51 protein-coding genes, 1 tRNA gene and 1 pseudogene are annotated in these 56310 nt (G+C 71.9%); 26 read left to right on the top strand and 27 right to left on the bottom strand.

Annotated features, from left to right (window positions below; translation table 11 throughout):
- Positions 1 to 190 precede the first annotated feature (190 nt).
- Positions 191 to 1492: a class I SAM-dependent methyltransferase gene (locus ABEB00_RS18835; RefSeq protein ID WP_345620977.1), complete on the top strand. Its 1302-nt coding sequence runs from the start codon at positions 191 to 193 to the stop codon at positions 1490 to 1492.
- 94 nt (positions 1493 to 1586) lie between these two features.
- On the opposite strand, the gene ABEB00_RS18830 is transcribed toward ABEB00_RS18835, so the two are convergent.
- Entirely contained in the window at positions 1587 to 4160 is a 2574-nt protein-coding gene (locus ABEB00_RS18830; protein ID WP_345620975.1) for an ABC transporter permease, read from the bottom strand.
- A 145-nt stretch (positions 4161 to 4305) separates the two neighbouring features.
- A complete protein-coding gene (locus ABEB00_RS18825; protein WP_345620973.1) occupies positions 4306 to 5079 on the bottom strand; it encodes an ABC transporter ATP-binding protein in 774 nt (257 codons plus the stop codon).
- A gap of 456 nt (positions 5080 to 5535) precedes the next feature.
- Between ABEB00_RS18825 and ABEB00_RS18820 the strand changes: the two genes are divergently transcribed.
- A tRNA-Leu gene (locus tag ABEB00_RS18820) sits at positions 5536 to 5619 on the top strand.
- A 95-nt stretch (positions 5620 to 5714) separates the two neighbouring features.
- On the opposite strand, the pseudogene ABEB00_RS18815 reads toward ABEB00_RS18820, so the two are convergent.
- Together ABEB00_RS18815 and ABEB00_RS18810 are read right to left on the bottom strand one after the other, a co-directional pair.
- Positions 5715 to 6271, bottom strand: a pseudogene (locus ABEB00_RS18815) (GNAT family N-acetyltransferase).
- Positions 6268 to 6765, bottom strand: a complete 498-nt coding sequence (locus tag ABEB00_RS18810; protein ID WP_345620972.1) for an NsdA family TPR-like regulatory protein — start codon at positions 6763 to 6765, stop codon at positions 6268 to 6270. The pseudogene ABEB00_RS18815 and the gene ABEB00_RS18810 overlap by 4 nt, the downstream one beginning before the upstream one ends.
- 275 nt (positions 6766 to 7040) lie before the next feature.
- Here ABEB00_RS18810 and ABEB00_RS18805 point away from each other — a divergent pair, with 275 nt between their 5' ends.
- Positions 7041 to 8264 (top strand): AlbA family DNA-binding domain-containing protein, encoded by a 1224-nt coding sequence (locus ABEB00_RS18805; protein WP_345620970.1) that lies wholly within the window; start codon positions 7041 to 7043, stop codon positions 8262 to 8264.
- A gap of 112 nt (positions 8265 to 8376) precedes the next feature.
- On the opposite strand, the gene ABEB00_RS18800 is transcribed toward ABEB00_RS18805, so the two are convergent.
- Positions 8377 to 8670: a DUF6355 family natural product biosynthesis protein gene (locus tag ABEB00_RS18800; RefSeq protein WP_345620969.1), complete on the bottom strand. Its 294-nt coding sequence runs from the start codon at positions 8668 to 8670 to the stop codon at positions 8377 to 8379.
- Between the two features lie 275 nt (positions 8671 to 8945).
- Between ABEB00_RS18800 and ABEB00_RS18795 the strand changes: the two genes are divergently transcribed.
- Together ABEB00_RS18795 and ABEB00_RS18790 are read left to right on the top strand one after the other, a co-directional pair.
- Positions 8946 to 10121 carry a 4-hydroxybenzoate 3-monooxygenase gene (locus ABEB00_RS18795; protein WP_345620968.1) on the top strand — a complete coding sequence of 392 codons (1176 nt, stop codon included), beginning with the start codon at positions 8946 to 8948 and terminating at the stop codon, positions 10119 to 10121.
- Between the two features lie 164 nt (positions 10122 to 10285).
- Positions 10286 to 11194, top strand: a complete 909-nt coding sequence (locus tag ABEB00_RS18790) for a Bax inhibitor-1/YccA family protein (protein ID WP_345620967.1) — start codon at positions 10286 to 10288, stop codon at positions 11192 to 11194.
- 143 nt (positions 11195 to 11337) lie between these two features.
- Here the strand turns inward: ABEB00_RS18790 and ABEB00_RS18785 are convergent, their stop codons facing one another.
- A complete protein-coding gene (locus ABEB00_RS18785; protein ID WP_345620966.1) occupies positions 11338 to 11568 on the bottom strand; it encodes a DUF4287 domain-containing protein in 231 nt (76 codons plus the stop codon).
- Positions 11569 to 11671: 103 nt separating this feature from the next.
- On the opposite strand from ABEB00_RS18785, the gene ABEB00_RS18780 reads away from it, so the two are divergent.
- Positions 11672 to 11983 (top strand): hypothetical protein, encoded by a 312-nt coding sequence (locus ABEB00_RS18780; RefSeq protein ID WP_345620964.1) that lies wholly within the window; start codon positions 11672 to 11674, stop codon positions 11981 to 11983.
- Between the two features lie 82 nt (positions 11984 to 12065).
- Here ABEB00_RS18780 and ABEB00_RS18775 read toward each other — a convergent pair whose 3' ends face one another.
- From ABEB00_RS18775 to ABEB00_RS18765, 3 genes are all read right to left on the bottom strand, one after another.
- The gene (locus tag ABEB00_RS18775; protein ID WP_345620963.1) at positions 12066 to 12848 is read right to left on the bottom strand and encodes a hypothetical protein; all 783 of its coding nucleotides are present in this window, start codon (positions 12846 to 12848) and stop codon (positions 12066 to 12068) included.
- Positions 12849 to 13168: 320 nt separating this feature from the next.
- Positions 13169 to 14386 carry an acetyl-CoA C-acetyltransferase gene (locus ABEB00_RS18770; protein ID WP_345620962.1) on the bottom strand — a complete coding sequence of 406 codons (1218 nt, stop codon included), beginning with the start codon at positions 14384 to 14386 and terminating at the stop codon, positions 13169 to 13171.
- Positions 14387 to 14581: 195 nt separating this feature from the next.
- Positions 14582 to 15607, bottom strand: a complete 1026-nt coding sequence (locus tag ABEB00_RS18765; protein WP_345620960.1) for an SGNH/GDSL hydrolase family protein — start codon at positions 15605 to 15607, stop codon at positions 14582 to 14584.
- 171 nt (positions 15608 to 15778) lie between these two features.
- Between ABEB00_RS18765 and ABEB00_RS18760 the strand changes: the two genes are divergently transcribed.
- Complete coding sequence (locus ABEB00_RS18760; RefSeq protein ID WP_345620959.1) at positions 15779 to 17167, top strand: cystathionine beta-synthase; 1389 nt, start codon at positions 15779 to 15781, stop codon at positions 17165 to 17167.
- Positions 17168 to 17664: 497 nt separating this feature from the next.
- Here ABEB00_RS18760 and ABEB00_RS18755 read toward each other — a convergent pair whose 3' ends face one another.
- A complete protein-coding gene (locus tag ABEB00_RS18755; RefSeq protein ID WP_345621083.1) occupies positions 17665 to 18096 on the bottom strand; it encodes a hypothetical protein in 432 nt (143 codons plus the stop codon).
- A 176-nt stretch (positions 18097 to 18272) separates the two neighbouring features.
- Between ABEB00_RS18755 and ABEB00_RS18750 the strand changes: the two genes are divergently transcribed.
- A complete protein-coding gene (locus ABEB00_RS18750) occupies positions 18273 to 19118 on the top strand; it encodes a MurR/RpiR family transcriptional regulator (RefSeq protein ID WP_345620958.1) in 846 nt (281 codons plus the stop codon).
- Positions 19119 to 19266: 148 nt separating this feature from the next.
- Positions 19267 to 19851 (top strand): hypothetical protein, encoded by a 585-nt coding sequence (locus ABEB00_RS18745; protein ID WP_345620957.1) that lies wholly within the window; start codon positions 19267 to 19269, stop codon positions 19849 to 19851.
- Between the two features lie 4 nt (positions 19852 to 19855).
- Here ABEB00_RS18745 and ABEB00_RS18740 read toward each other — a convergent pair whose 3' ends face one another.
- The gene (locus ABEB00_RS18740) at positions 19856 to 21229 is read right to left on the bottom strand and encodes a type III PLP-dependent enzyme domain-containing protein (RefSeq protein ID WP_345621082.1); all 1374 of its coding nucleotides are present in this window, start codon (positions 21227 to 21229) and stop codon (positions 19856 to 19858) included.
- A 196-nt stretch (positions 21230 to 21425) separates the two neighbouring features.
- Here ABEB00_RS18740 and hutU point away from each other — a divergent pair, with 196 nt between their 5' ends.
- Genes hutU through hutI form a run of 4 tightly spaced genes read left to right on the top strand, consistent with a single transcriptional unit; the run spans position 21426 to position 26984 of the window.
- The gene (gene hutU / locus ABEB00_RS18735; RefSeq protein ID WP_345621081.1) at positions 21426 to 23099 is read left to right on the top strand and encodes a urocanate hydratase; all 1674 of its coding nucleotides are present in this window, start codon (positions 21426 to 21428) and stop codon (positions 23097 to 23099) included.
- Positions 23096 to 24433, top strand: coding sequence for an allantoate amidohydrolase (locus ABEB00_RS18730; RefSeq protein WP_345620955.1), 1338 nt, complete (start codon positions 23096 to 23098; stop codon positions 24431 to 24433). Before hutU ends, ABEB00_RS18730 begins: the two co-directional genes overlap by 4 nt.
- Positions 24424 to 25773, top strand: coding sequence for a formimidoylglutamate deiminase (locus tag ABEB00_RS18725; RefSeq protein WP_425586525.1), 1350 nt, complete (start codon positions 24424 to 24426; stop codon positions 25771 to 25773). Before ABEB00_RS18730 ends, ABEB00_RS18725 begins: the two co-directional genes overlap by 10 nt.
- Before the next feature lie 35 nt (positions 25774 to 25808).
- Positions 25809 to 26984 carry an imidazolonepropionase gene (gene hutI, locus ABEB00_RS18720; protein WP_345620951.1) on the top strand — a complete coding sequence of 392 codons (1176 nt, stop codon included), beginning with the start codon at positions 25809 to 25811 and terminating at the stop codon, positions 26982 to 26984.
- A gap of 39 nt (positions 26985 to 27023) precedes the next feature.
- Here hutI and ABEB00_RS18715 read toward each other — a convergent pair whose 3' ends face one another.
- A complete protein-coding gene (locus ABEB00_RS18715; protein WP_345621080.1) occupies positions 27024 to 27938 on the bottom strand; it encodes an RNA polymerase sigma factor SigF in 915 nt (304 codons plus the stop codon).
- Between the two features lie 252 nt (positions 27939 to 28190).
- Between ABEB00_RS18715 and ABEB00_RS18710 the strand changes: the two genes are divergently transcribed.
- The gene (locus ABEB00_RS18710) at positions 28191 to 28568 is read left to right on the top strand and encodes an STAS domain-containing protein (protein WP_345620950.1); all 378 of its coding nucleotides are present in this window, start codon (positions 28191 to 28193) and stop codon (positions 28566 to 28568) included.
- Positions 28569 to 28838: 270 nt separating this feature from the next.
- Positions 28839 to 29411, top strand: a complete 573-nt coding sequence (locus ABEB00_RS18705; RefSeq protein WP_345620949.1) for an ATP-binding protein — start codon at positions 28839 to 28841, stop codon at positions 29409 to 29411.
- Positions 29412 to 29701: 290 nt separating this feature from the next.
- Here the strand turns inward: ABEB00_RS18705 and ABEB00_RS18700 are convergent, their stop codons facing one another.
- On the bottom strand, positions 29702 to 31198 hold the full coding sequence (locus ABEB00_RS18700; RefSeq protein ID WP_345620948.1) for an MFS transporter: 1497 nt from the start codon (positions 31196 to 31198) through the stop codon (positions 29702 to 29704).
- A 522-nt stretch (positions 31199 to 31720) separates the two neighbouring features.
- On the opposite strand from ABEB00_RS18700, the gene ABEB00_RS18695 reads away from it, so the two are divergent.
- Both ABEB00_RS18695 and ABEB00_RS18690 read left to right on the top strand, forming a co-directional pair.
- Positions 31721 to 32398 carry a response regulator transcription factor gene (locus ABEB00_RS18695; RefSeq protein WP_345620947.1) on the top strand — a complete coding sequence of 226 codons (678 nt, stop codon included), beginning with the start codon at positions 31721 to 31723 and terminating at the stop codon, positions 32396 to 32398.
- Positions 32399 to 32410: 12 nt separating this feature from the next.
- Positions 32411 to 33685, top strand: coding sequence for an ATP-binding protein (locus ABEB00_RS18690; protein WP_345620946.1), 1275 nt, complete (start codon positions 32411 to 32413; stop codon positions 33683 to 33685).
- A gap of 36 nt (positions 33686 to 33721) precedes the next feature.
- On the opposite strand, the gene ABEB00_RS18685 is transcribed toward ABEB00_RS18690, so the two are convergent.
- Positions 33722 to 34363, bottom strand: coding sequence for a GtrA family protein (locus ABEB00_RS18685; protein WP_345621079.1), 642 nt, complete (start codon positions 34361 to 34363; stop codon positions 33722 to 33724).
- Between the two features lie 161 nt (positions 34364 to 34524).
- Here ABEB00_RS18685 and ABEB00_RS18680 point away from each other — a divergent pair, with 161 nt between their 5' ends.
- From ABEB00_RS18680 to ABEB00_RS18670, 3 genes are read left to right on the top strand one after another with little or no spacing between them, the layout of a single operon-like run.
- Entirely contained in the window at positions 34525 to 35664 is a 1140-nt protein-coding gene (locus tag ABEB00_RS18680) for a 5-(carboxyamino)imidazole ribonucleotide synthase (protein ID WP_345620944.1), read from the top strand.
- Positions 35661 to 36191 (top strand): 5-(carboxyamino)imidazole ribonucleotide mutase, encoded by a 531-nt coding sequence (purE, locus tag ABEB00_RS18675; protein WP_345620943.1) that lies wholly within the window; start codon positions 35661 to 35663, stop codon positions 36189 to 36191. Before ABEB00_RS18680 ends, purE begins: the two co-directional genes overlap by 4 nt.
- A 6-nt stretch (positions 36192 to 36197) precedes the next feature.
- A complete protein-coding gene (locus ABEB00_RS18670; RefSeq protein WP_345620942.1) occupies positions 36198 to 37484 on the top strand; it encodes a dipeptidase in 1287 nt (428 codons plus the stop codon).
- Here ABEB00_RS18670 and ABEB00_RS18665 read toward each other — a convergent pair.
- Complete coding sequence (locus ABEB00_RS18665; RefSeq protein ID WP_345620941.1) at positions 37433 to 38584, bottom strand: alkene reductase; 1152 nt, start codon at positions 38582 to 38584, stop codon at positions 37433 to 37435. The two genes, ABEB00_RS18670 and ABEB00_RS18665, sit on opposite strands and share 52 nt — an antisense overlap.
- A 73-nt stretch (positions 38585 to 38657) precedes the next feature.
- On the opposite strand from ABEB00_RS18665, the gene ABEB00_RS18660 reads away from it, so the two are divergent.
- Together ABEB00_RS18660 and ABEB00_RS18655 are read left to right on the top strand one after the other, a co-directional pair.
- Positions 38658 to 39017 carry a MerR family transcriptional regulator gene (locus ABEB00_RS18660; protein WP_345621078.1) on the top strand — a complete coding sequence of 120 codons (360 nt, stop codon included), beginning with the start codon at positions 38658 to 38660 and terminating at the stop codon, positions 39015 to 39017.
- Between the two features lie 225 nt (positions 39018 to 39242).
- Positions 39243 to 40373, top strand: coding sequence for a dipeptidase (locus ABEB00_RS18655; protein WP_345620940.1), 1131 nt, complete (start codon positions 39243 to 39245; stop codon positions 40371 to 40373).
- Between the two features lie 21 nt (positions 40374 to 40394).
- On the opposite strand, the gene ABEB00_RS18650 is transcribed toward ABEB00_RS18655, so the two are convergent.
- Both ABEB00_RS18650 and ABEB00_RS18645 read right to left on the bottom strand, forming a co-directional pair.
- Positions 40395 to 40781 (bottom strand): VOC family protein, encoded by a 387-nt coding sequence (locus ABEB00_RS18650; protein WP_345620939.1) that lies wholly within the window; start codon positions 40779 to 40781, stop codon positions 40395 to 40397.
- Between the two features lie 57 nt (positions 40782 to 40838).
- Positions 40839 to 41198: a VOC family protein gene (locus ABEB00_RS18645; protein ID WP_345620937.1), complete on the bottom strand. Its 360-nt coding sequence runs from the start codon at positions 41196 to 41198 to the stop codon at positions 40839 to 40841.
- A 93-nt stretch (positions 41199 to 41291) separates the two neighbouring features.
- Here ABEB00_RS18645 and ABEB00_RS18640 point away from each other — a divergent pair, with 93 nt between their 5' ends.
- The gene (locus ABEB00_RS18640) at positions 41292 to 41798 is read left to right on the top strand and encodes a CGNR zinc finger domain-containing protein (protein WP_345620936.1); all 507 of its coding nucleotides are present in this window, start codon (positions 41292 to 41294) and stop codon (positions 41796 to 41798) included.
- Positions 41799 to 41930: 132 nt separating this feature from the next.
- On the opposite strand, the gene ABEB00_RS18635 is transcribed toward ABEB00_RS18640, so the two are convergent.
- On the bottom strand, positions 41931 to 43274 hold the full coding sequence (locus ABEB00_RS18635) for a UDP-glucose dehydrogenase family protein (protein WP_345620935.1): 1344 nt from the start codon (positions 43272 to 43274) through the stop codon (positions 41931 to 41933).
- Between the two features lie 190 nt (positions 43275 to 43464).
- Here ABEB00_RS18635 and ABEB00_RS18630 point away from each other — a divergent pair, with 190 nt between their 5' ends.
- Positions 43465 to 44622, top strand: coding sequence for an acyl-CoA dehydrogenase family protein (locus ABEB00_RS18630; protein WP_345620934.1), 1158 nt, complete (start codon positions 43465 to 43467; stop codon positions 44620 to 44622).
- A 491-nt stretch (positions 44623 to 45113) separates the two neighbouring features.
- Here ABEB00_RS18630 and ABEB00_RS18625 read toward each other — a convergent pair whose 3' ends face one another.
- The 6 genes from ABEB00_RS18625 to ABEB00_RS18600 all read right to left on the bottom strand — a co-directional run bounded on the left by ABEB00_RS18625 (position 45114) and on the right by ABEB00_RS18600 (position 48717).
- Positions 45114 to 45581, bottom strand: coding sequence for a hypothetical protein (locus ABEB00_RS18625; protein ID WP_345620933.1), 468 nt, complete (start codon positions 45579 to 45581; stop codon positions 45114 to 45116).
- A gap of 93 nt (positions 45582 to 45674) precedes the next feature.
- Positions 45675 to 45908 carry a DUF397 domain-containing protein gene (locus ABEB00_RS18620; protein ID WP_345620932.1) on the bottom strand — a complete coding sequence of 78 codons (234 nt, stop codon included), beginning with the start codon at positions 45906 to 45908 and terminating at the stop codon, positions 45675 to 45677.
- 123 nt (positions 45909 to 46031) lie between these two features.
- Positions 46032 to 46889: a helix-turn-helix domain-containing protein gene (locus ABEB00_RS18615; RefSeq protein WP_345620931.1), complete on the bottom strand. Its 858-nt coding sequence runs from the start codon at positions 46887 to 46889 to the stop codon at positions 46032 to 46034.
- Positions 46873 to 47409, bottom strand: coding sequence for a DUF6879 family protein (locus ABEB00_RS18610; protein WP_345620930.1), 537 nt, complete (start codon positions 47407 to 47409; stop codon positions 46873 to 46875). Before ABEB00_RS18610 ends, ABEB00_RS18615 begins: the two co-directional genes overlap by 17 nt.
- 306 nt (positions 47410 to 47715) lie before the next feature.
- Positions 47716 to 48126 (bottom strand): hypothetical protein, encoded by a 411-nt coding sequence (locus ABEB00_RS18605; RefSeq protein ID WP_345620929.1) that lies wholly within the window; start codon positions 48124 to 48126, stop codon positions 47716 to 47718.
- 24 nt (positions 48127 to 48150) lie between these two features.
- The gene (locus ABEB00_RS18600) at positions 48151 to 48717 is read right to left on the bottom strand and encodes an acyl-CoA thioesterase (RefSeq protein WP_345620927.1); all 567 of its coding nucleotides are present in this window, start codon (positions 48715 to 48717) and stop codon (positions 48151 to 48153) included.
- A 119-nt stretch (positions 48718 to 48836) separates the two neighbouring features.
- Between ABEB00_RS18600 and ABEB00_RS18595 the strand changes: the two genes are divergently transcribed.
- Positions 48837 to 50102, top strand: a complete 1266-nt coding sequence (locus tag ABEB00_RS18595) for an LCP family protein (RefSeq protein WP_345620926.1) — start codon at positions 48837 to 48839, stop codon at positions 50100 to 50102.
- A 99-nt stretch (positions 50103 to 50201) separates the two neighbouring features.
- Here the strand turns inward: ABEB00_RS18595 and ABEB00_RS18590 are convergent, their stop codons facing one another.
- Complete coding sequence (locus tag ABEB00_RS18590; protein ID WP_345620925.1) at positions 50202 to 51689, bottom strand: LCP family protein; 1488 nt, start codon at positions 51687 to 51689, stop codon at positions 50202 to 50204.
- Positions 51690 to 51928: 239 nt separating this feature from the next.
- Here ABEB00_RS18590 and ABEB00_RS18585 point away from each other — a divergent pair, with 239 nt between their 5' ends.
- Complete coding sequence (locus ABEB00_RS18585; RefSeq protein WP_345620924.1) at positions 51929 to 52981, top strand: glycosyltransferase family 2 protein; 1053 nt, start codon at positions 51929 to 51931, stop codon at positions 52979 to 52981.
- A 6-nt stretch (positions 52982 to 52987) separates the two neighbouring features.
- On the opposite strand, the gene ABEB00_RS18580 is transcribed toward ABEB00_RS18585, so the two are convergent.
- Both ABEB00_RS18580 and ABEB00_RS18575 read right to left on the bottom strand, forming a co-directional pair.
- Positions 52988 to 54691: an LCP family protein gene (locus ABEB00_RS18580; RefSeq protein ID WP_425586522.1), complete on the bottom strand. Its 1704-nt coding sequence runs from the start codon at positions 54689 to 54691 to the stop codon at positions 52988 to 52990.
- Between the two features lie 55 nt (positions 54692 to 54746).
- Positions 54747 to 56310: LCP family protein (locus tag ABEB00_RS18575; protein WP_345620923.1), on the bottom strand; the 1564-nt coding region annotated here is incomplete at its 5' end.

Here is a 56310-nt window from a genome sequence, read left to right as displayed (position 1 = left end):
CAGCAGCCCTCGAAGGGGCCGCCCGCCATCCGTGGTGCGGGCGGCCCCTTCGCCGTGCGCGGACGGTGGCGATCAACTGCGTGCCGTGTACAACTATTTTGCCCAGTCGTAACCCCAATGCGGGACTGCGCGATGTGCCTCCTGGTGTTTACGTGTTCAGGGAACATCCGGTCTTACGGAGGTGTGCGCCATGGCAGACGCCGCACTGCGGCTGAAGAGCCTCGTCGAACAGGTGCTGGGGGTTCCGCTCCCGGTCCGCATCCGCGCTTGGGACGGCTCCGAGGCCGGCCCGCCGGGGGCGCCCACGCTCGTCGTACGCGACCGCCGCGCTCTGCGCCGCTTGCTCTTCAAACCGGGCGAGCTCGGCCTGGCCCGCGCCTGGGTGGCCGGTGAACTGGACATCGAGGGCGACCTCTACGCCGCCCTGGACCAGATCTCCGGGCTGGTCTGGGAACGCGGCGAGGACGCCCGTAGCCTCGCCCAGGCGCTGCGCGATCCCGAGGTGCGCGCCGCCGTCCGCGGCCTGGTCAAGCTGGCCGGACCGCCGCTGCCGCCCGCCCGGCCGGCCGAGGAGATCCGCCGCAGCCGCGGCCACCTGCACACCCGCCGCACCGACAAGCGCGCCATCAGCCACCACTACGACGTCGGCAACGACTTCTACGAGCTGGTCCTCGGCCCCTCCATGGTCTACTCCTGCGCCTACTGGCCGGCCCCCGAGGCCGAGGGCGCCACCCTGGAGACCGCCCAGCACGACAAGCTGGAGCTGGTCAGCCGCAAGCTCGCCCTGCGACCGGGCCAGCGCCTGCTCGACGTCGGCTGCGGCTGGGGTTCCATGGCCGTCCACGCCGCCCGCGACCACGGTGTCAGCGTCGTCGGCATCACCCTCTCCCAGGAGCAGGCCGCCTACGCCCGTAAGCGCGTCGCCGACGAGGGGCTCACCGACCGGGTCGAGATCCGCGTCCAGGACTACCGCGACGTCACCGACGGGCCCTTCGACGCGATCTCCTCCATCGGCATGGCCGAGCACGTCGGCGCCGAGAAGTACCTGGAGTACGCCGGCGACCTGTACGCCCTGCTCAAGCCCGGCGGACGGCTGCTCAACCACCAGATCGCCCGCCGCCCGCATCGCGACGAGTCGGCGTACCACGTGGACGCGTTCATCGACGCCTACGTCTTCCCCGACGGCGAACTGGCCCCCGTCGGCACCACCGTCGCCCAGTTGGAGCGCGCCGGGTTCGAGGTGCGCGACGTCGAGGCGATCCGCGAGCACTACGCGCACACCCTGCGCCGCTGGGTCGTCAACCTGGAGGCCGGCTGGGACCGGGCGACGCGGCTCGTCAGCCCCGGGCGCGCCCGCGTCTGGCGGCTGTACATGGCCGCCTCCGCGCTCGCGTTCGAACACAACCGCATCGGCGTCAACCAGGTCCTCGCCGTGAAGACCCCCGAGTCCGGCGGTTCGGGCCTGCCGCTGCGCACCCGCACCTGGAACTGACCCCGCTGCACCGCACGCCTCGGGGCCCCGCCCCCCTCGCAGGGAGCGGGGCCCCGAGTGCCTCGCGCGGCCGCCCGCCGCCCGCCGCCCGCCGCTACTCCGTCTTGATCGCCTGGAGCATGTTGAGGCTCGCCGCGCGGCGGGCCGGCCACAGTGCGGCGAGTACCCCGACCGCCGCGGCCAGCAGCAGGAAGACCGCCATCCGGCCCCACGGCAGGACCAGCTCGTACGTCGGCATCGCCGTCCCGATCAGCTCACCGGCCGCCCAGCCGAAGAACACGCCCAGACCGATGCCGAGCACGCCGCCGAACAGCGCGATCACCAGCGACTCCAGACGAACCATCCGCTTGACGCCCCGGCGTTCCAGGCCGATCGCCCGCAGCATGCCGATCTCCTGGGAGCGCTCGAAGACCGACATGGCCAGCGTGTTGACGACACCGAGCACCGCCACGATCACCGCCATCGCCAGCAGGCCGTAGAGCATGTTCAGCATCAGCGTGAACATCTGGGCGATCTGATGGGAGAGGTCCTGCTTGTCCTGGACCGCGATCGCCGGGTTGCTGCCGAGGGCCTTCTCCAGCTTGTCCTGGACCGTGTCGGAGGCGCCGCCGGACGTCTTGACCAGCACCCGCGTGTCGGCCGGGTCGCTCTGGTGCGGGGCGAGGGCCGCGGTGTCGAGCATGATCCCGCTCAGCAGGTCGTTGCCCTCGTAGACCCCGGCGACCGTCAGCCGCTGCTTCTTCCCGTCCTCGTAGGCGACGGTGAAGGACGTACCCGGCCGCCAGCCGTGCGCGTCGGCGGTGGCGTCGTCCACGACGACGTCCGTGCCGCCCACCCGGAACGAGCCGGAGTCGAGCTTCAGGTCGGTCAGCCCCCCGATGGTGGCGCCGTTCACCCCGGACAGGTACTCGGTCTCGCCCTCGATCCGGGAGAGGGCGTCGCGCAGCGGGCTGAGGGCGGTGACGCCGTCGACCCGTTCCAGTTTCCGGGCGACGTCCGGGGAGAGCGAGTTGCCGTTGGCCATGGAGACCACGTAGTCGGCCTTGATCGAGGCCGAGGCCATCTTGTCGATGGACCGCTGCGCGCTGCCCGCCAGCACCGTCAGGCCGGTGATCAGCGTCAGGCCGATCATCAGCGCCGAGGCGGTGGCGGCGGTGCGGCGCGGGTTGCGCACCGAGTTCTGCCGGGCGAGCCGGCCGGCGACCCCGAAGAGGCGCAGGACCGGGGCCGCGGCGGCGATCAGCGGGCGGGAGAGCAGCGGGGTCAGGACGAACACGCCGACGATCAGCAGCACCGCGCCCAGGACCATCGGGGCCTGCCCGTCGGAGCGGTTCATCGTCGTCGCCACGACGACCACCGCGGCACCGGCCGCCGACAGGAGCGCGCCGAGGGTGTTGCGCAGTACCAGCGACCTGGTCGTCGCCTTGGCGTGCAGGCTGCTCATGGCCGCCACCGGCGGGATCTTCGCCGCCCGGCGGGCCGGCAGCCAGGCCGCCAGCATGGTGATCAGGACACCGACCGCGAGGGCCGCGGCCACCGTGCCCGGTGTGACGACCAGTGGCCCGTCCGGCACCGGCGCGTCCAGGGCGCCCATCAGGACGCGCAGCCCGGCGCCGATGCCGATGCCCGCGAGGAGGCCGGTGACGGCGGCGACCAGGCCGACCGTGAACGCCTCGATCAGCATCGACCGGGTGACCTGCCGGCGGGAGGCGCCGACCGCACGCAGCAGCGCCAGTTCCTTGGTGCGCTGGGCGACCAGCATGGTGAAGGTGTTGGCGATGATGAACGTGCCGACGAAGAGCGCGATGCCGGCGAAGACCAGCAGCCCCTGCCGCATGCCGCTCATCTGGGCGGAGATCAGCTCCGCCTGGTCGTCGGCCAGCTCCTGCCCGGTGGTGGTCTCGACCAGGTTCTTCGGAAGGGCCTCGACCAGTTCGGCCCGCAGGGCGGCCTGGGTGACACCGTCCTTCGCCCGCACGTCGATCTCGTCGTACGTACCGGTGTCGCCGCGCTTACCGCTCCTGCCGGTCTCACCGCTCTTGCCGCCCGCGCCGAACAGCTTCCGCGCGGTCGCGGTGTCGAACAGGGCGAGGCTGCCGCCGGCCGCGACGCTGCCGTCGTCGGTGCGGAACACGCCGCTGATCCGGGGGGTGAGGACCGGCCCGTCGACCGACAGCCGTACGGTGTCGCCGACGCCGTAGCCGGTGCGCTCGGCGGTCCGGGAGTCGATGAGTATCTCGCCCTCGCCCTTCGGGGCGCGGCCGTCGGTCAGCGGGTAGCGGGGGTCGGCGGTGCCCCAGTAATTGCCGCCCTGCGAGCCGAAGCCCTCGCCGACGAGCTTGCCGTCCTTGCCGGCCAGCGCGGTGAAGCCCCGCACGACGCCGATCGCGGAGGCGGCGCCGGGCACCTGCGCGCTCTTCTCCAGCAGGGCGTCGGTCAGCTCGGCCTCCTCGCCGACCTTGTCGCCCCGCGCCTCCCGGTACTTCGGCTGCACGGCGACGTCGACCTGGTCGAAGCCCTTGGCGGAACTGCGCTGGTAGGCACCGGAGATGGTGTTGGTGAAGACCAGGGTGCCGGAGACGAACGCCACGCCGAGCAGCACGGCGAGCACGGTCATCAACAGCCTGGCCTTGTGCGCGAAGACGTTGCGCAAGGCGGTACGGAACATGGGGGTTCTCAGTCCAGACGTACGGCGGAGGGGGAGCGGGGGCGGGGGCGGGGAAGAGGCCCGGCGGGGTGACGCCGGCCAAGGGGGCCAGATCCGGGGTCGGGTCCGGGTCCGGGGCTGGGTCCGGAGCCCGGGGACCAGTGCGTCAGCTCGTACGGACCTTGGTGTCGAACCGCTTCATGCGGTCCAGGACGCTGTCCGCCGTCGGCCCGTACAGCTCGTCGACGATCCGCCCGTCGGCGAGGAAGACCACCCGGTCCGCGTAGGCCGCCGCCACCGGGTCGTGGGTCACCATCACCACCGTCTGCCCCAGCTCCCGCACGGAGTTGCGCAGGAAGCCCAGTACCTCGGCGCCCGAGCGCGAGTCGAGGTTGCCGGTCGGCTCGTCGCCGAAGACGATGTCCGGCCGGGAGGCCAACGCGCGGGCGACCGCGACGCGTTGCTGCTGGCCGCCGGAGAGCTGCGAGGGCCGGTGGCCGAGCCGGTCGGACAGCCCCACCATCCCGATCACGGTCTGGAGCCACTCCTTGTCCGGCTTGCGGCCCGCGATGTCCATCGGCAGCGTGATGTTCTCCAGGGCCGTCAGGGTCGGCAGCAGGTTGAACGCCTGGAAGATGAAGCCGATCTTGTCCCGGCGCAACCGGGTGAGCTGCTTGTCCTTGAGGGAGCCCAGCTCGGTGTCACCGATGCGGACGGACCCGGAGGAGAAGGTGTCCAGCCCGGCCACACAGTGCATCAGCGTGGACTTGCCGGAGCCGGAGGGGCCCATGATCGCGGTGAACTGGGCGCGCGGGAAGTCGACGGAGACCCGGTCCAGGGCGACCACCTGTGTCTCGCCCTGACCGTAGATCTTCGACAGCTCCGTGGCCCGCGCGGCCACGGTGGCGGTGGACCGGTCGGCGAGGGGTGCGGTGGTCATGGGAGAGGCGCTCCTGTCGGACGAGGGGGGTGCTACGAGAGGGGTCTACGAGGGGGGCTACGAGGGGGGTGCTGTCTTGCCCGGTCCATCGTTCCGGCCGCGGGGCGCGGTGTAGTCAGCCGTTGCTCCGGTTGTGAGGGGCGACTCGGGTCGGACGGGGCGGTCCCGTGTCATACCTGGGGATGAGGGCGGACCCTGCCTCCGACGCGGTGGTCCGGGGGCGGGGCCGGGGTGCGTAGAGAACCGGTGGAGCGACCTCGTTCGTACGGTGAAATTCCGTCATTCCGTATACGCGGTGGACACTCGCCCGCAAGGCTGTTGGCAGGTGCGGACCACGACCGCAGGTTGCTGATGCTCACTCAGACATCAATAAAATAAGACAACATCGCACCGCCCGCCGCTGTTCGGGGGACGCCTCCCGATAGGGTCGGGGCCTGGACGCGGCGCCCTTGGCCTGCCCGGATGGTGGAATGCAGACACGGCGAGCTTAAACCTCGCTGCCCCTTCGCGGGCGTGCCGGTTCGAGTCCGGCTCCGGGCACCTTCTCGTTCACCGACGCCGACCCGCGGAAGCGGTTGGGCGGCGTCGTACCCGCAGTACCGGGGACGGTCTCTGACAGTGAGGTCGGGCAGGGTCTAGGCCAGCGGCGGGCGGACCATACAGTCGTACAGGGGAGCTTCCTCCCCGGGCCGCGACGTCCCGACCCGGCCGTACCCCCAAGCCAGGTACGCGGCGGTGCGGGCTCGGCCTCGGGCTCGGGCCGGACGGTCAGGGTGACCCGCTCGGTGCGGACGCCGTCGAGAAGGAGGTCGTGGAGCGCACAGGCGATGCCACGTCGGCGCCACGGCTCGCGGACAGCCAACTCGATGATCACGAAGGTGCGTCGGCCGTCCTCGCGGGCGACGTCTTCGGGGATCTTCATGTCCTGGAGGTTGTCCCACCATCGGGTGTCGGCCGCGAGGAGGTAGCCGTAGGTGAAGCCGACCACTTCGTGCCCGCTGCGTGCCAGGACCAGGCGCATCCCGGGGCGCCGGGCCTGTACGGCGTAGTGCTCGACGAAGTCGGCGACCTCGCGTGGACCCTCGCGGTACGGCGGCTCGACGTAGACCTCCTCGTAGGCCGAGACGAACGAGGCGAGTTCGGTTGCGGCCTCCGGGCCCTCGTAGCGGGGGTAGGTCACCGCGGACGTCATGCGATTCCCCTCTCCTGGACGTACTCGGTCAGCTCGGCGGCGGCGTCCCGAGCGCTGATGGCGTCGGCTCCGCCGAGGAGGTCGACCACCTCGGTCAGCCGACGCAGTACCCGGCCCGACTCGACCTCGTCCAGGTGCTTGAGACTGGCGACGGCCTGTGCGCCGCCCTCGTCGACTTCCCCCGCGTTGACGAGGCTGCGCGCGAGAGTCAGCCGGTACAGGGCCCGGTTGCGGCCGTAGGTCCGATCTAAGTGGTCGAGAGCGGCCCGGAGGAAGACGACCGCCCGCCCGTGATGGCCCGACTCGGTGTGGAGGAGACCCTGCGCGTAGTCGAGTTCCGGGTGACCGTGGAAGGCTGCCCAGTCCGGGGAGGGGCGTCCGCGGCCGTCGCGCTCGACCAGGCGCATCGACTCGGAGAGGCGGCGCGCGCCGGCGTCGTCTCGCATGAGGGACAGCGCGCGCGCCTCGCGGGAGGCGATGAGCGACTGGAGCACCGGCGATCCCGTCGGTGCACGGAGGTGCCTTCCTGTGCGAGGAGTGCTGTGCTCCTCACGGTGGCACCGGGCGGAGGGCTGAGGAACCCGAGCTCGACGGGGTCGATTCCGAACCTCGCGTGAAGGACGCGCCATGTCCGGGCGCGCGGGGTGGGAGGCGGACTTTCCCGCATCCATCGGCGGACGTGGCGGGTGGTCACGGTGATCGGCTCGTCGAGGAGTTGACCTCGTCGACACCGCGGCTCTCGTCGTCACGGAACTGGTCGCCAACACTGTTGGAGCTGGAGGAGAGCTTCACCGTCGACTACAAGCGCACCATCGACGCCACGGTGGACACCGTCGCGGCGATGGCCAATACCTGCGGTGGCCTCGTCCTGATCGGAGTGGACGCCCGGGCGCAGGACAAGAACCTGCCCGGCGTTCTGGTGGGCGTCCGGCCGATGGACAAGGACCGTCTCGTCACCAAGATGGCCACCACGCTCGACCCGCCATGGTGGACACCCGAGGTCATTCCGGTCACGGTCGACGAGTACCTGCTGCTCATAGTGCGAGTCGACCCCGACACCGCACCCCGGCCGCTGCTCCACCAGGGCGCGGTCCGCGTGCGGCTCGACGGACGCAACGCGATCGCCGACCGCCGGCTGGTGCAACTGCTGTTCCAGCAGGCCGCCGCCGGCGCGCCGGTGCACGACTACTCCAGCCAACCGCGGTTCGCGCCGGACAAGGGGGGAATCGAGGGCCGTCAGGCCTTCAGTGACCATCTTCCGGATGTGGTGATCCGTGCCGCCACCGCACTGCCCCTGCGTCCGGGTGCCACTCGGCCCAGACTGCACGGGCCGGCGGTCGACACACTGATCCAGGCTCTCCGCACGTCGGACGGTGAAGGAAGGCGTGGACTCAGCCGAAGGATGGAGTTCCTGGCGGAGCAGGTGACTTCGGACGCCCTGCCCAGCGCCTGGGACATCGACCCCGAGCACGGGCACGCGGGGTTCGTCCGGCTCAGCGCGGGGCACGGGCTCCGTCTGGTCCTGCGGACTCCGTACCCAGCCCTGCGCATGGAGTGCACGGCTTCCGTGGCCGGCGGGGGCACGAGCCTCGAAGTCTTCGTCGATCTGTTCTTCTGGCCCAAGGGGGGACCGATCCCAGGTGGTCTATGGGTCCAGGCGTGCTACGAAGCGGTTCGCGCCCTGGTGCACGATGCCCTGCCCGCCCTCACCGAGGCCCTGTTGGGGACAACGGCCCTGCCCACGCCGCCCATCGAACTGCACGTGTCCCCCTGCCCGGCACACAGGCCCTTGGAAGCGCTCGACCTCGGTCTCCTGGGCCGCAGGACCGGAGACGGCGCGCTTCGCCATGGGTCCGACTTCCTCCGCCAGGATCTTGTGGCGGTCGGTGATCTGCCCGCGGCTGTCACGGAGGCACTGCGCAACATCGCGCTGGACTGGCGCTACTTGCACCCGGTGTTCCCGGCCCTGACCGTGACCTACCTCTTCGGCTAGCGCAGAGCGCAGAGCGTGGAACGGGGGCACAGGCGAAGTCGTACGCCTGTGCCCCGAGGTCCGAGGTCCGGAGTCCGGGGGCCGAGGGCCGGGGTCCGGGGAGGGGCGTCCGTCAGCAGGTGCGGCCCGCGTAGTGGGCGCCCTGGATCTTGCCCGCCGCGCCGAGCCAGGTGGTGCCCGGGGCGACGCAGCGCTCGTAGTCGGACGCCTTGGCGACGCGGACCTTGATGACGACGCGGGAACCGTCCGAGGTGCAGTGACGGTAGTAGGCGTCGGAGCCGGTCTTGTAGAAACCGCACGGGGCGGCGGCGCCCGCGGGGGTGGCGGTGACGGCCACCGTGCCCAGGGAGGTGAACACGAGGGCGGTGGCGGCGAGGGTGCTGGTCACCAGACGTCGGATACGCACAAAGGCTCCTTGATCGGGTCAGGGACGGGGTGACGCCGCGGGCACCGGTGCGCGGACCGGGCCTTCGCTGACGACGTCCCGAGGCTCCCACCACCGCACCGGCCCACCGGCGCGAACGGTGTGCGTTCACCCGGAAGAGACGCACAACCGTTGACAGCGGGCGTACGCCGCCGGAAACTCACGTCAGCGAATCAATCAGTGAAAGAAATTTCACCAGGCGAACGCAGTGACTCAGTCACCCCACCGGCAATGACGCCAATCGAAGGGAACGACCGATGCGCACCACCGTCGGCATCATCGGAGCCGGCCCCGCCGGACTCCTGCTCGCCCGGCTGCTCCATCACGCCGGGATCGACTCGGTCGTCCTGGAGAGCCGCGACCGGGAGTACGTCGAGCACCGGCAGCGCGCCGGAATCCTCGAACAGGGGACGGTGGACGTGCTGCGCGCGGCCGGGGCCGCCGACCGTATGGACCGCGAGGGGCTGCCCCACGACGGCATCGAGCTGCGCTTCGGCCGGCGCCGGCACCGCGTGGACTTCCCGGCCCGCACCGGCGGCCGGTCCGTGATGGTCTACGCCCAGACCGAGGTCTGCAAGGACCTCATAGCCCTCCAGCTCAAGGACGGCGGCCCGCTGCTCTTCGAGGCGGAGGCGCTCGCCGTCGAGGGCGCCGAGACCGACCACCCCCGCGTGCGCTTCCGGCACCAGGGCGCCGAGGACGTCCTGGAGTGCGATTACGTCGTCGGCTGCGACGGTTTCTGGGGTGTGGCCCGGGGTGCCGTCCCGGCCGGCCTGAGCCGCACCTTCGAGCGCGGCTACCCCTTCGGCTGGCTCGGCATCCTCGCCGACGTCGCCCCCTCCCACGACGAGCTGGTCTACGCCCGCCACGAGCGCGGCTTCGCCCTGCTCTCCATGCGCTCCCCGTCCGTCTCCCGCCTCTACCTCCAGGTGCCCGAGGGCACGGACGCCCAGGCGTGGAGCGACGAGGAGATCTGGGATGAACTGGAACGCCGCTTCGAGACCGACGACGACTGGACGCTGGCCCGCGGCCCGATCACCCAGAAGTCCGTCACCCCGATGCGCTCCTACGTCCATGAGCCCATGCGGCACGGCCGGCTCTTCCTCGCCGGTGACGCCGCCCACATCGTGCCGCCCACCGGCGCCAAGGGCCTCAACCTCGCCGTCGGCGACGTCGTCACCTTCGCCCGCGCCCTCACCCACCGGCGGGAGACCGGCTCCGAGGAACTGCTCGACGCCTACTCCGCCACCTGCCTGCGCCGGGTCTGGCAGGCCGAGCGGTTCTCCTACGACATGACGACCCTGCTCCACCGCGCCCCCGACGACACCGCCTTCGACGGCCGCCTCCAGCTCGCCCGCCTGGAGCGGATCGCCGCCTCCCGCGCCGCCGAGACCGACCTCGCCGAGGCGTACACCGGCTTCCCCCTGGAATGACGCGGGGGCCTTTCGGCGGCCTCCGCCGTGAGGGGAATCACTGAGGGGCGTAGCGTGTTGCGCATCACGGGTAGGGAAAGATCCTCCCCAGGCACTAGGGTCAATCTTTTGCCGTTCCATTACTCTTGAGCCAAGGCCACTCAGGGTGGCCATGGAGGAGTGAAATGAGGAGCAGAAACCCGGTCTTCTCGCGACGGGGGTTCAGCCGCGACAACGGCTACGCGGGCTTCAACACCGCGCCGCAGGCCGGGGGACCCGCCGTAGCCACGCAGGGCGGACCGCACGCCCAGCAGACCGGCAACCCGTACGCGCAGAATCCCTACGCGCAGAACCCGTACGCACAGGGCGACCTGCAGCACGGCGCGCCGCCGCAGGCCCCGGCCACCACCGGCCGGATGACGATCGACGACGTGGTCCTGCGGACGGGAAGCACGCTCGGCGTGCTCATCGTCACCGCCGCGCTCTCCTGGGCGCTGCTGCCGGTCGACGACGCCAACATCTCGCGGTCGTACGGCATCGCCATCGGCGCCGCCCTGATCGGCATGGTGCTGGCGCTGGTCCAGTCGTTCAAGCGGACGCCCAAGCCGGCGCTGATCCTGACCTACGCGGCGTTCGAGGGTGTCTTCCTCGGCGTCGTCTCCAGCGTCGTGGACAACCGCATCGCCGACGGCGCGGCCATGCAGGCGGTGATCGGCACGATGGCGACCTTCGCCGCCGTGCTGGTGGCCTACAAGGCCGGCTGGATCCGCGTCAACCGCCGCTTCGTCGGCTTCGTGATGGCGGCCTCGCTCGGCTTCGTGCTGCTGATGATGGTGAACCTGCTGTTCGCGGTCTTCGGCGGCGGTGACGGCCTCGGCCTGCGCAGCGGCGGCCTCGGCATCGTCTTCGGTGTCATCGGCGTCATTCTCGGCGCCTGCTTCCTCGCCCTGGACTTCAAGCAGGTCGAGGACGGTGTCGCCTACGGCGCCCCGCGCGAGGAGGCGTGGTTCGCGGCCTTCGGCCTCACGCTGACGCTGGTCTGGCTGTACCTGGAGTTCCTGCGGCTGATCGCGATCCTCAACAGCAGCGACTAGCGGTGCGGTACTGACACCAGCGGTACTGACACCAGCGGTACTGATACGCGGCGGCTCTGTGCCGAGGCGTAGGAGAAGGGCCCCGGGCGTACGTCGCCCGGGGCCCTTCGCGTTCCCGTGCGGTCGGGCCCTGCGGGGCGCGCTCAGCGCAGTTTGCGCGCGGCCCTGCGCAGGTCGTACTCGTGCACGATCGCCTTGGCGTGGCCGTAGTCGAGGTGGTGTTCGTGCCTCAGCCAGCTCACCTTCTCCTCGAAGCGGAAGAGAGCGGGGCCGTCCTCGACGGTGCGCAGCCAGTCGGAGATCTCACGACCGGTGCAGTGGGGGATGCGGGCGAGCAGATTGCGGTGGGTCTCCTCGGAGAGGACATGGGACATCGGCGCCTCCGGACGCAGGGGATGTAAGCCGGTCCTTCAGGTCACCGTGCCTGAGCGTTCGCCTGTTGGCAATGGTCCCGGAAGGCCGCGTACGCTCACGCCCGTGGTTGATACGACGCCTCTGAACCGTGCCGTGGAGCACTTCGCCGACCGGCTGCGGGCCGCCCCGCAGAGCCGGCTGCAGCGGGGGGCCGCCGCCGAGGCACTGGAACTGGCCAGGGAACTCTCCCGGCGCGCTCAGCTCGCCGAGGCCCCCGGGGCCGAGCCCCGGCTGATGCCCGACGCGGGGATGTTCGCCGCCGCCGACCAGATCACCGTCGCCGGGCACGACCTCGGGCTCGTCCTACGGGACGAGAACGAGGTGGCCGAGGCGGCGCGGCTCGTCCAGGAGGCACAGAAACGCGCCGGGGTGTGAGCCACAGCCACAGTCACGGGTGCAGTCACAGTCACGGGTGCGGTCACGGCTCACGGCTGCGGCTCACGGCTCCGGCTTACGGCTACAGCGACGCGATGACCCGGTCCGCCAGGACGTACACGCTCTCCGCGCCGCAGGCGAAGGTCAGGGCGTAGGCGCCGGAGACACCGGAGCCGCCCAGCAGTACCGGGGTGTCGCCCGCGTGCAGCGCGGCGGCCAGGCGCTCCGCGGTCTCGCGGTGGCCCGGCGTCATGCAGAGCGTGGTCCCGTCGGCGAAGACGTAGACGTCGAGCGTGCCCAGCGGGCCCGGGCGGACGTCCGCCAGTTCGATCCGGCCGTCGGCCAGCTCCTCCAGGGCCGCGACCGTGCGCTCGTGGTCACCCACCACCGGAGAGGGGTGCGGCACGAAGTCCGGGTGCGAGGGGTGGCGGCGGCGGGCCGCGGCCAGCTCCGCGGAGTCCGCGGCCGGCTCGTCGGCCTCCACGTCCGGCTCGGTCACCGGCTCCAGACCCATCAGGTCGGCGGCGCGGGGCAGGAACGGCTCGCTGTCCGACAGCCCGAGCAGCAGCGGGGCGTCGGAGACGTCCCGGGTCTCCTGGGCGGCCCAGAACGCCCGCGCCTCGGCCAGCTCGCGCTCTCTCTCCTCCGCCAGCGCCTCGGCGACCGCGGCCCGTATCTCATCGGTGTCGGCCGCGACCCGGGCGGCGGGCACCCGCCCGCGCGGGCCGGCGGCGCGGCTCTCGGCCAGCTCCGTGTGGAGTGCCGCGACCTGGCGGCGCAGCACCAGCACGCTGCGCAGGACCGCGACGCCCACGGCGCCGGTGGCTGCCGTGGTGAGCAGCAGGGCGATCGATGTGGCGCTCACTGACGTACTCCCGGTTCAAAGTCGACCCCCGACTTCCTACATCAGCTTGAAGGGCGGACTATCCCGCTGTCAGTGCGTAACGTCACGAAACGGACAGGATTTTCGGCTTGCGTGGAGTGGGTGCGGCCGCATTGACCTGCGTAAATCGCCCTGGCGGGGGAGATAGGTCACATCCTGGGCGAGATTGGGTCACAAAACGGCCCAGAACCCCGAGCGTCCGGGGTCCTGGGCTATGGGTCACGCTCGGTCCCGGAGGCGCTACCCAACGTCCCCCGGGCCCGGGTCCGGGTCCGGGTGCCGGGTCCGGGCCGTCGCCGTCGTCAGCTCAGGCGCTCGATGACCATGGCCATGCCCTGGCCGCCGCCGACGCACATCGTCTCCAGGCCGAACTGCTTGTCGTGCCACTGGAGGGAGTTGATGAGCGTGGCGGTGATGCGGGCGCCGGTCATGCCGAAGGGGTGGCCGACCGCGATGGCGCCGCCGTTGACGTTCAGCTTCTCCAGCGGGATGCCCAGCTCGCGGTAGGAGGGGATCACCTGCGCGGCGAACGCCTCGTTGATCTCGGCCAGGTCGATGTCGCCGATGGACAGCCCGGCGCGGGCCAGCGCCTGCTTGCTCGCCTCGACCGGGCCGAGGCCCATGATCTCGGGGGAGAGGCCGGAGACGCCGGTGGAGACGATCCGGGCCAGCGGCGTCAGGCCCAGCTCGCGGGCCTTGGTGTCGCTCATGATCACGAGGGCGGCGGCGCCGTCGTTGAGCGGGCAGCAGTTGGCGGCGGTGACCATGCCGTCGGGGCGGAAGACCGGCTTCAGGCCCGCCACGCCGTCCAGGGTGACGCCGGCCCGGGGGCCGTCGTCCTTGCTCACCACGGTGCCGTCGGGCAGCGTGACCGGCGTGATCTCCCGCTCCCAGAAGCCGTTCTTGATGGCTTCCTCGGCGAGGTTCTGCGAGCGGACGCCGAACTCGTCCATGTCCTGGCGGGTGATGCCCTTGGCGCGCGCGAGGTTCTCGGCGGTCTGGCCCATCGCGATGTACGGGTCGGGCAGCACGCCGTCCTCGCGGGGGTCGTGCCAGGTGGAGCCCTCGGACGCGGCGACGGCGGCGGTGCGCGCCTCGGCCTCGGCGAAGAGCGGGTTGCGGGCGCCCGGCATGTCGGAGGAGCCGTTGGCGAAGCGGGAGACCGTCTCGACACCGGCCGAGATGAAGACGTCGCCCTCGCCGGCCTTGATGGCGTGCAGCGCCATCCGGCTGGTCTGGAGGGAGGAGGAGCAGTACCGGGTGACGGTGCAGCCCGGCAGGTGGTCCATCCCCATCTGTACGGCGACGATCCGCCCGAGGTTGTGGCCCTGCTCGCCGCCGGGCAGGCCGCAGCCGAGCATCAGGTCGTCGATGTCCCTCGGGTCCAGCTCCGGGACCTTGGCGAGGGCGGCCTGGACGATGGTCGCGGCCAGGTCGTCCGGGCGCAGCTCCTTGAGGGAGCCCTTGCCCGCGCGGCCGATGGGGGAGCGGGCGGCTGAGACGATCACGGCTTCGGGCATCACGGCTCCATTGACGTCGACGTACGTACGGATCGGCTGGACTCCCTGGGGAAGTTACCCGCACGTAGGAGAGAGGTCACGGGTGCGGCGGTGTGACCCTGGACGCAATTTACTAAGCGCTTGCTTTCTGCGGTAGGGGGCGGCATCCGCCGGGTCCCCCCGGCCCCCGTCCCCCCGCCCCCCGTCCGCCGGCCCCTACGTCGGCTGCGCCGAGTGCTCCGGCTCCGCCTCCGCCACCCGCCGCCGCCGGCGCCGCTTGAGCAGGGCCCACGGACCCCGGGGAGCCGTCGGCGCCGCCGCCGCGACCTCCGTCCCCGCCTCGGCGACGGCCTCGGCCGCCGCCCGTGCCACCGGCAGGAAACCCTCGCGGCGGGCGGCGTCGGGACGCTCCTCGGCCGCGGGCCACAGGCCCAGCGCCGCGCACACCGTCGGCAGCACCGCCATCGCCGCGGTGGCGTAGCCGTCCGCCGAGGGGTGGTAGTTGTCGGGGCCGAACATCGCCCGCGGGTTCTGCGCGAACTCCGGTCCCAGCAGATCGCCCAGCGACACCGTGCGCCCGCCCTGCTCCACCGCGCCGATCGTCTGCGCCGCCGCCAGTTGCCGCGAGGTGCGCCGGGCCAGCCAGCGCAGCGGCTGCCGTACCGGCTCGATCGAACCCAGGTCCGGGCAGGTGCCCACGACCACCTCCGCACCGGCCGTGCGCAGCCGCCGTACCGCCGCCGCCAGGTGGCGCACCGAGCGGGTGGCCGGCATCCGGTGGGTCACGTCGTTCGCACCGATCATGATCACGCAGACGTCCGGCACCCGCGCCGGGTCCGCCAGGGTCACCGTCACCTGCCGGTCCAGGTCGTCCGACCGGGCCCCCGGCAGCGCGACCGAACGCAGCTCCACCGGACGCTCGGCGACCGCCGCCAGCCCACTGGCCAGCAGCGCCCCCGGCGTCTGCCCGGCCCGCTGCACCCCCTGCCCCGCCGCCGTGGAATCGCCCAGCATCACCAGCCGCAGGGGCGGCTCACCCGCCGTGTGCGGTGTGGAGCCGTACACCCCCGCCGCGTTCGGCACCCGGTGGGGCGTGCCGATGCCCAGCCGGCGTCTGGCGAGCTGCACCTCCGCCATCAGCAGCCCCACCGTCGCCGCACCGGCCAGTCCGATGCCGCCGCCGCCGTATGCCGCGCCGGCCGCGATCCGCCTGGCCACCCTCGCCCTCGACATGCTCGTCATGTGTCGCCGCCACCTCCTTGCGAGCCGTACACCCAGTGCTTGCCCCGTACGGACCGTCGTCCAATCTCAACGGTGCGTGAACGGCCGTCGGAGGCGGCCGGTGAACGGCAGGCCATAGGCTGGCCGGCGGAACCATCCCGACCACCCCTTTTGCAGCATCCGGAGACAACGGTGCAATTTCACGACTCGATGATCAGCCTCGTCGGCAACACCCCGCTGGTGCGGCTCAACAGCGTGACCAAGGGCATCAGGGCCACCGTCCTGGCCAAGGTGGAGTACTTCAACCCGGGCGGTTCGGTGAAGGACCGCATCGCCCTGCGCATGATCGAGGCCGCGGAGCGGAGCGGCGAGCTGCGGCCGGGCGGCACGATCGTGGAGCCGACCAGCGGCAACACGGGCGTGGGGCTCGCGATCGTGGCCCAGCAGAAGGGCTACAAGTGCGTTTTCGTCTGCCCGGACAAGGTCTCCACCGACAAGATCAACGTACTGCGCGCGTACGGCGCCGAGGTGGTCGTGTGCCCGACCGCGGTGGACCCCGAGCACCCGGACTCCTACTACAACGTCTCCGACCGGCTGGTCCGTGAGACGCCCGGCGCCTGGAAGCCCGACCAGTACTCCAACCCGCACAACCCGCTCTCCCACTACCACTCGACCGGCCCCGAGCTGTGGGAGCAGACGGAGGGGCGGATCACCCACTTCGTGACCGGCGTCGGCACCGGCGGCACCATCTCCGGCACCGGCCGCTATCTGAAGGACGCCAGCGACGGCCGGGTCAAGGTGATCGGCGCCGACCCCGAGGGATCGGTCTACTCCGGCGGCTCCGGACGTCCGTACCTCGTCGAGGGCGTCGGTGAGGACTTCTGGCCCTCCGCCTACGACCGTGAGGTCGCCGACGAGATCGTCGCCGTCTCCGACAAGGACTCCTTCCAGATGACCCGCCGCCTCGCCAAGGAGGAGGGCCTGCTGGTGGGCGGCTCCTGCGGGATGGCGGTCGTCGCGGCACTCCGGGTCGCCGAGCGGCTCGGCGAGGACGACGTGGTCGTCGTCCTGCTGCCGGACAGCGGCCGCGGCTACCTCAGCAAGATCTTCAACGACGAGTGGATGGCCGACTACGGCTTCCTGGAGGACGCCGGCCCCAGCGCCCGGGTCAGCGACGTCCTGGACCACAAGGAGGGCGGCCACATCCCCTCCCTCGTCCACATGCACCCGGACGAGACGGTGGGCCAGGCCATCGAGGTGCTGCGCGAGTACGGCGTCTCGCAGATGCCGATCGTCAAGCCCGGCGCCGGACACCCCGACGTGATGGCCGCCGAGGTCGTCGGCTCGGTGGTGGAACGGGAGCTGCTGGCCGCCCTGTTCACCAAGCGGGCCGCGCTGGAGGACCCGCTGGAGAAGCACCTGTCGGCGCCGCTGCCGCAGGTCGGCTCCGGTGAGCCGGTCGAGGACCTGATGGCCGTGCTCGGCTCGGCGGACGCGGCGATCGTGCTGGTCGAGGGCAAGCCCACCGGTGTGGTGAGCCGGCAGGACCTGCTCTCCTTCCTCGCCCGCGCCGGGAAGTGAAGCCCCGCGCCGGGAAGTGAAGTCCCGCGCGGGGAGGTGAAGCCCCGCGCGGGGAGGTGAAGCACTGAAGCCGGGCCGCACGCGCGGCTTCTCCGCCCGCGCGGGGAAGCAGCGGCGAACGCCCGGTGAACGGCGTCCGACCGGGGCGAACTCGCGGTGGACCACGGGTTCCCGCGGCAGTGCGAACTGGTACGAGCGCGTCACGTCGACGCAGCACACGCTTAACACGGGTCCGGCACAGTAGTGGGTGTCGGCGGGGGTGGGAGCGGCTCTCCAGCCCCGGTCGACACCGTACGGCGCCAAGGACTTTCCGGAGCGGCTCCCGGACCTCCATGGACGCCACGGACGCGGGACCGGGCCTGACCCGGCCGCCGCGTCCCTCGCGGGGACCGTCGTCGTCCCGCCCCCCGGCAACGGGGGTGCGACGGTCCCCGCGCACGACTTTCTTCGCCCTGCCGGCCGCCCCGGTCGGCCCCTGCCGACCGCCCCGCCGGCCCCTACCAGTCGCCGTCGCGCTCCGCCCCGCGGCGTTCGCGCCCGCGACCGCGGAAGAGGCCGGGGTGGGTGCGGGCGGCCTGGGCCACGTTGACGCCCACGATCCCGGCCCACGCGGTGAGCAGCCCCGGCAGCTCGGCGACACCGCCGCCGATCGCGGACAGCGGCACCGCGAGCACCAGCGAGACGATGCCGAAGCCGAACCGCTCGCCCCAGGAGTCGGTGGCCCTCGGCGACCGGGAGTCCCGGGCCGCCGTCATCTGATGCTCCGCCATCTGCCGCCGCACCCGGCGCTCCACCGAGCCGTCGATGCGCTGCTCGACCTTCTCCAGGAACGACTCGACCAGCGCGGAGTCGTACTCCTCCCCCAGTTCCCTGCGGGCGTGCAGCGTGGCGTCGAGTTCCTTCTTCAGTTCGGCGTCCCGTGCGTCCATTGCCGTCATGGGGTTCAGGGTAGGGAGCCGGGCCCTCGCGGGCACTGGGGTCAGCCCCCGTTTCCGGACGGGGGCGGGCCCGGCGCTGTATAACGGTATGCAGAATCCGGGGAACATGAATGGGCCGGTGCCGGTGGCGGCCTGTCGAGGGCCGAGAGGTCGAGGGGGAGTACCTCATGAGCGGGACCGACAGCCCTGCCGCGCGTCTGCAGGCGCTCTTCGAGGGGCACCGGCTCACCCCGACCCAGCGGCGCATCGCCCACAGCATGGTGCGGCGCGCCGCCGAGGTGCCGTTCCTCTCCAGCGTGGAACTGGCCGAGCTGGCCGGGGTCAGCCAGCCCTCCGTGACCCGGTTCGCCGTCGCCCTCGGCTTCGACGGCTATCCGGCGCTCCGCCGCCACCTGCGCGAGGTGGCACCCGCCGGGCCGGTCGTCGACACCGGCCGCGCGCCCAACGAGTACCAGCAGGCGGTGCAGGCCGAGATCGAGAACCTGCGCCACCTCGCCCAGGTGCTGGCCGACCCGGAACCGGTGCGGGAGGCGGGGCGCGTGCTCGCCGCGAGCCGGCCCCTGCCGGTCCTCGGGCTGCGGGCGGCGGCGGCCCAGGCCCACGGCTTCGCCTACTTCGCCGCCAAGGTCCACCCGGACGTACGGCTGCTCAACGAGGGCGGCTCGGTGCTGCTCGACCGCGTCGACGCCGCCGTGCGGGCCGGGGCGAGCGCCCTGCTCTGCTTCGCGCTGCCCCGGCACCCCCGCGAGGTGGTCGACGCCCTCGTCCACGCCCGGCGCACCGGACTCACCGTGGTCACGGTCGCCGACTCCGCCTTCGCGCCGGTCGCCAAGGCGTCCGACCTGCTGCTGCCGGCCGCCGTCGGCACCGGCCTGGCCTTCGACACCGCCTGCGCGCCGATGCTGCTGGGCCGGATGCTGCTGGAGTCGATGTGCGACGACCTGCCGGACGCCCAGGCGCGCCTGGAGGAGTTCGACACGAGGGCGGCGGCGCGCGGCCTGTTCGTGGAGTAGGGCCTGCCGGTGCCCGCGTCGATACCCGCGCCGATGCCCGCGCCGGTGCCGATGCGGATGCCGCTTCTCATTCTCGTCTCACGTTGCCGCGCTAGCGTGCCCGCCTGACACACCCTCGGACGCTGCACCAAGGACAACGGAGGCGAGCGTGGCGCGCGGAGGACAGGGACTGGCCCGGGTGGCCGTGGTCGTACGGGCGGGAGCCGCGCCGCTGTGGTGGCTGGGCGTGGCCGCGGCGGGCATCGGCGTACTGGTACCGGGAGTGACCGGGCGCCGTATCGGTGTCCTCGCCGGAGCCGCGCTGCTCATCGTCGCGGCCGGCGTCGTCGGCTGCACCCGCCGGGGGCGGTACACCGCCCTCGCGCGGTCGGCGGCCCGCGCGGGCAAGCACGACGTGCTCCAGGACCGCGCGGTGACCACCCGCAACTGGCGTCGCGGGCACCGCTGGTGGCTGCTGCTCGCCTTCCTCGCCGCCCTCGGCAGCGCCTTCGCCGCGCCGGCCGCCGGCGGCCTGCTCCTGGCCGGCTGCGGGCTCGGGCTGTGGCTGAAGGCCGCCTGGATCGGCCGCCGCGAACGCGCCGGGGGCGGCCTGCTGTGGGTACGCGTCGACTGGCTCACCCCCACCGCCGGTCGCCCCACCGGCAGGACGGTCAAGACCTACCGCACCACCGGCCTGGCCGCCGGCGACGCGGCCCCTGGCGGCACGAGACGAAAGACACCGGCCCTGGTCTGACCCACTACCCGCCCCCGAACGCCGCCGACGTCAGCGCGTCCGCGTGCGCCCCTCCCGACTCCGCGACGATCTCCTCCGGCGACTGCGCCCGCCGCACCACCGCGAAGGAGACGCCCCCCGCCCGGTCCGGGGCGAACCCGTACACCCCCGGCCGCGCCAGCGAGTTGTACGTGTAGTGGTGGGCGAAGTAGTACGCCCCCGTGTCCAGCGCGGCCACGAAGTCCCCCTGCTCCAGCAGCGGCAACGCCCGCCCCGTCGCCAGCAGGTCCCCCGCGAAACAGGCGGGCCCGGCCACGTCCTGCACGACCACCGGCCCCCGCTTCGGACGCCCCGTCGCGTCGTACGCCGCGATCCGCAGCGGCCACGCCCCCGGCACGTACACCGTCCGCGTCGCCACCTGCACGCCCGCGTGCGTCACCGCGACCGCCCGGCCGCCCGCGCTCTTGGCGTACTCCACCCGGGCCACCACCGTCCCGTGCTTGGCCAGCAGCGACCGCCCGAACTCGGTGACCAGCCCGTAGCGCCCGTCGAACAGCCCCGGCACGGTCTCCCGCAACAGCCGCGCGTACGCCCCGTACGAGGGCCGCGTCGCCTCCGACGCGAAGTTCACCGGCAGCCCGCCGCCGATGTCGAGGGTGTCGACCTGCCGGCGCCCGGCCCGCGCGTTGATCTCCTCGGCGAGGGCGTACGTCTCCGCCACGCCCTGGGCCATCAGCGGCAACGGGATGCCCTGCGACCCGGTGTGGGCGTGCAGCCGGGTCAGCCAGGGCCGTTCCAGATACGCCCGCACCACCCACTCCCGGGCCCCCTCGTCACGCAGCGCCACCCCGAACTTCGAGGTCGCCGTCGCCGTCGACAGCGCCTCGATGGAACCGCCGCCGACCTGCGGGTTCACCCGGACGCCCAGGGGTGAGGCGGAGGGTGCCCGCCGGATCAGCGCGTCGACGCGCGCCAGTTCCTGCGGGTTGTCCGCGTTGACGGCGATGCCCAGCGCCAGCGCCTCGCGCAGTTCGGCCGGGGTCTTGGCGGGGGAGTCCAGGACGGTCCGGTCCACCGGCACGCCCGCCGCCCGGGCCAGCGCCAGCTCACCCGGGCTCGCCACCTCCGCGCCGAGGCCCTCCTCGCACAGCAGCCGCACCACCGCCACCAGCGGCGTCGCCTTCACCGCGAACGCGTGCAGCACGGGCGTGCCCGGCGCCACCACCGCCTCGAACGCGGCCCGCAGCGCCGCCGCCGACTCCCGGACACCGGCGACGTCCAGCAGCCCGACCACGGGCTCACCGGGACCGATCAGTCCCTGCTCCACCGCGGCCCGCACCGCCCGGTCGCGCCGCGCGAGCCGCTCCCCGTCGCCCTCGTCCGCCCGTTCGCCGTCCATCGCTTCCCCCGCACCGTCGGTGTCCACGCCCATGCCCTCAGCAAACACCCGCGCGGCGCCCGTGTCGGCATAGCGCCGTATTGACTAGCTCTATTCACGAGGTGAGGATGTGAATATCCGCTGCAAGTCCACTCGACCACAAGCTCACACGTCCACCGGAGCAAGTAACCGTCAACCGCCAGGAGGCCCCATGTCCGTGTCCGGACCCCGCACCGTCCGAGCGCCCCGCGGTACCACCCCGAGCGCCCTGGGCTGGCAGCAGGAGGCGGCCCTGCGGATGCTCCAGAACAACCTCGACCCGGAGGTCGCCGAGCACCCCGAGAAGCTTGTCGTCTACGGCGGCACCGGCAAGGCGGCCCGCGACTGGCGCTCCTTCGACGCGATGGTGCGCACGCTCCGGGGGCTGAAGCAGGACGAGACGATGCTCGTCCAGTCCGGCCGCCCGGTCGGCGTCATGCGGACCCACGAGTGGGCGCCGCGCGTCCTGATCGCCAACTCGAACCTGGTGGGCGACTGGGCCACCTGGGAGGAGTTCCGCCGCCTGGAGGCGCTCGGCCTGACCATGTACGGGCAGATGACCGCGGGTTCCTGGATCTACATCGGCACCCAGGGCATCCTCCAGGGCACCTACGAGACCTTCGCCGCCGTCGCCGCGAAGAAGTTCGGCGGCACCCTCGCCGGGACCCTCACCCTCACCGCCGGCCTCGGCGGCATGGGCGGCGCCCAGCCGCTCGCCGTCACCATGAACGACGGCGTCGTGATCTGCGTCGACTGCGACCCCCGCGCCCTCGACCGCCGCATCGAGCACCGCTACCTCGACGTGCGGGCCGACTCCCTCGACCACGCCCTCCACCTGGCCGTCGAGGCCCGCGACGCCCGCCGCCCGCTCTCCGTCGGCGTCCTCGGCAACGCCGCCGACGTGGTGCCGCGACTGCTCGCCATGGGCGCCCCCGTCGACATCGTCACCGACCAGACCTCCGCCCACGACCCCCTGGCCTACCTGCCCACCGGCGTCGCCTTCGAGGACATGGCCGACGCCGCCGCCGAGGACCCGGCCGGCTTCACCACCCGCGCCCGCGAGTCCATGGCCCGGCACGTCGAGGCCATGGTCGGCTTCCAGGACGCCGGCGCCGAGGTCTTCGACTACGGCAACTCGATCCGCGGCGAGGCCAGACTCGCCGGCTACGACCGTGCCTTCGACTTCCCCGGCTTCGTCCCCGCCTACATCCGCCCCCTCTTCTGCGAGGGCAAGGGCCCCTTCCGCTGGGCCGCCCTCTCCGGCGACCCCGCCGACATCGCCAAGACCGACAAGGCGGTCCTCGACCTCTTCCCCGAGAACGAGTCCCTCGCCCGCTGGATCAGGCTGGCCGGCGAACGCGTCCGCTTCCAGGGCCTGCCCGCCCGTATCTGCTGGCTCGGCTACGGCGAGCGCGACAAGGCCGGTGAGCGGTTCAACGACATGGTCGCGAGCGGCGAGCTGGCCGCACCGGTCGTCATCGGCCGCGACCACCTCGACTGCGGTTCCGTCGCCTCCCCGTACCGCGAGACCGAGGCGATGCTCGACGGCTCCGACGCCATCGCCGACTGGCCGCTGCTCAACGCCATGGTCAACGTGGCCTCCGGCGCCTCCTGGGTCTCCCTGCACCACGGCGGCGGCGTCGGCATGGGCCGCTCGATCCACGCCGGGCAGGTCACCGTCGCCGACGGCACCGCGCTGGCCGGCGAGAAGATCCGCCGGGTGCTCACCAACGACCCCGGCATGGGCGTCATCCGGCACGTGGACGCCGGATACGACCTCGCCGAGTCGGTGGCGGCCGACAAGGACGTCCGGGTGCCGATGCGCGAGGGTGACGAGGGTGACGACGCGTGACCTTCCACCGCATGTGGGCGGAGCTGCTGCCGGTCGGCCGCAACCCCGCCTCCGGCGGCTACCGCCGCTACGCCTGGACCGGCGCCGACACCGACTGCCGCGCCTGGTTCCGGGACCAGGCCGAGGCGCGGGGGCTGGCCTACGAGGAGGACCGCAACGCCAACCAGTGGGCCTGGCTGGGCGACCCGGCCGCCGGGAACGCCGTCGTCACCGGCTCCCATCTGGACTCGGTGCCCGACGGCGGCGCCTTCGACGGCCCCCTCGGCGTGGTCTCCGCCTTCGCCGCGCTGGACGAACTGCGCGCCAGGGGAGCCCGCTTCACCAGGCCGCTCGCCGTGGTCAACTTCGGCGACGAGGAGGGCGCCCGCTTCGGCCTCGCCTGCGTCGGCTCCCGGCTCACCGCCGGACACCTCACCCGGGAGCAGGCCCACCGGCTGACCGACGGCGACGGCATCACCCTCCCGCGGGCCATGGCGGCCGCCGGACACGACCCCGACACCCTCGGCCCCGACCCCGAACGGCTCGACCGCATCGGCGCCTACGTCGAACTCCATGTGGAGCAGGGCCGCGCCCTGGACCTGTCCGGCGACCCGGTCGGCATCGCCTCCGCCATCTGGCCGCACGGCCGCTGGCGGTACGACTTCCGGGGCGAGGCCAACCACGCCGGCACCACCCGCCTCGCCGACCGCCGCGATCCGATGCTGCCCTACGCCGAGACCGTGCTCGCCGCCCGCCGGGAGGCCGGGCTCGCCCGAGCCGTCGCCACCTTCGGCAAGGTCGCCGTGGAACCGAACGGCGTCAACGCCGTCCCCTCCCTGGTGCGCGGCTGGCTCGACTCCCGAGCCGCCGACCAGGAGAGCCTGGACGCCGTGGTCACCGGCATCGAGAAGGCCGCCCGCGAGTACGCCGAAGCCCACGGCGTCGACCTCACCGTCGCCCGCGAGTCCTTCACCCCCGTCGTCGAGTTCGACCACGCCCTGCGCGACGAACTCACCCGCATCCTGGGCGACCGCACCGCGACGAGCAGCACCGCGACGAGCAGCACCGCGACGAGCGGCACCGAAACGAGCCGCACCGCAGCGAGCAGCACCGCAGCGCGCCGCCCCGCGAGCAGCCGCACCGCCGTGAACCCCGCCGGGCTGAAGGTCCCCGTCCTCGGTACCGGAGCCGGACACGACGCCGGAATCCTCGCCGCGCGGATCCCGACCGCCATGCTGTTCGTGCGCAACCCCACCGGCGTCTCGCACTCCCCGGCCGAGTCCGCGACCGAGGACGACTGCGTGGCCGGGGTGCGGGCGCTCGCCGACGTACTGGAAGGACTGGCCTGCCCGTGACTCCCACCCGGCACACCTACTGGCTGGAACACGCCTGGCTCGGCACCTACGTCGAACCCGGCGTCGCCCTGGACGTCGCGGACGGCCGTGTCACCGCCGTCCGCACCGGTGTCCCCGCCCCGCCGCCCGGCGCCGAGCCGCTGCGCGGCCTCACCCTGCCCGGTCTGGCCAACACCCACAGCCACGCCTTCCACCGCGCCCTGCGCGGCCTCGTCCAGGTCGGCTCCGGCACCTTCTGGACCTGGCGCGAGATGATGTACTCCGTCGCCGACCGGCTGACCCCGGACACCTACCACGCCCTCGCCCGCGCGGTGTACGCCGAGATGGCCCTGGCCGGCGTCACGGCGGTCGGCGAGTTCCACTACGTGCACCACGCCCCCGGCGGCACCCCCTACGCCGACCCCAACATCATGGGCGAGGCCCTGATCGAGGCGGCCGCCGAGGCCGGCCTGCGCATCACCCTCCTCGACACCTGCTACCTCTCCGCCGGCTCCGGCCGGCCCCCCACCGCCCGCCAGCTCCGCTTCTCCGACCGCACGGCCGAGGACTGGGCCCACCGCTGTTCAGTTCTCAAGGAACGGGATCACGCGCGGATCGGGGCGGCGGTCCACTCCGTGCGGGCCGTGCCCGCCCACCAGTTGGCGACCGTCGCCCGCTGGGCCGAGGAGCGGCGGGCCCCGCTCCACGTCCACCTGTCCGAGCAGCGGGCCGAGAACGACGACTGCCTCCGGGAGCACGGCCGCACCCCGGCCCGGCTGCTGGCCGACCACGGCGTGCTCGGCCCCCGCACCACCGCGGTCCACGCCACGCACCTCACCGACGAGGACATCGCGCTGATCGGCGCCACCGGCACCGGCACCTGTATGTGCCCCACCACCGAACGGGACCTCGCGGACGGCATCGGACCGGCCGTCGCCCTCCAGCGGGCGGGCTCACCCCTCTCCCTCGGCTCCGACAGCCACGCCGTCATCGACCTGCTGGAGGAGGCGCGCGCGATGGAGCTGAACGAGCGGCTGCGCACCCGCACCCGCGGTCACTGGACGGCCGCCGCCCTGCTGCGCGCCGCTTCCGCCGACGGCCACGCCGCCCTCGGCTGGGACGACGCCGGCGTCCTGGAGGCCGGCGCCCGCGCCGACCTGACGACCCTCGCCCTGGACTCGGTCAGGACAGCGGGGCCGGTGCCCAGGCTGGGCGCCGAGACGGCCGTATTCGCGGCGACGGCAGCGGACGTACGGCACACCGTGGTGGGCGGACGGCACGTCGTGCGGGACGGGGCGCACACCCTCGTGCCGGACGTGCCGGGAGAACTCGCGCGGGCCGTCGAAGCCCTGCGCGCCTGACGCCACCGCCCCCGACCGAGCCCCACGAGGACGCCATGAGCAGCAGCACCCTCATCACCAACATCGCCACGCTGGTCACCAACGACCCCTCCCTCGGCAACGGAACCCCCCTGGGCCTGGTCCGGGACGCGGCCGTCGTCATCGACGGCGACCGCATCGGGTGGACCGGTGGAACAAGCAAAGCACCCGCCACTGACAACCGGGTCGACGCCGGCGGCCGCACCGTCCTCCCCGGCTTCGTGGACTCCCACTCCCACCTGCTCTTCGCGGGCGACCGCACCGAGGAGTTCGCCGCCCGCATGTCCGGCCGCCCCTACACCGCGGGCGGCATCCGCACCACCGTCGCCGCCACCCGCGCCGCGACCGACGCGGAACTGGAGGCGCACCTCACCCGCTACCTCAGCGAGGCCCTCCGCCAGGGCACCACGACCATGGAGACCAAGTCCGGCTACGGCCTGACGGTCGCCGACGAGTCCCGCGCCCTCGCCCTCGCCGCCCGCCACACCGACGAGGTCACCTACCTCGGCGCCCACGTCGTCGCCCCCGAGTACGCCGACGACCCGGCCGCCTACGTGGACCTCGTCACCGGCGAGATGCTCGACGCCTGCGCCCCGCACGCCCGCTGGATCGACGTCTTCTGCGAGCGGGGCGCCTTCGACGGCGACCAGGCCCGCGCGATCCTCACGGCGGGCCGCGCCAGGGGCCTCCACCCCCGCGTCCACGCCAACCAGCTCTCCTACGGCCCCGGTGTCCAGCTCGCCGTGGAACTCGACGCGGCCGCCGCCGACCACTGCACCCACCTCACCGACGCCGACGTGGACGCGCTGGCGCACAGCCGTACGGTCGCCACGCTGCTGCCCGGCGCCGAGTTCTCCACCCGGGCCGCCTGGCCGGACGCCCGCCGGCTGCTCGACGCCGGTGCCACCGTCGCGCTGTCCACGGACTGCAACCCCGGCTCGTCGTTCACCTCGTCCGTCCCCTTCTGCGTCGCGCTCGCCGTGCGGGACATGGGGATGACCCCCGACGAGGCGGTGTGGGCGGCCACGGCGGGCGGCGCGGCGGCCCTGCGCCGCACCGACGTCGGCCGCCTCACCCCGGGCGCCCGCGCCGACCTGACCCTGCTCGACGCCCCCAGCCACGTCCACCTCGCCTACCGGCCGGGGGTGCCGCTGGTCGCGGGCGTGTGGCGGCGGGGCGTCCGCGTGGTCTGACCGCGACGAGCGACGCGTGACGCGCCGCAGGGGGCGAGGTCACTCCTCGACGGTCAGGCCCTTGCGCAGCTTCACCAGGGTCCGCGACAGGAGCCGCGAGACGTGCATCTGGGAGATGCCCAGTTCCTCGCCGATCTCCGACTGGGTCAGGCCCGCGACGAAGCGCAGGGAGAGGATCTCGCGGTCGCGCGGCGGCAGCTCGGCGATCAGCGGCTTCAGCGACTCGACGTACTCGATGCCCTCCAGGCCGTGGTCCTCGTAGCCGATGCGGTCCGCGAGCGTGCCCTCGGCGTCGTCCTCCTCGGGCTGGGCGTCCAGCGAGGCGGCGGTGTAGGCGTTGGAGGCGGCCATGCCCTCGACGACCTCTTCGTCGGAGAGGCCGAGCCGCCCGGCCAGTTCGGCCACCGTCGGCGCGCGGTCGAGCTGCTGGGCCAGTTCGTCACCGGCCTTGGCCAGGTCGAGGCGGAGTTCCTGGAGGCGGCGCGGTACCCGCACGGACCACGAGGTGTCCCGGAAGAAGCGCTTGATCTCGCCGATGATGGTCGGCATCGCGAACGTGGGGAACTCCACACCGCGCGACAGCTCGAACCGGTCGATCGCCTTGATCAGGCCGATCGTGCCGACCTGGATGATGTCCTCCATCGGCTCGCTGCGCGAACGGAAACGGGAGGCGGCGAACTTGACGAGGGCGAGATTCAGCTCGACCAGCGTGTTGCGGACGTAGGCGAACTCGTAGGTGCCTTCCTCCAGCGACTCCAGACGCAGGAAAAGCGTCTTGGACAGGGCCCGGGCGTCCGCCGGAGCGACCTCGGCGAAGGCGGGGATGTCCGGAAGCCCGGCGAGCGCGTCGCCGGGTCCGGCGACCGCCTCGGGGTGCTCGATGGGATCCAGTGGTTCCGGGAGGGGTGTCGACGTCGCTTCGTGGGTAGGCGATCCGTCGAGCCGGGGTGACATGGTGTCCTCCATCGTTCTCGGCATGCGGCTGCCGATGCCGAATTCGTGCGTGCGGTGTGCGGCGCCTCCGAAGCCGGCCGTGGTGGATTTCGTGCTCTTCTCTAGCCCTACCGGCTTCACCGAGCCCACCGCAAGTGCGTTATGTGGTATAATGTCCGTTTCTGTGCGATGTTCGGGTGTCGGAGTGCGCCAGGAAGGCGTAATGTTCGAGGGCGTCAGGGAGCAGTCACGACGTCGGGAGAGAGAGACGGCATGGACCGCGGGACGGTCGGCAGCGCACAGTCGGGCCGGCTTCTGGTGGAGGTGCGGCAGGAAGGCCTCAGTGCCGTCGTGACCCCGGCCGGTGAGTTGGATCATCACACCGCCGAGCTGTTGCGCGAGCCATTGGACGACTGCCTCGACAAGGGGTTCAACAGACTTGTCGTCGACTGCTCGCGCCTGGAGTTCTGCGACTCCACGGGACTCAACGTCCTGCTCGGCGCGCGGTTGAAGGCGGAGGCCGCGGGGGGTGGCGTACATCTGGTGGCAATGCAGCCCGTCGTGGCGCGCGTATTCGAGATCACAGGTGCGGACGCCGTCTTCACCATCCATGAATCTCTCGATACGGCCCTCGCGGACGAGTCGGATTGAGCGGCCCGCGGGAACCGGCCGCGACGCGTCGCGCGCGGCCCCTGTGACCGGTGGTTTCGCCCGTTCTGGGTTTCCTGCCGAATACAGGGGTGTTCTGTCGGTCCGGTCGGGCAGGAGTCATTCTGAACGAGTCGGCCGCCGGGGCGGGGAACCCCGGGACGGGATACGGCTGTACCGCGCGACTGGCAGTGTGCGATCTGTGACTGTGTACGACCTGTGACTGTGTACGACGAGAATCATGAAATGGTGAATCGGTGAGGTGAAGCGCTGATGAGCACCACCCGGCCCTACTCGCCGGGCGACCGCGGCCCGGAGCCCGGCGGCGCTTCCGCTCCGTCCGAAGGGGGCGTGCCCGTGACCGGGGAGCCTGCCGTGGAACGTGCGTCCGTGACCGGGGCAGCCGACGGGGGCGTGGCGGCGCCGTCCGCTCCTGGTCGCCAAACGCGCAGACTGACCTTCGAGGACGAGAGCGGGGTCGTGCCGCTCGCCCGCGACTTCACCCGCCAGGCGCTGTACGCGTGGGGCTGGCTGCCCGCCGACTCGGCAGACCAGCGGGCCGCCGCCGAGGACGTCCTGCTGGTCGTCTCCGAACTGGTCACCAACGCCTGCCTGCACGCCGAGGGGCCCGACGAACTGTCGATCAGTCGCGACCGCAAGGTGATCCGGCTGGAGGTCTCCGACCGGGGCACGGGTGAGCCGGCGCCGCGCACTCCGCACCAGGCCGGGCGGCCCGGCGGACACGGCATGTTCATCGTGCAGCGGCTCTGCTTGGACTGGGGCGTCGTACGGTCCCCCGGCGTCCCCGGCAAGACCGTCTGGGCGGAACTGGGCGCCCACGCGTAGCCCTGGGACCGTAGCCCCTGGGGCCTTGTCTTGGCTCCAACACCCACCGATGACGCCTCGCCGCGAGCGAGGCGTCATTCCGGTGTCTCCGAAACCGACCCCGACCCCGGCCCCGGCCCCGCCCCTGATCCGGACCCGCGGCCACCGACGACGAGAACCGATCGGCGACGACGAGAACCGATCGGGCGACGACGAGAACCGGTCCGGCAACGGTGAGAACCGGCCCGGCAACGGCGAAGGGCCACCCCGCCCTCAGGACGCGATGACCCTCCGTACCAGCGGCGCAGCCCTCAACGGACGTCGCCCATCAGCCCCTTGACCCGCTTGCGGTACATCCACACCGCGACACCGGCGACCACGGCGAGCGTCGCCTCCGCGGCGACGATGCCCGTCTTGTTCAGGTCGACACCGGCGAGCGAGAGCAGGCCCGTCGTCGCGTCACCGGCGGTGACCGCCAGGAACCAGACGCCCATCATCTGCGAGGCGTACTTCACCGGCGCCATCTTCGTCGTCACCGACAGGCCGACCGGGGAGAGCAGCAGCTCACCGCAGGTCTGGACGAAGTAGATCGCGACCAGCCAGAGCGCCGCGGCCTTGTGGCCGCCGTCCGCGATGCCCAGCGGGGCGAGGAAGAGGAAGAAGGACGCGCCGACCAGGACCAGGCCGAACGCGAACTTCACGATCGTGCTCGGCTCCTTGCCGCGCCGGGCGAGCGCCAGCCACAGGGTGGCGAAGACCGGGGCCAGCGCCATGATGATGACCGGGTTGACCGACTGGTACCAGGAGACCGGGAACGACCAGCCGGCGACGCTGTTCTCGGCCGAGGACTCGGCGAAGATCGACAGGGTCGAACCGCCCTGGTCGTAGATCATCCAGAAGACGGCCGCGGCGACGAAGAACCAGATGTACGCGGACATCTTCGACTGCTCGGCGCGGTCCAGCGCCTTGTCGCGCTTGATGCGGGTCAGCACCAGGATCGGGATGATCAGACCCAGCAGGGTGAGCGGGACCAGTATCCAGTTCAGCGTGTAGGCGCCGGAGAAGCCGACGATCGCGTAGAAGACGACCGCGAGGGCGGCCCAGAACGCGGCCTTGCGCAGGGTGGTGGTCTTCTCCTGGGCCGACAGCGGCTTCGGTACGACGCTGGAGTGCGGGTCGAGGTGGCGGCTGCCGAGCAGGAACTGGATCACGCCGAGGCCCATGCCGACGGCGGCCAGCGCGAAGCCCAGGTGCCAGTTGACGTTCTCCCCGATGGTGCCGATGACCAGCGGCGCGATGAAGGCGCCGAGGTTGATGCCCATGTAGAAGACGGTGAAGCCGCCGTCCCGGCGCGGGTCGTCCGGGCCCTTGTAGAGCTGGCCGACCATCGTGGAGATGTTGGCCTTCAGCAGACCCGAGCCGATCGCGACCAGGCCGAGGCCGGCGAAGAACGTGCCGGAGAAGGGCAGCGCCAGTGTCAGGTGGCCGAGCATGATGACGCCGCCGGCGACGGCGACGGTCTTGCGCGGGCCCCAGACACGGTCACCGAACCAGCCGCCCGGCATCGTGAGCAGGTACACCAGCGACAGGTACACCGAGTAGATCGCGGTCGCGGTGCCGGCGTTCATGCCGAGGCCGCCGGGGGCGACCAGGTACAGCGGAAGCAGGGCCCGCATGCCGTAGTAGGAGAAGCGCTCCCACATCTCGGTCATGAAGAGGGTGGCCAGACCCCTCGGGTGGCCGAAGAAGGTCTTCTCGGATCCGGGGGTGCCCGGGGAGACCGAGTCCTTCGTCAGGCTGGACGCCATGGTCGATCCTTGCTGGTCGGGACGCGCTCACAAGGCGATGCGCGCCCGGTGGGGGGCAGGCCGGCACCGGCGGCTGGGTCCGTCCACCCCGCGCCACGGGGAGTCCGCCCCGGGTCACGGGACGGCGGACGGCGACCACCGGGATCCACGCCTCTCCGCGCGCGGCTCTGCGCTGTGAGGCCCGGCCACAGGTCATTCCTTCGGTCGGCGCACGGCCGACCGGCACACAAAAGAGACCCTCAGCGTCATATACCGCCAAAGGTCCCCGATGGTGCTACAGGCGTTGATTCACCATACGGCAGGACACCTCCCGTTATGGGGGACTTGAGATGCGTCTCACAGAGAGTGAGGGAAACGGAATCGTACATTCCGCCGTCCGTCATCTGCCCCGTCGGTCGTCGGTCGTCGGTCGTCCGTCGTCGGTCGGCCGGTCGAGGGCCGCGTGTCCGGCATGTCCGGAGGTAAGAGGGCCCGGTACCGATCTCACCTCGGGTGTTGCTCCGGGCGGACTACCATCGGGTCATGACCCGTGTACTGCTCGCCGAGGACGACGCGTCCATTTCGGAGCCGCTGGCCCGCGCACTGCGCCGCGAAGGGTACGAGGTCGAGGTGCGTGAGGACGGACCCACCGCGCTCGACGCCGGCACGCAGGGCAGTATCGACCTCGTCGTACTGGACCTGGGCCTGCCCGGTATGGACGGCCTGGAGGTCGCCCGCCGGCTGCGCGCCGAGGGCCTCTCCGTGCCGATCCTCATCCTGACCGCGCGCGCCGACGAGGTGGACACCGTCGTCGGTCTCGACGCGGGCGCCGACGACTACGTCACCAAGCCCTTCCGGCTCGCCGAGCTGCTCGCCCGGGTCCGGGCGCTGCTGCGGCGCGGCGCCACCGAGCCCCAGCAGCCGCCCGCCACGCACGGGGTGCGCATCGACGTCGAGTCGCACCGCGCCTGGATGGGCGACGAGGAGCTCCAGCTCACCGCGAAGGAGTTCGACCTGCTGCGGGTCCTGGTGCGAGACGCCGGCCGGGTCGTCACCCGCGACCAGCTCATGCGCGAGGTCTGGGACACCACCTGGTGGTCGTCGACCAAGACCCTCGACATGCACATCTCCTGGCTGCGCAAGAAGCTGGGCGACGACGCGGCCAACCCCCGCTACATCGCCACCGTGCGCGGCGTCGGCTTCCGCTTCGAGAAGAACTGAGCCTCGGGGAACATGCGTCGTCGGCTCATCCAGTCCACGCTCGCCGTGGTGCTCGTCGTGATCGCCGTCTTCGGCGTCTCCCTGGTGATCGTGGAGGCCCGCACGATCAGCAGCACCGCCCAGGAACGGGTGGACCTGGAGGCCGCCCGGCTGGCCAGCATCGTGGACAGCCGGCTGCTGGGCACCGGCACCGTCGACGCGGAGATACTGCGCCGGCAGGTCGAGGGCGACCGCTACGCCGTGATCCGCGTGAAGGGCGAGCCCGCCCTCGAAGTCGGCGCCGAACCCTCCGGTGACGTCATCCGGGGCGAGGCCACCGGCGAGGAGGGCGAGACGGTCGTCGTCGAGGAGCCGCGCTCCTCGGTGACCCGGGAGGTCGGCCGCACCCTGCTGATCATCGGCCTGGTGGCGCTGCTCGCGGTGATCGCCGCCGTACTCCTCGCCGTCCGCCAGGCCAACCGCCTGGCCTCTCCGCTCACCGACCTCGCCGAGACCGCCGAACGCCTCGGCTCCGGCGACCCGCGCCCGCGCCACAAGCGGTACGGCGTCCCCGAGCTGGACCGGGTCGCGGACGTGCTGGACTCCTCCGCCGAGCGCATCGCCCGGATGCTCACCGCCGAGCGGCGCCTGGCCGCCGACGCCTCCCACCAGCTCCGTACGCCGCTCACCGCGCTGTCGATGCGCCTGGAGGAGATCACCGTCACCGACGAGCCGGAGACGGTGAAGGAGGAGGCGACGATCGCGCTGGCCCAGGTGGAGCGGCTCACGGACGTCGTCGAGCGGCTGCTGACCAACTCCCGCGACCCGCGCAGCGGCTCCGCCGTCACCTTCGAGCTGGACGACGTCATCGATCAGCAGATCGCCGAGTGGCGGCCCGCCTACCGCGGTGAGGGCCGGGCGATCGTCAGCTCGGGCAAGCGCCGTCTGACCGCCGTGGGCACCCCGGGGGCGGTGGCCCAGGTGCTGGCCGCGCTGATCGAGAACTCGCTCATGCACGGGGGCGGCACGGTGGCGCTGCGCACCCGGGTCACCGGCAACCAGGCCGTGGTGGAGGTCACCGACGAGGGCCAGGGCGTCCCGGCCGACCTGGGGGCGAGGATCTTCGAACGTGCCATCAGCGGCCGGAACTCGACGGGCATCGGACTGGCCGTCGCCCGTGACCTGGCGGAGGCGGACGGCGGCCGGCTGGAACTGCTCCAGTCCAACCCGCCGGTCTTCGGTCTCTTCCTGTCGCGCACCCACCCGCCGAAGAAGACGGACGCGGAGACCGACCGTACGGTCAGATGACCGCCCGCCGCCCGCGCCCGTACGATCCCCCGCGGCTCACGGCCTGCGGCCCGCGCCGATCCGGGTCGCGCCGCCCGGACGGCCGTCCGGGCCCATGGCCCGCCCCACGGTCGGGCGCTCGTGGCCGTGCTCGTGCTCGTGCTCGTGCTCCAGGAACGATGCCGCGCGGGCCGCCGGGTCCCCGGCGACCGCGTCCCGTGCGGGCGGTGACCGGAAGACCCAGCTCCGGTAGGACCAGAAGCGGAACAGCGTCGCCACACCGATGCCGACGAACTTGAAGACGTTGCTCTGCAGCGGGGTGTCCCAGCCGAAGCCGTACGTCGCGGTGTAGAGCACGCCGTTCTCGATGACCAGGCCGATCGCGCTGAACAGCAGGAACAGCGACATCTCCTTGGTCCGGCCGCTCTTGTCGCGGTCCCGGTAGGTGAAGTAGCGGAACCCCACGTAGTTGAAGACGATCGAGACGACCGTCGCGACGATGCTGGCCCGTACCACCTGGAGGTCGGTGGTGTGCCGTACGAGGTTGAAGACGAGGAGGTTGACCAGGACACCGGCCCCGCCCACCGCCCCGAACCGCACGGCCTCGCGGGCGAGCCCCCGGAGCCGCTGCCGCAGCGCGCCCTGGGGCACGCGGGGAGCGGGAGGCGCCGTTCGAGGCGCCGAGGAACCATGTCCCATGGTCGTGCAGGCCCCCGTCCGTCGGTTGGGCGTCAACCCAGCCATGCTAACCACCCGGACGCGCGATCTTCCTGTGGACGGTACCAAAGGCACGATCAAGGCCCGGCGGGCGGAACAGGCCGGGAATCGGCCTGCCCGGCGGCTGCCGATACGCTAGGGGGGTGACGTTCCCGGTAGTCGGCATGGTCGGCGGTGGCCAGCTCGCTCGTATGACACACGAGGCGGGCATCCCGCTCGGCATCAGGTTCAAGCTTCTCAGTGACTCGCCCCAGGACTCGGCGGCCCAGGTCGTGAGCGAGGTCGTCGTCGGCGACCATCGCGATCTGGACACCCTGCGCGAGTTCGCGCGCGGCTGTGACGTGATCACTTTCGATCACGAACACGTGCCCACCGAGCACCTCAGGGCCCTGGAGGCGGACGGCATCCCCGTGCGCCCCGGCCCCGACGCGCTGGTGCACGCCCAGGACAAGGGGGTGATGCGCGCGAAGCTCATGGCGATCGGTGTGCCGTGCCCGCGGCACCGGATCGTGAGCGACGCGCGGGACGTGGCCGCCTTCGCGGCCGAGGGCGACGGTTTCCCCGTGGTCCTCAAGACCGTCCGCGGCGGCTACGACGGCAAGGGCGTGTGGGTGGTGGACTCCGTCGAGGAGGCCGCCGAGCCCTTCCGCGCCGGGGTGCCCGTGCTCGCCGAGGAGAAGGTCGACTTCGTGCGCGAGCTGGCGGCCAACGTCGTCCGCTCCCCGCACGGCCAGGCCGTCGCCTACCCGGTCGTGGAGTCCCAGCAGGTCGACGGCGTCTGCGACACCGTGATCGCCCCCGCCCCCGGTCTCGACGAGGAGCTGGCGCTGAAGGCCGAGGAGATGGCCCTCGGCATCGCCAAGGAACTCGGTGTCGTCGGCCACCTCGCCGTCGAGCTGTTCCAGACCCGGGACGGCCGTGTCCTCGTCAACGAGCTGGCGATGCGCCCGCACAACTCCGGACACTGGTCGATGGACGGCGCGATCACCTCGCAGTTCGCCAACCACGTCCGCGCGGTCCTCGACCTCCCCCTCGGCGACCCGCGCCCGCGCGCGCGGTGGACGGTCATGGTCAACGTCCTCGGCGGCGACTACCCGGACATGTACTCCGCGTACCTGCACTGCATGGCCCGCGACCCACAGCTCAAGATCCACATGTACGGCAAGGACGTGAAGCCCGGCCGCAAGGTGGGCCATGTCAACACCTATGGCGACGACCTGGACGACGTGCTGGAGCGCGCCCGGCACGCCGCCGGTTACCTGAGAGGGACGATCACCGAATGAGCCCGGCACGCCCGGTCGTGGGCATCGTCATGGGGTCGGACTCCGACTGGCCCGTCATGGAGGCCGCCGCCAAGGCCCTCGACGAGTTCGAGATCCCCTACGAGGTCGACGTCGTCTCCGCGCACCGCATGCCCCGCGAGATGATCGCCTACGGCGAGGAGGCGGCCGGCCGCGGCCTGAAGGCGATCGTCGCCGGCGCCGGGGGCGCCGCCCACCTGCCCGGCATGCTCGCCTCCGTCACCCCGCTGCCGGTCATCGGCGTGCCCGTCCCGCTGAAGTACCTCGACGGCATGGACTCGCTGCTGTCGATCGTGCAGATGCCGGCCGGTGTGCCCGTCGCCACCGTCTCGGTCGGCGGCGCCCGCAACGCCGGACTGCTCGCCGCCCGCATCCTGGCCGCGCACGACGAGGAACTGCTCGGCCGGATGCGCGACTTCCAGCAGGAGCTGAACGAGCAGGCCACCGAGAAGGGCCGGCGGCTGCGCACCAAGGTCGAAGGCTCGGCCTCCTTCGGTTTCGGGAAGTAGACGTCCATGACCACCTCATCCTCATCCTCATCCGCATCCGCATCCTCATCCGCATCCGCATCCGCATCCGCCTCCTCGTCGGAGCGACCGGCCGCGCCGGCCGCGCCGGCCGCCCGGGACTCGCTGGACCGGGCCCGGGAGCTGCTGCGCGAGTTCCCCGTCGTCGACGGCCACAACGACCTGCCGTGGGCGCTGCGCGAGCAGGTCCGCTACGACCTCGACGCCCGGGACATCGCCGCCGACCAGGCCGCCCACCTGCACACCGACCTCCCCCGGCTGCGGGCCGGCGGCGTCGGCGCGCAGTACTGGTCGGTGTACGTCCGCTCCGACCTGCCGGACGCGGTGACCGCGACGCTGGAGCAGATCGACTGCGTACGGCAGCTTCTGGAGCGGCACCCGCGGGACCTGCGGGCCGCGCTGACGGCCGCCGACATGGAGGCGGCGCGCGCGGAGGGCCGGATCGCCTCCCTGATGGGCGCCGAGGGCGGCCACTCCATCGACAACTCCCTCGGCACGCTCCGCGCGCTGTACGCGCTCGGTGTGCGGTACCTGACGCTCACCCACAACGACAACGTGGCCTGGGCGGACTCCGCGACCGACGCGCCCGGCGTCGGCGGTCTGTCGGCGTTCGGCCGCGAAGTGGTGCGGGAGATGAACCGCGAGGGCATGCTGGTCGACCTCTCGCACGTCGCCGCGACGACGATGCGGGACGCGCTGGACACCTCCACCGCACCGGTGATCTTCTCCCACTCCTCCGCCCGGGCCGTCTGCGACCACCCCCGCAACATCCCCGACGACGTCCTGGAGCGGCTCCCCGCCAACGGCGGCGTGGCGATGGTGACGTTCGTACCGAAGTTCGTGCTCCAGGCGGCCGTGGACTGGACGGCCGCCGCCGACGAGAACATGCGGGCGCACGGCTTCCACCCGCCGGACTCCGGCGGGGACGCGATGAAGGTGCACCGCGCCTTCGAGGAGAGCACCCCCCGCCCGGTCGCCACCGTCGCCACGGTCGCCGACCACCTCGACCACATGCGCGAGGTCGCGGGCGTCGACCACCTCGGCATCGGCGGCGACTACGACGGCACGCCCTTCACCCCCGACGGGCTCGGCGACGTCTCCGGCTACCCGAACCTGATCGCGGAACTGCTCGACCGGGGCTGGTCCAGGACCGACCTGTCCAAGCTGACCTGGCAGAACGCGGTCCGGGTACTGGGCGCGGCCGAGGACGTGGCCCGTGACCTTCAGACCACCCGCGGCCCGTCCCACGCGACCCTGGCGTCGCTGGACGGCTGAGCAGCGCACTTGTCGAGGGCGGGGTAGTCGGTGTAGCCGGCCGCCCCGCCCACGTACATCAGGTACCGGTCCCGCACCTGGTTCAGCGGCGCGCCGCGCCGGATGCGCTCCACCAGGTCCGGGTTGGCGAGGAAGGGCCGGCCGAGGGCGATCAGGTCGGCGTCGGCCGCCAGCAGCCGCGCCGAGGCCCGTCCGATCTCCGCGACCGACATCTCCTCCAGTACGGGGTTGGCGACCAGCGTCCCCGGCCAGCCGGCCCGGATGTCCGCGAAGACCGGCGCGTCCGGATCGGCGTACACCAGGTGCAGGTAGGCGAGGCCGAGGCCGCCGAGCCGGGCGGCGAGCGCCGGGTAGATCTCCTCCGTCTCGCCCTCCGCGACGCCGTTGACGGTGTTGCCGGGGGAGACCCGCAGGCCCACCCGCTCGGGGCCGATCTCGGCGGCCACCGCCTCGGTCACCTCGACGGTGAACCGCAGCCGCCGCTCCACCGTGCCGCCGTAGCCGTCCGTGCGCCGGTTGGTGTTGCGGGCCAGGAACTGGTGGAGCAGATGGCCGTTGGCCGAGTGGACCTCCACGCCCTCGAAGCCCGCGTCCAGCGCGTTGCGGGCGGCCCGCGCGAAGTCGGCGACGGTCGTGCGGATGTCCGCCTCCGTCATCTCCCTGGGCACCACGGACGGCCGGTGCCCGTCCGGCGTGAAGATCGTCTCCGGGAGCGGCACGGGCGAGGGCGCCACCGGGGTGAGCCCGCTCGTCGCCGGGTGCCCGACCCGGCCGCCGTGCTGGAGCTGGAGGAACATCCGGCCCCCGGCCGTCCGCACCGCGTCGGTGACCCGCCGCCAGCCCGCGACCTGACGCGCGCTGTGGACGGCCGTGATGTTCGGGTACGTCTGCCCGACCGGGTTCGGCGTGGCGGCCTCGGCGATGATCAGGCCGGCCGAGGCGCGCTGGGCGTAGTAGGTCGCCATGAGGGGGGTCGGAGTGCCGTCGGGCTCGGCCCGGTTGCGCGTCAGGGGCGCCATCAGGAGGCGGTTGGGCAGGGCCAGCGGGCCGAGGGAGGCGGGGGCGAGGAGTGCGCTGAGGTGTTCCGTCGGGTGCGTCATGTCCGTACGCTAGAACCTGACACTGATGTCAGAATCAAGTGCGGAGCGACAGTGCTCGGGCGGGGAGAAGACGATGCGGATCGGTGAACTGGCCCGGCGGACCGGCGTGAGCGAACGCTCGCTGCGCTACTACGAGAAGCAGGGGCTGCTCGCCGCCGAGCGCACGCCCGGCGGGCACCGGGAGTACCCGGAGCCGGCCGTCGACCGGGTCGTGCGCATCCAGGAGCTGTACGCGGCCGGACTGTGCAGCAGCAAGATCGTGGAGCTGCTGCCCTGCATGCGGGACGCGGACGGCGGCCCGTCGGCCGTCGCCACGCCGAAGCTGGTCGACGAGCTGACCGGGGAGCGCGCCCGCATCGACCGGATGATCGCGGACCTGGTCCGCTCCCGGGAGACGCTGGACGAGGTGATCGACGCGGCGCGCAGCCGCTGATCCGGCTGATCCGTCGGAGGCGCGGAGCGGGCGGCCGGGTGGGTGCGGCCGGGTGGGTGCGGCCGGGGCGGAGCGGGGCGGCGGATGGGGCGTGGCGGGGGCGGCGGAGTGGGCGCGGACCGGGCGTGGCGGGTGGGATACCCCGAACGCCCCGTCCACCAGGAAGCCCGTTCGGCTCCGTGCGACGGTGACGCTACTGCGCACGACGACCGTACGGAGCCCGCCATGGCAGACCTCCAGGACGACCTGCACACCAGCACCGAGGCCGGCGAACTGGACGACCTGCCGGTGCCCCTCGACGCCGAGGCCTTCCCGCCGGAGCCGTACACCCCGGTCTCCGACCCGGACGCCGCACCGCTGGAGCGGGCGCACGCCGTGCTCGCCGCCCACCCCGTCGCGGACGGGTACAGCGGTCTGCCCTGGGCGCTCAAGCACCTGCCCTGGTACGACCTGGAACTCGGTGAGAGCGGCGTCGACACCGACATCCCGCGGCTGCGCGAGGGGCACGTCGGCGCGCTGTTTGCCTCCCTGCACCTGCCCGAGGGGATCGACGGCGACCGGGCCGTCGGCGCCACCATGGACCAGCTCGACCTGCTGAAGACGATCGTCCGGGGCTGCCCCGAGGGTCTGCGTCTGGTCCTCGACGCCGGGGAGGCCACCGACGCCCGCAACTGCGGCCGGGTCGCCGTGCTGCCCGGTCCCGCCGGCGCCGCCGCCCTCGGCGACTCGCTCGGCATCCTGCGTTCGCTGTACGCGCTCGGCGTGCGCGTCCTCTCCCTGACGGGCGCGGCCTGGGCGAGCGGGGCGGGGCTGACCAGGTTCGGCGAGGAGGTGGTCCGCGAGATGAACCGGCTCGGCATGATCGCCGACCTCTCCGGCGCCTCCGCCGAGACCTTCCGCCGCACCTTCGCCGTCTCCAAGGCGCCCGTGCTGTGCACCCGCTCCGCCGCCCGCTCGCTGCGGCCGCACCCGGCCAACCTCCCCGACGACCTGCTGGTGGAGCTGGGCGAGGCCGGCGGCCTGTGCATGGTGCCGCTGACCGCCGAGCAGACCGGCCCCACCGTCCGCGACGTCGCCGACCACCTCGACCACGTCCGCGACCTGGCCGGCCCGCAGAGCGTCGGCCTGGCCGGCACCTACGACGCCGGCACCGCCCACCCGCTGGAACTGAGCGACGCCTCCTGCTACCCGAGGCTGATCGCCGAACTGCTGCGGCGCCACTGGCACGAAGCCGACGTGGCGCTTCTGACCTGGGGAAACGTTCAGCGGGTGCTGCGCGAGTCGGCCTTCACCGCGCGCGCCGCCCGGGTACGCCGACAGCCGTCGACGGCGAACATCGCCGACCTCGACGGCTGACGGCCCGGCCCGGGGCCCCCGTCACTCGATCCGGCAGAGGCAGAACGGGTGCCCCGCCGGATCGGCGTAGACCACGAAGTCCTTCTTCTCCCGGTCCTCCGCGTCCAGCACCCGCGCGCCCAGCGCCAGCACCTGCTCGTGCGCGGCGTCCATCTCCGCCCAGGTGGCCCCGCCGTCGAAGTCGAGGTGGAACTGCTGGGCGTTGCGGTCGGCGCGCGGCCACTCCGGCGGGGTGAGGTCCGCGGCCCGCTGGAACGACAGCCGGGGTCCGCCGGGCACCTGGAGCACCACCCAGTCGGGGTCCTCCTCGACCGGGGTGCCGCCCCCGACCTGCGCGTAGAACCGGGCCAGTGCGAGCGGCTCGGGGCAGTCGACGACGACGGAACGCAGACGGGCCACGGACGGCATGGGAGTACCTCCAGGTGATCGGTCGGGTCGGGTGGTCGGTTCGGGCGTGATGGCCGGTCAGCCGGCGCAGAGGCAGAACGGGTGCCCGGCCGGATCCGCGTAAACCCGGAAGGTCCGCGTGCGGTCCTCCGTCTCCAGCGGCGTGGCGCCCAGCGCCAGTACGGCCTGCTCCGCCGCGTCGAGGTCGGGCACGTCCAGGTCGAGGTGGATCTGCTGGGAGTGCTCGGGGTCGGGCCACTTCGGCGGTACGAAGCCGGGGGCGGCCTGGAAGGAGAGCGTCCGCCCGCCGGGGAGCGACAGGTCGACCCAGTCGCCCTGGTCCTCCACGGAACCGCCGAGCACCTCGGCGTAGAAACCGGCCAGGGCGCGGGGGTCGGGACAGTCCAGGACGACGGCGCCCAGTTCGGCGACAGCCATGACTTTCTCCTCGCGGTCTCACGGTTACCGGCAAGTGCCGGGTAACCGGTAACGGTTACTGCATGCTGCCGTATGGGGGGTAACGTCGCAAGCATGAGTGAGCGATCGCCCGCGCCCGGGTCACTGGCGCTGGTGGAGTCCCTGGTGAACACGTTGAACGTGGGGACGGGCGCCGACTCGCTGGACACCCCGCAGGGGCGGGAGCGGTTCGGAGTGGCGGAGGGCGACCTGCTCGCAGTACGCGAGCTGCGTGAATCCCTGCGTGCCGTCCTGCTCGCCCACGCGGGCCACCCGCCGCACCGCGCGGTGACGCCGCTCGGCGAGCTGCTGGCCGCGGCGCCCCTGGTGGTGACGGTCGACGCCGCCGACGGCGCCGCGGGCCTCGCCCCCGCCGACGCCCGCCGCCCGGCCGGCCGGATCGCCGCCGCCGTGGCCGAGGCGCTGGTCGCGGGCACCTGGACCCGCCTGAAGGCGTGCGAGGCGGCGGACTGCCTCGGGGCGTACTACGACCGCAGCCCCGGCGGGCGCGGGCGCTGGTGCTCGATGCGGGTGTGCGGGGCCCGCGCCAAGATGCGCCGCTACCGCGCGGGCCGGACCTGACCCCGGCCGGGCAACGCCCCCGCACCCACCGCGGGTGGGCGCGCGCGGCGCGGTGGGGCAGAATGCGGGCGCGGGGCGCCGGTTCGGCCGACTGAGCCTCGGCCGAACCGGCGTCCCGCGCCGCGTCGCCGTTCAGGCGGTCGGCCGGCCCATCGCCCGGTACGTCCAGCCGGCCTTCCGCCAGATCTCCGGGTCCAGCGCGTTGCGCCCGTCGAGGATCACCCGGACCCCCGCCTCGCGGCCCAGTTCCTCCGGGTCCAGCTCGCGGAACTCCCGCCACTCCGTCAGGTGCAGCACCACGTCCGCGCCCCGCACCGCCTCGGCCGCCGAGTCGGCGTAACCGAGGGTCGGGAAGAGACGGCGGGCGTTCGCCATGCCCTTGGGGTCGTACACCGTCACCTGGGCGCCCTGGAGGTGGATCTGCCCGGCCACGTTCAGGGCGGGGGAGTCGCGCACGTCGTCGGAGTCGGGCTTGAAGGTGGCGCCGAGCACCGCGACCCGCTTGCCGAGGAAGGGCCCGCCGCCCAGCGCCTGCCGGGCCAGCTCCACCATCTGGCCGCGCTGGCGCATGTTGATCGAGTCGATCTCGCGCAGGAAGGTCAGCGCCTGGTCGGCGCCCAGCTCACCGGCGCGCGCCATGAAAGCCCGGATGTCCTTGGGCAGGCAGCCGCCGCCGAAGCCGATGCCGGCCCGCAGGAACTTCCTCCCGATCCGGTCGTCGTACCCGATCGCCTCGGCCAGCCTGGCGACGTCGCCGCCGGCCGCCTCGCAGACCTCGGCCATCGCGTTGATGAACGAGATCTTGGTGGCGAGGAAGGAGTTGGCCGCGGTCTTCACCAGCTCGGCGGTGGGGAAGTCGGTGACGACGAACGGCGTCCCCGCGGCCACCGGCGTCGCGTACACCTCGCGCAGCAGCTTCTCCGCCCGCTCGCCGCGCACGCCGACCACGATCCGGTCCGGGCGCAGCGTGTCCTGGACGGCGAAGCCCTCGCGCAGGAACTCCGGGTTCCAGGCCAGCTCGGCGTCGGCCCCGGCCGGCGCGTGCGCGGCGAGGTAGCCGGCCAGCCGGTCGGCCGAACCGACCGGCACGGTCGACTTGCCGACGACCAGGGCGGGCCCGTGCAGGTGCGGGGCGAGGGAGGCGATCGCCGAGTCGACGTAACTCATGTCGCAGGCGTACTCGCCGTGCTTCTGCGGCGTGTTCACGCAGAGGAAGTGCACGTCGCCGAAGGCCGCCACCTCCGCGAAGTCGGTGGTGAAGCGGAGCCGCCCGCTGGAGCCCTCGATCCCGGCGACGTGCTTGCGCAACAACTCCTCAAGGCCAGGTTCGTACATCGGGACCTGGCCCCGCTGGAGCAGCTCGATCTTCTCGGGCACCACGTCCAGGCCCAGTACCTCGAAGCCGAGTTCGGCCATGGCCGCCGCGTGGGTCGCGCCGAGGTAGCCGGTGCCGATCACGGTGATCTTGAGGGCCATGAGGTGCTCCAGGGGTGTACGGCGAACGTGCGCGCCCGAGCATATCCGGGCGCCTGGTCAGGGCCCGCGACGGGCGGCCCCGCCCTGTCGCCAAGCTCACCTACCCAGGAACGGCGGCGCGGGCCTAAAATTCAGGAGTTACTTAACAGTAGTTAGCACCTCATCACTGCGTCTTGGAGCGTGAGAGACCTTGGCCGGATCGGCTGACTTCGACCTGTACCGCCCGTCCGAGGAGCACGACATGCTCCGCGACGCCGTCCGCGCGCTGGCGGAGGCGAAGATCGCGCCGTACGCCGCCGCGGTGGACGAGGAGGCCCGCTTCCCGCAGGAGGCGCGGGACGCGCTGACCGCGAACGACCTGCACGCGGTGCACGTCCCCGAGGAGTACGGCGGCGGGGGCGCCGACGCCCTCGCCACCGTCATCGTCATCGAGGAGGTGGCCCGCGTCTGCGCGTCCTCCTCCCTGATCCCGGCCGTGAACAAGCTGGGCTCGCTCCCGGTGATCCTGTCCGGCTCGGAGGAGCTGAAGAAGAGGTACCTGACCCCGCTGGCCAAGGGGGACGGCATGTTCTCGTACTGCCTCTCCGAGCCGGACGCGGGTTCGGACGCGGCGGGCATGAAGACGAAGGCGGTCCGCGACGGCGACTTCTGGGTGCTCGACGGCGTCAAGCGCTGGATCACCAACGCGGGTGTCTCGGAGTACTACACGGTGATGGCGGTCACCGACCCCGCCAAGCGCTCGAAGGGCATCTCGGCCTTCGTCGTGGAGAAGTCCGACGCGGGCGTCTCCTTCGGCGCCCCGGAGCGCAAGCTCGGCATCAAGGGCTCCCCGACCCGCGAGGTGTATCTCGACAACGTCCGCATCCCCGCCGACCGCATGATCGGCGCGGAGGGCACGGGCTTCGCCACCGCGATGAAGACCCTGGACCACACCCGCATCACCATCGCCGCCCAGGCCCTCGGCATCGCCCAGGGCGCCCTGGACTACGCCAAGGGCTACGTCAAGGAGCGCAAGCAGTTCGGCAAGCCGATCGCCGACTTCCAGGGCATCCAGTTCATGCTCGCCGACATGGCCATGAAGATCGAGGCCGCCCGCCAGCTCACGTACGCGGCCGCCGCCAAGTCCGAGCGCGGCGACCGTGACCTCACCTTCCAGGGCGCGGCGGCCAAGTGCTTCGCCTCGGACGTGGCGATGGAGGTCACCACGGACGCGGTCCAGCTCCTCGGCGGCTACGGCTACACGCGGGACTACCCGGTGGAGCGCATGATGCGCGACGCCAAGATCACCCAGATTTATGAAGGCACGAACCAGGTCCAGCGGATCGTGATGGCGAGGAACCTGCCGTAGCAGGGTTTTCGCAGGTCATCCGCTTCCAGGGGCACGGTCCTCGCAACACCCGCGATCTGTGGGAGTGGTGAGGACCGTGGGCGTTGGTGTCGGCGTACTGGGTCCAGTTGAACCAGGTGGCCTCACCCTTGGCGTTGGTCTGCCTTCGCTGGGGCTTGCTCTGCGAATAGGTTACTTGCTGACGGGGCTGTCGGTGCACCCGGCGTAGGACTGGGTGCAGTCGGCCGCGCCGTCGAGGGGCCAGAACTCGGGGTCGGTTTGGTACCCGGCCTCACGGATCAGGCCGGCCGTCCGGCACATCGCGGCTCGGCCCTCTTCGGGGCTGTGGCCGCTGTCGCGGTCCGGGACGTGGGCTGGGTGATCGTCAGTGTTGTGCCTTCCTGGTCTTCGCGGTCAGGTCCAGCGGATCGTGAGGGCGAGGAACCTGCCGTAGGGCTCGCCCTTCCATATGGCCGGCCGGGGCTGTCGGCGTTCGGGGCGCCCGCCCGCGGCTACCCGGCAGAGCAGACGAGGCGGGGCATCGAGTGGTTCGGGGAGCAGGTCACCAGGGCCAGGTGCAGGTATGAGGGACGCTCCAGGTAGAAGCCGTACGACACATCGGCACCCGAGCGCAGCCGTTCGGCGGCAGCGTTCTCCAGCCGAGCCAGTCGTGTGTTCTCTCGTTCCCTCCTTGACGCGAACCGGGGCGCGTACTCGGCCAGCCGCTCGCCGAGCCATGACGCGGCTTCCTTCGCCTCCTCCCAGGTGCCACGGACGAGGGAACGGGGCTTGATGAGCCAGTACGCCGTTTCCAGAGGTGGCAGGTCGGCGGTCGGGAACTCGGCCGCCACCTCGCGGTACCGCTGAATCAGTTCCGGCCTGCTTCCGGCAGGGGGCGGCTCGGGAGGTGGGGGCCGGCGTAGCGCGTCCTGGTCGAAACGCTCTTTCGGGCCGGTCCACAGATAGCCGTGATGGTGCACCTGTCGTTCCCGTTTCGGGTTGTCGGTCGAAAGACCGACCGGCCCCGATGCTGTGCGGGGTGGACCGAGGCCGGTGGGAGAGAGGCCGGAGGATCAGGCGCTCAGGCCGAAGCGCGCGGGGTCGATCCCGGCCGTTTCCAGCTCCTCCGTGGTGAACCGCAGCGGCTGCGCGTCGGGCCGTTTACTGTCGCCGAGTGCCCAGGCATCGTCACCGATCCGGGCCAGGGTCACGCACGACTCGCCGTCCGGGTGGGTGTTTCCCCCGCACGCCTTCACGAACGAGGCCGCGCCGATGTCGAGCGCGTACAGGTCGGTTCCGTTCCGCATCTCCGCACCTTCCTATTCAACTGACCGCGGTCATGGCTGACCGCTACCGCCCATGCCGGGCGGGATTTTTGTGTTCGCTCTCCACGACTCCATAATGGCCGCGTAACGGGCTCGCGTGGAGCACTAGTTGCGTTGACGCATGAAGCCGCTTGCTGCCCTTTCCAGGAAGGCGGAAGCGTCATCACCGGTCAGAGCGCGCGACCAGAAGAGTTCGAAAAGGCTAAGGTGATGATTTACGTCCCGAGGATCACGCAGCGCAACTTCGCCGGAGAATAGTTCGATGGTCACGAGGCGATCGTCGTAGATCACGAAGATGTTCATGGGGGTGCCGGGAACATGCACCCCCTGTGGGACTATCCCAACTTCGACGTTCGATTTCCTGTTGACCTCGGCCATGTGTGAGCACTGGGCCGCCATGGCTTCGATGCTCGCCCGCTGCCACTTGACGGCCTGTTCGGTCATCAAGAACCAGAATGAGCGCGATGTGTCATCCAGGACGGCCTGACGGTCCATGCGTGCCTGCACGGCCCGTGCGACATCCCTGGCCGGGTCATTGGTCACCGTAGGCGAAAGAGTCGCGAAGGCGTACTCACGCACATGCAGCAGGCCCGTGGGGATTGCCGGGAGGAAGTGCCGCATCACTCGAGAGGAAGACTCAAGGGATTTTAGCTCCGCCTGTTTGTGATGCAGGCCAACGCGGGCATGAGCGCGCCAGGATGCATAGTCCACATTGGCTCGGCGGGTAAGCCGAAGAAGCTCGTCGGCCACCTCGTCAGGCACAGCGAGCGCCTTGAGAATGCGCTCAACATCGATGACCGTTGGCAGAACGCGGCCGGTCTCAATGCGGCTGATCTTCGTTTGGCTCATGTTGCAGCGCAGCGCCAGGCGTTCGCCGCTGAGGCCGGACGCGTGGCGGAGACCTCGGAGGGCCTCCGCCAGATCCTTCCGTTCCCGTGCTTGTGTCTCAGGTTCGATAGGCACTGAACGGTACGGCACTTTCCAGCGCGAGATCCCGCCATGCGAGATACTTGACGATGTCCGGTTTCTGGATCAGTTCCCGATTGATCTGCGATCCGTCGGGACGATAGTTGAGATGAACCACGGCCGAGTCGTCGAACAGCCAGAAATCCTGCTCGGGCAATCCGGGGTTCGGCCGCTCGGTCACATCGACTATCTGGTAGTCCTCCCCGGCGGCGACATTCCCGGGGATGCACCACTCGAACAGGTAGCGGCTGTACGGCGTGAGCGGTCGACGCACGATCTTGGCCCGGGTCATCGTCCGGCCGGCCGCCGTGTGATCACCGATCGTCCGGTGCCAGGGCGCGTTGAAACCTTCCGGCATCGACGCCCCTGCGAGGAAGTCGCGGACAGTCTGAGCCTCCGCGGGCATGGTGTAGGTCTGGTGGACTTCCAGCCGGAACGCGGAGCGCTTGAAGTCGCGGAAGTACGCTTGCCACTCGTCGCCGTCCAGCAAGACGGGGCTGGAGCCATCCACGGGCACGCGCGGCCTCCTTGAGGATGTCTTCCGGGATCAGGACAACCGACTCGCCTTCCGGCGTCGGGTGGATCACGTCGTAGCCCTGGATGGCCAACATGTCCGGTTTCTGGGTGGCGTACACGGTCGGGCAGTCTCCGTTCCCGCACTTGTCGTCGTCGCTCCGGCACGGCCCGCCCGCGATCATCCGCAGTTCGTCCACTGAGGTCCTTCCGGTCTGCGTGGCCAGCAAACTACGAACCGTGACCCCCGTCAGGCAAGGGCGGTCCAGCGGCTAGTCACGAAGTCGCATGAACCCGTGGGTGCGAGTCATCAGCCAACACTGCCTGAACAGGGAGGACGAGGACCGGTCAGGGCGCACTGCGCATGACCGGCCGGCAGGCCCCGCAACGCCGAAACGCTCTCTCTTCCCGGGGATTGCGCGGTGATCATCCAAGCGAGGTCATAGCTGTCGTGATCCGCGCGGGCGTTCGCGCCATAGACCGTGAGGTGGTCAGAGACCAACTGGACGTTGACATGATCGGCGTCGAAGAGCCGGAACCCCTCTACCGGCAGCCGTGAACGATCAGGCCTCACGGGCACCACACCCGAGCTGACGTTGGGCAGCAAGCCGACCGGCAGCAGGTAGCCGAGTTGCCGATCAGGGCATCTCCCCCGCAGACCGTTACGCAGGACCGGTTCCTCAACCAGGAAGGCGAACGGCCGGTCACCCTCGCACAGCACGCGCTGACACCGGCGGGACGGGTCTCAGTCGTCCAACCCCTCCGCCGCCCGCTTCTCCCGCAGCTCCATGATGGCGCGGCGCCGGGCCAGGCGGTGGCTGCGGCGGATCTGGGCCTCCTGGCAGCGCCGCTCGTCCCGTTCCGACTCCGGCAGGACCGGCGGCACCCGGCGCGGCTTGCCGTCGGCGTCGACCGCGGCGAAGACCAGATACGCCGAACCGACCTGGGTGGGCGGGGCCGACTCGTTCCAGCGTTCGGCCAGGACCCGTACGCCTACCTCCATCGAGGTTCGGCCGGTCCAGTTGACCTGGGCTTTCACATGGACGAGGTCGCCGACCCGGACCGGTTCGAGGAACGCCATCTCGTCCATGGAGGCGGTGACGGCGGGACCGCCGGAGTGCCGGCCCGCGACCGCGCCGGCCGCGTCGTCCACCAGCTTCATGATCACTCCGCCGTGCACCGTGCCCAGAAGATTGGTGTCGTTGTGGGTCATGATGTGGCTGAGGGTGGTGCGGGAGGCCGAGGTCGGCTTGCCCGGGATCTCCGGGTCCGCCGAGACCGCGGGCGAAACCTGGTCTGCCTGGTCTGTCATGGCCTCCACCTTATGCCGAGGCCGGAACCGGCCCCTCTGTGTCAGCTTCGCAACAGGGCGGACCCATTTTTCCGACGACCCTTGTATGAGGCACAGCCCGGACCTGCACACTGGGGCACATGAGCGATTGGCCCCAGGGACCGTCCGGCGACAACCGCGGCGGCGGATACGGACACGGCAGCGCGAACGCGCGCCCCGAGAGCGCCCGTGTGATGCGGCAGGTCCGCCGCGGCCAGGTGCCGCCCGGCCCGGGGCAGTCGGCCCCGCCGCACGGCGGTGTGCCCCAGCAGCAGGGGTACGTGGACGGCCGGGGGCAGGGTGAGTACGACAGCGGATACAACACCGGCCAGGTCTACGGCGCCGCCGGCGGCCGCGGCCCCGCCGGAGGTCCTCCCGGCCCCGCGCCCGACTGGCGCCGCCGGATAAAGGTGACCGCGATCCTCGTGGTCACCGTGCTCGTCGTCACCACCGTCGGCACCTACTTCTGGGCCGACTCCAAGCTCAACCACGAGGTCGACCTGTCCAAGGTCATCGACCGGCCCGAGGCGGGCGAGGGCACCAACTACCTCATCGTCGGCTCCGACAGCCGCGCGGGCATGACCGACCAGGAGAAGAAGGACCTGCACACCGGCTCCGCCGAAGGCAAGCGCACCGACTCCATGATGATCCTGCACACCGGCTCGGGCGGCTCGACGCTGGTCTCGCTGCCCCGCGACTCCGACGTGGAGATCCCGACCTTCGTCGGCTCCGAGTCCGGCAAGACGTACCAGGGCACCGGCCGGCACACCAAGCTGAACGCCGCCTACGCCGAGGACGGGCCCGAGCTGCTGGTCCGCACGGTCGAGTACAACACCAAGCTGCACATCGACCACTACGTCGAGATCGGCTTCGCCGGGTTCGCGAACATCGTGGACGCGGTCGGCGGCGTCGAGATGGACATCCCGCAGGACATCAAGGACACCAAGTCCGGCGCCGACTTCAAGAAGGGCAAGCAGACCCTGAACGGCGAGGAGGCGCTCGCCTTCGTCCGCACCCGGTACGCGCTGGCCGGCTCCGACCTGGACCGCACCAAGAACCAGCAGAAGTTCCTCTCCGCCCTGGCGGGCCAGGTGGCGACCCCCTCGACGATCCTCAACCCGTTCAAGCTGTACCCGACGCTCGGCGCCGGCCTGGACTCCCTGATCGTCGACGAGGACATGGGCCTGTTCGACCTGGGCAGCATGTTCTGGGCGATGAAGAGCGTCAACGGCGGCGACGGCACCTCCATGAACATGCCGATCGCGGGCAACGCCGCCAACGGCAACCTCCAGTGGGACAGCGCCAAGGTGAAGCAGCTCGTCCAGCAGCTCAAGGACGACGACACGGTCACCGTCAAGAGCAACTGAGAGCCGTGTCGGCGCGAGGCGGCCACGCGGCTCAGGACCTGCCTCAGGACCTGCCGCAGGGCCTGCTCAGGGCTTGATCAGAGCTTGCTCCGCGCCTGCTCAGGGCTTCCCGCACACCACCTCGTCGCCGCGCACCACCGTGCCGTTCCGCTGCTCCGGCTCCTGCGGCCGCACCCGCCGTACGCCCGTGAAGTCGGCGCCCGCGATCACCTTCAGCGTGGCGCCCCGGCCCTTGACCGGCCGCAGCTCGCTGCCGGGCAGCGCCGCCGCCAGCGACTTCGCCGAACGGTCCCAGCGGGGGTCGTGGACGACGACCGTCCGCTCCGCGGACAGGGCCGCCGCGTTCGACGGCATCCCGGTGGTGCGGAACCCCAGGCCCCGCAGCGCCCGGTCGACCCGCCGGCCGAGCCCCGCGGTGGCGGTGCCGTTCTCGACCTGGACCCGGATCTGCCGCGGATCGACCGGGACCGGCTCTGCCGGCGTGCCCCGCGGCGGGCGGCCCGCCGCCAGCGGCCGGTCCTCGCGCACCGCCGCGAACAGCCGCTCCGAGGCCGCCGCGTCCCACTTCAGGGTCGAGCCGACGCCCTTGACGGCGTGCCCCATCTTCGCGATGGGCACGGTCGTGAACTCCGAGGACGACGGCGAGAAGGTCCGCATCGCCCGGCCGAGGGCCAGCAGTTCCTGGGTGCCGAACCCCCGGTCGGCCCGGACCGAGCCCAGCACCGCCCGGGTCACGTCCCGGAACTTCATCGGGTTCAGCAGGATGCCGGAGGAGGTCGCCCGGTCGATCAGGGCCGCCATGAAGCGCTGCTGCCGCTTCATCCGGCTCAGGTCCGAGGCGCCGTCCAGGTGCCGGGACCGGACGTACTGCAAAGCCTGCCCGCCCTTCAGCTCATGGGTGCCGGCCGGCAGGTCGAGGCCGGTGTAACGGTCCTTCAGCGGCTGGGCTGTGCAGATCTCCACCCCGCCCAGCACGTCCACGGTCCGCATGAAGCTGGTGAAGTCGACCTCCAGATAGTGGTCGATCTTGACGCGGGTCATGGACTCGACCGTGCGGACGGTGAGCTGTGGCCCGCCCTCGGCGTACGCCGCGTTCAGCTTGAGCGGATGCCCGCCGTGCCGCTTGCCGGTCGTGCGGTCGGTGTGGGCCGGCGTCACCGCGAACGAGTCCCGGGGCAGGCTGATCACGCTGGCCCGCTCCCGGTCCGCCGAGATGTGCACCATCATCATCGTGTCGGTGCAGTGGCAGGGGGCGCCGCCCAGCCGGTAGCGGTCGCGCTCCGCCCTGGAGATGCGGTCCCGGCCGTCGGTGCCGACCAGCAGGACGTTCATGCCGTGGCCGCCCCGCGGGCGGTTCTTCATGTCCTTGAAGGCGTCGACCCGGGCGATGTCCGAGTCCAGCCCGGACAGGACCGCGTGCCCGATCCCGGCGGAGGCGAGCACCACCACGGACAGCCCGGTCACCACCCGCACCGCCCAGCGCGGCTTCCCGCGCCGGGCAGGCGGACCGGGCGGACGGGCCGGGCGGGCCGGACGGGCCGGCCGGGGCCGCCGCCGGGGGGCGGGGGAGCGGGGCGGCGTGGGCAAGGGGACACCTCCGCGAGGACAGGCCGTGACAGCCGTGACAGCCGTGGTACCGGATACGCCGGACGCGCCGGACACGCCGGTTGCGCCACATGCACGGAAACGAGCGGGACGGAGCGTACGTAACCAGACGTAACGGACGGGGAAATCCTGAGCACCGTAGGCCCATACGATCTGCGGACCGGCGCAGCGCACCCGGCGGCGCGCACCCGTGTCCCCCGTTCGCGGTAACGTGAGCACCGATGAACGCCAAGTCCGACGTGCGGCTCCCCGCCGTTTCCGTGATCATGCCCGTCCTCAACGAGGAACGTCATCTGCGCGGCGCCGTCCAGGCCATCCTCGCCCAGGAGTATCCCGGCGAGATGGAGGTCGTGATCGCCCTCGGCCCCTCCGCGGACCGCACGGACGAGATCGCCGCCGAACTCGTCGCCGAGGATCCCCGGGTGCACACCGTGCCCAACCCGACCGGGCGCACCCCGGCCGCGCTGAACGCCGCGATCCGGGCGTCCCGGCATCCGGTCGTCGTCCGCGTCGACGGTCACGGCATCCTGTCCCAGGGCTACATCGCCACCGCCGTACGGCTGCTTGAGGAGACCGGCGCGCAGAACGTCGGCGGCCTCATGCACGCCGAGGGCGAGAACGACTGGGAGCACGCGGTCGCCGCCGCCATGACCTCGAAGATCGGCGTCGGCAACGCCGCCTTCCACACCGGCGGGCAGGCCGCCCCGGCCGAGACGGTCTACCTCGGGGTCTTCCGCCGCGAGGCCCTGGAGCGACAGGGCGGCTACAACGAGGAGTTCATCCGCGCCCAGGACTGGGAGCTGAACTTCCGCATCCGCGAGGCCGGCGGGCTGATCTGGTTCTCGCCCGAGCTGAAGGTGTCCTACCGGCCCCGGCCGAGCGTGCGGGCCCTGGCCAAGCAGTACAAGGACTACGGCCGCTGGCGGCACGTCGTCGCCCGCTACCACTCCGGCTCCATCAACCTGCGCTACCTCGCCCCGCCCACCGCGGTCTGCGCGATCGCGGCCGGCCTCGTGGTCGGCCTGGCCCTCACCCCGTGGGGCCTGGTGATCCCCGGCGGCTACCTCGCGGCGATCGTGCTCGGCTCGCTCCCGGCGGGCAGGGGCCTGCCGCCGAAGGCGCGCCTGCGGATTCCCGTGGCGCTCGCCACCATGCACCTGTGCTGGGGCTGGGGCTTCCTGACCAGCCCGAAGGCGCTCGCCCGGAAGGTGATCGCCTCGCGGCGCCCGGCGGTCCGGCCGGACGCCGGCGCGGACACCGCCGACGCCCGTTGAGGGTGCTCAGGACCAGGTGAACGCCGGGTTCACGTGCATGCAGGCCGACTCGTCGGCGCCGTTGAGGGCCTCGGCCGACTCCGGCGTCGTGTCGTCCTCCTTCGGCGCCTCGTAGGCCGGGCCCTCGCGCCAGTCCGCGCCGACGACCAGGGTGACGCCCGAGACGTCGGTCGACCGCTCCACCGCGCTCGACGGGACCCCCAGGGCGTCGGCGAGGCGCCGGGCGTCGCCCGCCAGGTCGGCGCTCGGATAGCGGACGACGGTACGGTCCTCGCTGACGGCCGAGGCGGTGTCCGCGACCGTCTCCTCGAACCCCTTCTCCACCAGCAGGTCGGCCACGGTGCCCGCCCGCCCGGCGGCCGGGGCGAGGGTGTCGGTGCGGGTGCCGTTGAGCACCTGCACCGCGATCTCGGCGTCGGCCGCGGCCGGATCGCCGGATGACTCCCCCGATTCCTCCCCCGATTCCTCCCCCGACCCCTGGCCCGGCTCCTGGCCCGACGCCTCCTGCTCCTGCTCCTTCTTCTGCTTCTCGCCCTTGCCGTCCAGCGCGATGTCCTCGCGGACCAGCCGGAACAGCTTCTCGGCGTCCTCGGTGGGCTCCACGCGCGCCCCCACGTACCGGTTGGGCATCGTGGTCATGGTGATGCGCTCCGGCTTCACCTTGCGCAGCTCGTCGCTGAGGTCGTACAGCTTCTTCACGGTGTCCAGGCCCGGGTCGACCGTGAGCGCCCCGGTGGCCTCCTCGGCGAGCCGGCGCAGCTTGTTCGGGCTGCTCAGGGTGGCGTTCTCGCGCAGCACACGGACCATCGAGTTCATGTACATGTGCTGGGCCTTGGCGCGGGCCAGGTCGCTGCCGTCCTCGAAGCCGTAGCGGGTACGCAGCCACTGCAACGCCTGTTCGCCCTGGACCGGGTGGGTGCCCTTCTCCAGCTTCAGGCCGGAGCCGTGGCCCTGGCCGTCGCGGGAGTGGACGTTGGCGTCCACGCAGACCGGGACGCCGCCGATGGCGTCCGCCATCGCCACCACACCGGCGAAGTCGACCATGACGAAGTGGTCGATGTGGATGCCGGTCAGCTCCTGCCAGGTGGCCACCGTGCAGCCGGGACCGCCGTGGCCGAGGCTCTGGTTGGTCATCGTCCGGCCCTCGCTGGCCGGGTGCACCGTCCCGTCCTCCGGGTCGGTGCACTTGGGTATCTCGACCAGGGTGTCGCGCGGCATGCTCACCACCGACATGTCGCTGCGGTCGGCCGACAGGTGCACCAGCATCTGGACGTCGGCCAGCGGCGCCGACCCGAACGTCTCGCGGGCGCCGCCGAGTTCCTGGTTCTCCGCGCTGTCCCGGGCGTCGGACCCGATGACCAGGATGTTCAGCGGGGTCTGCCCGGCCGCGTTCGGCGTCGGCTCGGCCACCTTGTGGTCGCCGAGGTTCAGCACGTCCTTCTTGATGTTGCCGTTCAGATGCCGGTAGTAGAGGTAACCCGTGCCGGCCGTGCCGCATATGAGCACGGCGAGGGTCACCGCCGTCCAGCGCAGCGCACGGCGCCGCCGGCGGGGCGTACGTCCGCCGCCCCCGGCACCGGGTCCGGCACCGTCCCCGCCACCGCCGTCGGTCCCGCCCTCGGTACCGCCGTCACCGGCCGCCGCGGTGGTCTCCTCCACCTCGACACCGTGCGGCGCCTCCTCGGCCCGCACACTGTCCTGCGTCGTCACTGCCCGTCCCTCCGCACCCCGGGGCGGCGCGGTACGGCCGTCGCCCCTCCCTTGCTCAACTGGCGCACCGCACCTCTGCGGCGGTGGACTTCGTCACGTCCTTGCTGTCGGCCGGGGAGGCGGTGAGTCGCACACCCACCCCCTTGAAGTCCCTGCCGAGGGTCAGCGTCATGGCGGGCAGGCCCTGCGAGTTGGTGACGCTCTCGCCGGGCTTCATCGCCGCGCCGGACAGGCCGAGCAGATCGGCGAGGCGGCGGGCCTGAGCGGCCTGGGCGGGGGCGTACTCCAGCGTCGTACGGCTCAGCTCGGCGGGCGCGTCACCGGCGTTCTCGGATCTGGTGACGCCCGCCACGGTCTGGAGCCAGTTCAGCTCCCGCTGCGCGCTGCCGTCCTCGGCACCGCCGTTCATGACCCGCACCCGCACCTCGGAGGGGTCCGCCTTGGCGCCGTCCAGGCGGGCGGAGACCGAGGCGGCCTCCTTCTTCTGACGCTGCTTCACCTCGGTGAGGGAGACGTCGTCCCGGATCAGGCCGAAGACCTGCGGGGCCTTCGCCTCGTCCACGACCACCGTCGCCTTGACCGTCTCGGCCGGGTTGTCCTTCACCGGCACCGTGGTGAAGGAGATGTTCTTCGTCGGCACCTTCTTCAGCTCCAGGGCGACGTCCTTGAGCGTGCCGACGCTGCCGATGGCGCTGTCCACGGTCAGCGCCTCGGTCGCGGCCTCGGCGAGCTTCAGCAGCTTCGTGGGGCTGGTCAGGGTGTCGCTGGAGGACATCTTGCGCATCAGCGAGCCCAGGAACTGCTGCTGCACCCCGATCCGGTCCAGGTCGCCCTGGTTGCCGAAGCTGTGCCGGGTGCGGACGAAGGCGAGTGCCTGCTCGCCCTCCACCGTGGACTCCCCGGCCGGCAGCTTCAGCTTGGAGTCCTTGTCGTCGACGGCCTTCTCCACGCAGACCTCCACCCCGTCGACCGCCGTGGTCAGCGTCTTGACCGCGTTGAAGTCGGCCATCACGAAGTGGTCCGGTTTGATCCCGGTCGCCGCCTCCACGGTCCGCATGGTGCAGCCGGGGTCCCGGCCGCCCTCGCCGAGACTGCGGTTGAAGCGGACGCCCTGGAGTCCCGGCACGACCGTCTCGGTACCGTCCTCCCGCGTGGTCGGGCAGTCGGGGACGTCGACGATCAGATCGCGCGGGATGCTGAGCGCGGTGGCGTTCGTACGGTCCTCGGAGACGTGCAGCAGGATGTTGGTGTCGGCGTGGCCGACGCTGCCGGCGTCGCCGTACCCCTCGTTGCCCGCGCCGGTGCGCTTGTCGGTGCCGATGACGAGGATGTTGAACGCCTCGTCCTTGCGGAAGCTGCCGGCGCCCGCGTCGCCGACGTCCGTGGTGGAGACGTTGCCTTCCAGGTGCTTGAGGTAGAGGTAGCCGCCGGTGCCGGCCGCGAGGACGACGAAGGCCATGGTGCCGCCGCCCCACAGCAGGACCTTCCTGCCCCTGGTCCCGCCCTTGCCCGGGCCCTTGCCCTTGCCCGCGGGCTGTTTCTTCGCCGGCCGGCGTCCGCGCCCCGGCGGTTCCTCCTCGGGGGCGCCCCGGCGTCTGCGCGGCGGCGGGACCTGGCGG

The sequence above is a fragment of the Streptomyces ziwulingensis genome (genome assembly GCF_039542605.1).
Classification (GTDB): domain Bacteria; phylum Actinomycetota; class Actinomycetes; order Streptomycetales; family Streptomycetaceae; genus Streptomyces; species Streptomyces ziwulingensis.
Note: the sequence above shows the minus strand (reverse complement) of the source record. Positions and strands in the feature narration are given on the sequence as shown.

Excerpts from the sequence above, each read along its gene's own strand:
- ABEB00_RS18790 (WP_345620967.1), top strand. The coding sequence starts at position 10,286 with ATGAGGAGCAGAAACCCGGTCTTCTCGCGACGGGGGTTCAGCCGCGAC.
- ABEB00_RS18755 (WP_345621083.1), bottom strand. The coding sequence starts at position 18,096 with ATGGACGCACGGGACGCCGAACTGAAGAAGGAACTCGACGCCACGCTG.
- ABEB00_RS18710 (WP_345620950.1), top strand. The coding sequence starts at position 28,191 with ATGGACCGCGGGACGGTCGGCAGCGCACAGTCGGGCCGGCTTCTGGTG.
- ABEB00_RS18690 (WP_345620946.1), top strand. The coding sequence starts at position 32,411 with ATGCGTCGTCGGCTCATCCAGTCCACGCTCGCCGTGGTGCTCGTCGTG.
- ABEB00_RS18785 (WP_345620966.1), bottom strand. The coding sequence starts at position 11,568 with ATGTCCCATGTCCTCTCCGAGGAGACCCACCGCAATCTGCTCGCCCGC.
- ABEB00_RS18650 (WP_345620939.1), bottom strand. The coding sequence starts at position 40,781 with ATGCCGTCCGTGGCCCGTCTGCGTTCCGTCGTCGTCGACTGCCCCGAG.
- ABEB00_RS18670 (WP_345620942.1), top strand. The coding sequence starts at position 36,198 with ATGACCACCTCATCCTCATCCTCATCCGCATCCGCATCCTCATCCGCA.
- ABEB00_RS18640 (WP_345620936.1), top strand. The coding sequence starts at position 41,292 with ATGAGTGAGCGATCGCCCGCGCCCGGGTCACTGGCGCTGGTGGAGTCC.
- ABEB00_RS18700 (WP_345620948.1), bottom strand. The coding sequence starts at position 31,198 with ATGGCGTCCAGCCTGACGAAGGACTCGGTCTCCCCGGGCACCCCCGGA.
- ABEB00_RS18645 (WP_345620937.1), bottom strand. The coding sequence starts at position 41,198 with ATGGCTGTCGCCGAACTGGGCGCCGTCGTCCTGGACTGTCCCGACCCC.
- ABEB00_RS18695 (WP_345620947.1), top strand. The coding sequence starts at position 31,721 with ATGACCCGTGTACTGCTCGCCGAGGACGACGCGTCCATTTCGGAGCCG.
- purE (WP_345620943.1), top strand. The coding sequence starts at position 35,661 with ATGAGCCCGGCACGCCCGGTCGTGGGCATCGTCATGGGGTCGGACTCC.
- ABEB00_RS18750 (WP_345620958.1), top strand. The coding sequence starts at position 18,273 with ATGAGCGGGACCGACAGCCCTGCCGCGCGTCTGCAGGCGCTCTTCGAG.
- ABEB00_RS18825 (WP_345620973.1), bottom strand. The coding sequence starts at position 5,079 with ATGACCACCGCACCCCTCGCCGACCGGTCCACCGCCACCGTGGCCGCG.
- ABEB00_RS18660 (WP_345621078.1), top strand. The coding sequence starts at position 38,658 with ATGCGGATCGGTGAACTGGCCCGGCGGACCGGCGTGAGCGAACGCTCG.
- ABEB00_RS18655 (WP_345620940.1), top strand. The coding sequence starts at position 39,243 with ATGGCAGACCTCCAGGACGACCTGCACACCAGCACCGAGGCCGGCGAA.
- hutI (WP_345620951.1), top strand. The coding sequence starts at position 25,809 with ATGAGCAGCAGCACCCTCATCACCAACATCGCCACGCTGGTCACCAAC.
- ABEB00_RS18635 (WP_345620935.1), bottom strand. The coding sequence starts at position 43,274 with ATGGCCCTCAAGATCACCGTGATCGGCACCGGCTACCTCGGCGCGACC.
- ABEB00_RS18765 (WP_345620960.1), bottom strand. The coding sequence starts at position 15,607 with ATGACGAGCATGTCGAGGGCGAGGGTGGCCAGGCGGATCGCGGCCGGC.
- ABEB00_RS18665 (WP_345620941.1), bottom strand. The coding sequence starts at position 38,584 with ATGACGCACCCGACGGAACACCTCAGCGCACTCCTCGCCCCCGCCTCC.
- ABEB00_RS18595 (WP_345620926.1), top strand. The coding sequence starts at position 48,837 with ATGAGCGATTGGCCCCAGGGACCGTCCGGCGACAACCGCGGCGGCGGA.
- ABEB00_RS18830 (WP_345620975.1), bottom strand. The coding sequence starts at position 4,160 with ATGTTCCGTACCGCCTTGCGCAACGTCTTCGCGCACAAGGCCAGGCTG.
- ABEB00_RS18795 (WP_345620968.1), top strand. The coding sequence starts at position 8,946 with ATGCGCACCACCGTCGGCATCATCGGAGCCGGCCCCGCCGGACTCCTG.
- ABEB00_RS18715 (WP_345621080.1), bottom strand. The coding sequence starts at position 27,938 with ATGTCACCCCGGCTCGACGGATCGCCTACCCACGAAGCGACGTCGACA.
- ABEB00_RS18685 (WP_345621079.1), bottom strand. The coding sequence starts at position 34,363 with ATGGGACATGGTTCCTCGGCGCCTCGAACGGCGCCTCCCGCTCCCCGC.
- ABEB00_RS18600 (WP_345620927.1), bottom strand. The coding sequence starts at position 48,717 with ATGACAGACCAGGCAGACCAGGTTTCGCCCGCGGTCTCGGCGGACCCG.
- ABEB00_RS18705 (WP_345620949.1), top strand. The coding sequence starts at position 28,839 with ATGAGCACCACCCGGCCCTACTCGCCGGGCGACCGCGGCCCGGAGCCC.
- ABEB00_RS18740 (WP_345621082.1), bottom strand. The coding sequence starts at position 21,229 with ATGGACGGCGAACGGGCGGACGAGGGCGACGGGGAGCGGCTCGCGCGG.
- ABEB00_RS18770 (WP_345620962.1), bottom strand. The coding sequence starts at position 14,386 with ATGCCCGAAGCCGTGATCGTCTCAGCCGCCCGCTCCCCCATCGGCCGC.
- ABEB00_RS18835 (WP_345620977.1), top strand. The coding sequence starts at position 191 with ATGGCAGACGCCGCACTGCGGCTGAAGAGCCTCGTCGAACAGGTGCTG.
- ABEB00_RS18620 (WP_345620932.1), bottom strand. The coding sequence starts at position 45,908 with ATGCGGAACGGAACCGACCTGTACGCGCTCGACATCGGCGCGGCCTCG.
- ABEB00_RS18585 (WP_345620924.1), top strand. The coding sequence starts at position 51,929 with ATGAACGCCAAGTCCGACGTGCGGCTCCCCGCCGTTTCCGTGATCATG.